The sequence below is a fragment of the Micromonospora sp. NPDC049102 genome (genome assembly GCF_043197485.1).
In the GTDB taxonomy this organism is placed as follows: domain Bacteria; phylum Actinomycetota; class Actinomycetes; order Mycobacteriales; family Micromonosporaceae; genus Micromonospora.
The window spans coordinates 115,344-171,507 of record NZ_JBICTE010000006.1 but is presented as its reverse complement, the minus strand read 5'-3'; the positions used below and the strand labels follow the sequence as shown (position 1 = coordinate 171,507).

Here is a 56,164-nt window from a genome sequence, read left to right as displayed (position 1 = left end):
GTGCTCGGCCGGGTCGCCACCAACTCCTTCGGCGCCAACATGCCCAGCGGGCACACCTCGGCGCTGGCCAAGGCCGGCAGCACCCCGTACGCGGTGCTGGAGGTCGACGAGCACTACCTCGCCCAGGTCCTGGAGTCGACCGAGCCGCACGTTGTCGCGCTGCTCAACCTCTCGCGCGACCAGCTCGACCGCGCCAAGGAGGTCGCCATGATGGCGCAGCTCTGGCGCGCGGCCCTGGTGCGGCACACCAACGTGCGGGTGGTGGCCAACGCCGACGACCCGATGGTGGTCTGGGCCGCCACCCCGCCGGCCGACCCGGCCCGCGGCATCAACCCCCCGCACGTGACCTGGTTCAGCGCTGGCCAGCGCTGGCACGACGACTCCTGGGTCTGCCCCGAGTGCGGCTCCACCATCGCGCGCTCCGGCGACCAGTGGTGGTGCACCGGCTGCGCCCTGCGCCGCCCGGAGCCGCACTGGGTCGTCGAGGACGAGGGCGTGCTCGACCCCACCGGGGCCTGGCACAAGGTCTCCCTCCAACTACCCGGCAAGGTCAACCTGGGCAACGCGGCGACCGCGCTGGCCGTGGCGTCCGAGTTCGGCGTACGCCCCGTCGACGCGGTGTCCCGCCTCGGCATCGTCACCTCGGTGGCCGGCCGGTACGCGCAGGTCGACAGGGACGGTCGCAACATCCGGCTGCTGCTGGCCAAGAACCCGGCCAGCTGGCTGGAGGCGTTCGACATGGCCGACGAGGCGCCGACCCTGCTCTCCATCAACGCGCGCGACCCCGACGGGCTGGACACCTCCTGGCTGTTCGACGTCGACTTCGCGCCGCTGCGCGGCCGGCAGGTGTTGATCACCGGCGACCGGGCATACGACCTGGCGGTTCGGCTGGACGTCAACGACGTGCCCTTCCAGCACGTCCGCACGTTCGACGACGCCGTCCGGTCGGTCCCGCCCGGGCGGCTGGAGGTCATCGCGAACTACACCGCGTTCCAGGACATCCGAGCGGAGTTGGACCGTGTCAACTGAGAGCCTGCGCATCGTCTGGATCTACCCCGACCTACTGTCCACCTACGGCGACCGGGGCAACGCGCTGATCCTGGCCCGGCGGGCCCGCCAGCGCGGCATGCCGGTCGAGGTACTGGAGGTCCGCTCCGACCAGCAACTGCCCGCGACGGCCGACATCTACCTCGTCGGCGGCGGCGAGGACGGCCCGCAGGCGCTGGGCGCGCAGCGGCTCCTCGCCGACGGCGGTCTGCACCGGGCGGTCGCCCAGGGTTCGGTGGTCTTCGGCGTCTGCGCCGGTTACCAGCTGCTCGGGACGTCCTTCTTCGCCAAGGGCGTGCAGTGCCGCGGCCTGGAGCTGCTCGACCTGCGGTCCGACCGGGGCGAGAGCCGGGCGGTCGGCGAGTTGGCCGGTGAGATCGACCCGCGGTTGGGCCTGCCGGCGCTGACCGGTTTCGAGAACCACGGCGGGCGTACCCACCTCGGCCCGGAGGTCTCCCCCCTGGCGCGGGTCACCGCCGGGATCGGCAACGACGGTGCCACCGAAGGCGCCTGGCGCGGCAAGCTCCTCGGCACCTACTCGCACGGTCCCGCGCTGGCGCGTAACCCGGCCCTGGCCGACCTGCTGCTGCGCTGGGCCACCGGGGCACACCAGCTCCCGCCCCTGGACGACGCCTGGCCCGACCGGCTCCGCAACGAGCGCCGTTCAGCGGTGGCCGCCGCCCGGGCATGATCCGTACCGTCCGGCGGCTGCTCCGGCAGCCGTCGGCCGCCCGGTTCGCTCTGCTGGTCGTCCTGATCGGCGCGTGCGGGGTGCTGCTGCTCCTGGCGCCCCGACCGGACCCGGCGCGGCTGCCGGCGCTCGCCGACCAGTTGGGTGACTTCGCGCCGGTGGCGGCGATCCTCGGCGGCGCGCTGCTGCTGGTCGCGCTGGTTCCCCGTACCTTCGTCACGCTCGCCGCGGGCGCGATCTTCGGCCCTCTGGAGGGCGCCGCGTACGCCCTGGGCGCGGCATTGGTGGCCGCGGCGATCGGGTTCACGATCGGCCGGCTGCTGGGCCGGGAGTTCGTCGCCGAACGGGTACGCGGTCGGTTGGCACGCCTGGACGGCTGGTTCGCCCGGCAGAGCGTGTTCGGGGTGGTCACCGTCCGGCTGCTGCCGATCGCCGGCTTCGGCCTGGTCAGCTACGGCTACGGCACGACCGGCGCCCGGGTGCTGCCGTTCCTGGCCGGCAGCGTCATCGCCTCCGCGCCGACCGCCTTCGGGTACGCGGCGATCGGCGCGGCCGTCAGCTCCCCCGGGCACGTCAACTGGTACGCCGCCGCCCCCGCCAGCCTCGGTCTGATCGCCAGCGTCGTGCTCGTACACCAGTGGTGGCGCGCCGAACGACGTCGCCGGCAAATCCCGGCCTAACCGCCCCCCGTCCCCTCCCTCGCCGATCTTGCGCTTTCTGTCCCGACAAACCCTGACACAAGGGGCGGAACGTCAACAGAAACTGCAAGATCGACGGGGCGGAGATGGGGCGGGGCGGGGTTGGGGTTGGGTTAGGCGACTACGGAGACCATTCGGCCCTTCACCACGATGACCTTGCGGGGCTCCTTGCCGGCCAGCGACGCGGCCACCGCCTCCAGGGCCGCCGCGCGGACGGTCTCGTCGGCGGCGTCGGCGGGCACCTCGATGCGGCCCCGGACCTTGCCGTTGACCTGCACCGGGTAGGTCACCGTGTCGGCCACCAGCAGTGCCGGGTCGGCGGTCGGGAAGTCCGCGTACGTCAGCGAGGTGTCGTGGCCCAGCTTGCGCCACAGCTCCTCGGCCACGTGCGGGGCGAACGGCGCCACCATCAGCACCAGCGGCTCGGCCACCTCGCGGGGCGTCGCCGACAGCGCGGTCAGCCCGTTGGTCAGCTGGATCAGCTTGGCGATCGCGGTGTTGAACCGGATGCCGTCCATGTCGCCGCGGACCCCGTCGATCACCGTGTGCAGCAGCCGGCGGGTCGCCTCGTCGGCCGGGTCGTCGGTGACCCGCAGCTCGCCCGTCTGCTCGTCGACGACCGCCCGCCACACCCGCTGCAGGAACCGGTACGAGCCGACCACCGCCCGGGTCTCCCAGGGGCGGGACACCTCCAGCGGGCCCATCGACATCTCGTACACCCGGAAGGTGTCCGCGCCGTACGCGGCGCACATGTCGTCGGGGGTCACCACGTTCTTCAGCGACTTGCCCATCTTGCCGTACTCGCGGTTGACCACCAGGTCTTCCAGGTAGTACGCGCCGTCGCGCTCGACGACGTCCTCGGCCTGCACGTAGCTGCCGCGCGAGTCGGTGTAGGCGTACGCCTGGATCATGCCCTGGTTGAACAGTTTGCGGAACGGCTCGAACGACGACACGTGTCCCAGGTCGAACAGCACCTTGTGCCAGAACCGCGCGTACAGCAGGTGCAGCACGGCGTGCTCGGCCCCGCCGACGTACAGGTCGGTGCCGCCGCAGTCGCCCTCGCCGCGCGGGCCCATCCAGTAGCGCTCGTTCTCCGCGTCGACGAACCGTTCGCTGTTGGTCGGGTCCAGGTAGCGCAGCTCGTACCAGCAGGAACCGGCCCACTGCGGCATCACGTTGGTCTCGCGGGTGTAGCGCTTCGGTCCGTCACCCAGGTCCAGCTCGACCTCGACCCAGTCGCGCCGCCGGGACAGCGGGGTCTCCGGGTTGCTGTCGGCGTCGTCGGCCGCGAACGTCTTCGGGGAGAAGTCGTCGACCTCCGGCAGCTCGACCGGCAGCATCTCCTCCGGCAGGGCGATGGCCGCGCCGGTCTCGTCGTACACGATCGGGAACGGCTCGCCCCAGTAGCGCTGCCGGGAGAACAGCCAGTCGCGCAGCCGGTAGGTCACCGCGCCGGTGCCGTGCCCGTTCGCCTCCAGCCACGCGATGATCGCCGCCTTGGCGTCGGCGACACCCAGGCCGTCCAGGTCCAGGCCGCGCTCGGGCGCGGCGCTGTTGATGGCCGGGCCGTCACCGGTGTACGCCTTGCCGTCGAAGCCCTCCGCCGGCTGCACGGTACGCACGATGGGCAGCTCGAAGACCTCGGCGAACGCCCAGTCGCGCTCGTCCTGCGCGGGCACCGCCATGATCGCGCCGGTGCCGTAGCCGGCCAGTACGTAGTCCGCGATGAAGATCGGGATCTGCCCGCCGGTGACCGGGTTCGTGGCGTACGCGCCGATGAAGACGCCGGTCTTCTCCTTGGAGTCGGACTGCCGCTCGACGTCGGTCTTCGCGGCGGCGGCCTTGCGGTACGCCTCGACGGCCTCGGCGGGGCTGGCGTGCCCGCCGGTCCAGGCGTCCCGCGTGCCGTCCGGCCAGGCTGCCGGCGCCAGCGCGTCGACCAACTCGTGCTCGGGCGCCAGCACCATGTAGGTGGCCCCGAAGATGGTGTCCGGGCGGGTCGTGAACACCCGGATCGGCTCCCCCGCCGTGGCGAAGTCGATGTGCGCCCCGGTCGACCGGCCGATCCAGTTGCGCTGCATCAGCTTGATCGGCTCGGGCCAGTCCAGGCTGTCCAGGTCGTCCAGCAGCCGGTCACCGTACGCGGTGATCCGCATCTTCCACTGCTTCAGGTTGCGCTTGAAGACCGGGAAGTTGCCCCGGTCGGAGCGACCGTCGGCGGTGACCTCCTCGTTGGCCAGCACGGTGCCCAGCCCGGGGCACCAGTTGACCGGCGCCTGCGAGACGTACGCCAGCCGGTGGTCGTCGACGACCTGGCGGCGCTCGGCGACGCTCAGCTCGGCCCAGGCACGGCCGTCCGGGGTGGCCCGGTTGCCGCCCTCGAACTCGGCGATCAGCTCGGCGATCGGGCGGGCCCGGCCGGCGTCGCGGTCGTACCAGGAGTTGAAGATCTGCAGGAAGATCCACTGTGTCCAGCGGTAGAAGTCGGTGTCGATGGTGGCCACCGAGCGCCGCTCGTCGTGCGCCAGCCCCAGCCGGCGCAGCTGCGCCTTGTACCGCTCGATATTGGCGACCGTCGTCGTCCGCGGGTGGGTGCCGGTCTGCACCGCGTACTGCTCGGCGGGCAGCCCGAACGCGTCGAACCCCATGGCGTGCAGCACGTTGCGCCCGGCCATGCGCTGGTAGCGGGCGTAGCAGTCGGTGCCGATGTAGCCCAGCGGGTGGCCGACGTGCAGGCCGGCGCCCGACGGGTAGGGGAACATGTCCAGCACGTACAGCTTCTCCGCGCCGGCCCGGGGGTGGCCCGGATCGGCCAGCGGGCCGGTCGGGTTGGGCGCGTGGAAGATGCCCTCGCGCGCCCAGGTGTCCTGCCAACGGGTCTCGATCTCGTCGGCCATGGCCGCGGTGTATCGGAACGGGGGAATGTCGCCCGCCGGTGCGGCTGCCTCGCTCATCGTCTCTCCTCGCTTCGCTTCGCTTCGTCTCGGCACCGCCGGGCCGGACCGGCGGCGGGCACAAAAAAGCCCCTCGCGCAGGAGGGGCCGCCGTGCTGTCGCGCGTTCAGCGCATCAGCACGGCCCGGTAAGAAGCAGGAAGACTCCGGCCATGCCCCGCAGTGTACCGCGCGCACGGTTCCGCCCGTCGGCCGCCGGGCGGGGTCGGACCCGTTCCCCCGAGCTGGCGAATATCGGGGCGTAACCGGCGGACTACCTGCGGGGGTCGGCGATAACGACAAACATGGTTAGCCTGAGAGGCCAGTGAGATCCCTGCGGCAAACGAGGCTCGACGTCGCGAACCCAACGGCGGGTCCAGGTGCTCTCTACAGAGCTGACGTGACGGCGACGAGGAGGAGGCCCGTGACACAACAGACCTGGGACGAGGTGGGCGGCCTGTTGCCGCACGACGAGTTCCGCGCCGCCAGCGAGGCCATCGTGGCCAATATCGAGCAGGTCATCGAGGGTAAGACCGCCACCGTGCGGCTGGCTCTGGCCGTCCTGCTCGCCGAGGGCCACCTTCTCATCGAGGACGTTCCCGGCGTCGGCAAGACCAAGCTCGCCAAGGCCCTCGCGCGGTCCATCGACTGCACGGTCCGCCGGATCCAGTTCACCCCGGACCTCCTGCCCAGCGATGTCACCGGCGTCAGCGTCTACAACCAGGAGACCCACGACTTCGAGTTCCGTCCCGGCGCCGTCTTCGCCAACCTGGTCGTCGGCGACGAGATCAACCGGGCCTCGCCGAAGACCCAGTCGGCGTTGCTGGAGTGCATGGAGGAACGGCAGGTCACCGTCGACGGCGTGACCTACCAGCTCCAGACCCCGTTCATGGTCATCGCCACCCAGAACCCGATCGAGATGGAGGGGACGTATCCGCTGCCCGAGGCGCAGCGGGACCGTTTCACCGCCCGGATCGCGATGGGTTACCCGGACGCCGGCGCCGAGCTGGCGATGCTCGACGGGCACGGTGCCACCGACCCGCTGAACGAACTGCGTCCGGTCTCCGACGCCGACATCGTCCGGCAGCTCATCGCCACCGTCCGGCAGGTGCACGTCGCCGACGCGGTGAAGCAGTACGCGGTGGACCTGGTCACCGCCACCCGTGAGGCCCCCGACCTGCGCCTCGGCGCGTCCCCCCGGGCGACCCTGCAACTGTTGCGCACGGCCCGGGCGGTCGCCGCGCTGGAGGGTCGCGACTACGTCCTCCCGGACGACCTACAGGCGCTTGCGGTGCCGGTGCTGGCGCACCGGATCATCCCGACGGCCGACGCGCAGCTCGCCCGGCGTACCACCGACGCGATCGTCTCCGAGCTGGTGCACCGACTGCCCCTGCCGCACGACCGTCAGCGCAACCCGTACGACACCCGGCCCGCCACCGGCAACGGTCGCCCGCCCTACGAGCCCCGGAGGCCGTGACGTGCGTGCCGGGCTACGCGGGCTGACGACCCGCGGGCGCTCGTTCCTGGCGGCCGCGGTCGCGGCGGCGGTCTCGGCCGTCATCCTGGGCGAGAAGGACCTGCTCCGGGTGGCCCTGTTGCTGGCCATCCTGCCCCTGCTGGCGGCCGCCTACGTGGGCCGCAGCCGCTACAAGCTGGCCTGCAACCGGTCGCTGGACCCGCACCGCGTTCCGGTCGGGGCCAACTCGCGGGTGGTGCTGCGCCTGCAGAACCTCTCCCGGCTGCCCACCGGCACCCTGCTGCTGGAGGATCGGCTGCCCTACGCGCTGGGCAGCCGGCCCCGCGTCGTGCTGGAACGGCTCGGGGCGCACCAGGCGAGCTCCGTGGCGTATACGGTCCGCGCGGACGTGCGCGGTCGTTACGACGTGGGTCCGCTGGTGGTCCGGATGACCGACCCGTTCGGTCTCTGCGAGCTCACCCGCGCTTTTCCCAGCACCGACCACCTGACGGTCATCCCGCAGGTCACCCCGCTGCCGTCGGTTCGGCTCCCCGGTGAGTACGCGGGCAGCGGCGACAGCCGGGCGCGTTCGGTGGCGGTGCACGGCGAGGACGACGCGGCGACCCGGGAGTACCGGCGCGGCGACGACCTGCGCCGGGTGCACTGGAAGTCGACGGCCCGTACCGGCGAGCTGATGGTGCGCCGGGAGGAGCAGCCCTGGGAGAGCCGGGCGACGGTCGTGCTGGACACCCGCGCGTACGGCCAACGGGGTGACGGGCCGACGGCGAGTTTCGAGTGGGCGGTCTCGGCCGCCGCGAGCATCGCCGTGCACCTGCGTCAGGCCGGCTACAAGCTGCGCCTGGTCACCGGCTCGGGAGTCGACGTGGACGCCTCCGAGGGCGGCGGCGACGGGGCGGTGCTCGACCACCTGGCCGAGGTGCGGTTGGACCAGCGGGCCGAGATGACCGAGTTGGTGCAGCGGGTCCGGCAGCGCGCCGACGGCGGGTTGATCATCGGACTGTTCGGCACGGTGAGCGTCGCCGAGGCCGACCTGCTGGCCGGGCTCCGCGGCAACGGTGCGACGTGTGTCGGTTTCCTGTTGGACAGCTCCACCTGGCTGAGCCTCCCCGAGAAGGCTCGCGCCGAGGCGGAGCACGCGCACGGCGCCGCCGTGCTCGCCATGGTGCGCAGTGGCTGGCGGGTGGTCGGCGCCGACCACGGCAGCCGACTGCCGGCGCTGTGGCCGCAGGCGGGCCGCGGCTCCCAGGGCTTCGCCCTGCGGGCCGCGCTGGCCGAGACGGTCGCTGGCCGGGTGCGATGAACGGAAGGTTCCCCTCATGATCGGCAGCCGGAACACCGGCGCGGTGGCGGCCGCCGCGACGCTGCTCGCCGCCGCGCCGCTGTCGGCCATCTTCCAGACCTGGACGTGGCTGATCCAGTGCGCGATCGCGGTCGCCGTGGTGGCCGGTGTCGCCGCGCTGACCCGGCTCGTCCGCGCGCCACTCTGGGGTCAGGTGCTCGGCATGCTCGCCGCCCTGCTGCTCGCGCTGACCTGGCTGTTCCCCAGCGGCAGTGAGCTGCTGGCCGTCCTGCCCACGCCGAGCACGATCGCGCACTTCGCCGACCTGCTCGCCGGCTCCGCGCAGGACATGCGCTCGTACGGCGTCGAAGTTCCGGACACCGACCCGCTGCTGTTCATCACCGTGCTCGGCGTCGGCGGGGTGGCCGTACTGGTGGACGTGCTGGCGGTGGGGCTGCGGCGGCCCGCGCTGGCCGGGCTGCCGATGCTCGCGATCTACTCGGTGCCGGTCGCCGTCTACGTGGACAGCGTCCCCCCGGCGCCGTTCGTGGTGGGCGCCGCCGGTTACCTGTGGCTGCTGGTGACCGACAACGTCGACCGGGTGCGCCGGTTCGGGCGGCGGTTCACCGGCGACGGTCGTGACGTGGACGTGTGGGAGGCGTCTCCGCTGGCCGCCGCGGGTCGTCGGCTCGCCGTGGTCGGCGTGGTGCTGGCCGTGGTGCTGCCGTTGGCGGTGCCGGGCCTGAGCGGTGGGTTGCTCAACAGGCTCACCGAGGGCACGGGTAACGGCAGCGGCACCGGCCGGGGCGCGGGCGGCTCGTCCGGCCGGATCGACCTGTTCGCGTCGCTCGCCGGTCAGCTCAACCAGTCCGAGGTGGCCGACCTGGTCAAGGTGACCACGTCCGAGCCGAGCCCGTTCTACCTGCGGTACGCCGTCGCCGACGAGCTGCGCCCGAGTGGTTTCCAGGCCCGCCCGGCGAGTGGCCGGCCGGTGAACCGCGATCTGCCCGACCCGAACGAGCGGGTCGGACCCGGGGTGCAGCAGACGGAGTACCGGGCGAGCGTCGAGGTGACCAAGAACCTCAGCATGTCGCTGATGCCGGTGTACGCCGAACCGGTGCGCACCCAGGACCTGAGCGGCAACTGGCTCTACGACCCCAACCAGCAGATCGTCTTCTCCAACCGGGAGAGTTCGCGGGGGCGCAAGTACACGTTCGACTACATCCGCTCGACGTACAGCCCGGCGAACCTGCGGGCCGCGAAGCCGCTGCCGGCCGACCACCCGGTCCGCCGGCAGCAGACCGCCACCCCCGGCCCGGTGCCCGAGGTGGAGGAGTTGGTCCAGGGGCTGACCCAGGGCAAGCGCACCGACTACGACCGGGTGCTGGCCATCTACCGGCACTTCTCGGCGGACAACGGCTTCAAGTACCGGCTCAGCACCGAGAGTGGCAGCAGCGGCCAGGACATCGTCAACTTCCTGACCAACAAGGTCGGCTACTGCCAGCAGTACGCCGCCGCGATGGCCTGGCTGGTCCGGTCGGCCGGCATCCCCGCGCGGGTGGCGTTCGGCTTCACCAACGGCAGCAAGCGCGACGGCGACACGTACACGCTGACCAACCTCAACCTGCACGCCTGGACCGAGGTCTTCTTCGACGGTGTCGGCTGGGTGCCGTTCGACGCCACCCCGGCGTACGGGGTTCCCGGCTCCACCCGGTCCGCCTGGGCTCCGGACACGGACGCGCCCGAACCGTCCGCCCCGGAGACCGGCGCCACGGACAGCCCGACCGGTGCGGACTCGTCGGCCGGGCCGGCCGGTCCGGACAACGCCGACCGGGACACCGACTCCGGGCTCTCCCTGGGCGGTTCGACGCCGGACGAGCAGGCACCGGTCTGGCCGTGGTGGCTGGCGGGCGTACTCGCGCTGGTGGCACTGCTCGCGGTGCCGGCGCTTCGTCGTCTGGCGTTGCGTCGACGGCGGGGCGGCCGGGCGGCCACCACGACGGCCACCGCCGTCCCGGGCGACGGACCGCCGGCCGACGACGCACGCCTGATGGTGGTCGAGGCGGACGCCGGTCGCGCTCGCGCGGACGCCCACGCCGCATGGGCGGAGCTGCTCGACACGCTCGTCGACTTCAAGGTACGGGTCGACTCGACCGAGACGCCCCGGGCGACCGCGGACCGGCTGGTCCGGGACGCTCTCGCCGACGACGGCGAGGCGGTCGGCGCGGCCCGGCTGCTCGGTCGTGCCGAGGAGCGGGCCCGGTACGCGCGGGACCCGCTGACCGGTGAGCCGCTGCCGCCGGCGCTGCGCGCGGTCCGTGGCGCGCTGTCCTCCCGGGCGGATCGGCGGACCCGCCTGCTCGCCACCGCGTTGCCGCCGTCGGTGCTGCTGCGCTGGCGGATCGCCCTCGCGGACGCCTCCGGCCGCCTGGTGGCATGGACCGGACGGGTCCGCTACCGACTGCTGCGCTGGAACCCGCGTCGGATACTGGCCGACCGCGGAGCCCGCTGACCGACGCCCGTGCGCTGGGGCGGCGGGCTGTCGCCCGCCGCCCCAGCGATCTTGCACTTTCTGTCGCCGCACAAGGGGCAATGCCACTCATACGGACAACAGAAACTGCAAGATCGGCGCGACATGGGGGTGCGCGGAACGCGGCGCGCGCGGAGCGCGCCGGGGCAGGGCGTGGCGGGGGTGGTTGGGCGCGCGGATACGTCGGTGGTCGCCGGGGCTCTTCCCGGCGACCCGCTCGTCGCGGTGTACGGCCCGCCTCAGCGGCGGGACGGGCTCAGCGGTGCCCCTCCGGGCGCTGCCGCCATCGGTCTTCCATCCGGTCCAGAATCGACCGGCGGCGACCGGGACGGCCACCGCGGGGACGACGACTCGTCGTGCCACCCACCACGTGCAGGTCGGGTGACTGCGCCCGCCGGTGCGACTGCACCGCGAACGCGGCTGACGCCAGCATGACGACGAAGCCCGCCACCGCCAGCGGTGGAGTCTTGATCACCGCGCCGTAGACCAGTAGAGCCAAGCCAGCGATGATCACGCCGGCAGCGACGAGCAGGCGACGCCGCGCGTGGAAGCGCGGATCGCTGGCGCGCACGGCCGAGGCGAATTTGGGGTCCTCGGCAAGCGACCGCTCGATCTGCTCGAACAGCCGCTGCTCGTGCTCCGAGAGCGGCACGGCACTCCTCCCCGGTCACGTTGGTCGGGCCCACTCGGGCCGACAGACCGTGGCAGCCAACCGGCTGCTTACCCGCAAGTCTACGAGGGGGGTCGCGCGTCGGAAAGCGGGACGACCTACGGGTGGGGTGGATTTTCCTTTCGATGGGCGTCACGGTCGCCTAACAGACTGGCCGGACCTATGACGGACCGCCCGAATCGGGCAGCAGCGGCGTCCGCGGCAGCTTCCGCCTCCCGCCATCCGCGCTCGGGCGCGCCGAGGGTGAGCTGCCGGGGCGCGCCCTGCGCCGGGGTGAGCCCCTCCACCCGGACACCGACGAGGCGGATCCGCTCACCCGGGTCCAGCGCGGTGTAGAGAGCCCAGACCGTGTCGAACATCTCGCGCGCCGTGTCGGTGGGTACGCCGAGGGTGCGCGAGCGGTGACGGTGCGGAAGTCGGCCAGCCGCACCTTCAGGGTGACGGTACGACCGACCTGGCCCGCGCCGCGCAGTCGGACGCCGACCTTGGCACTGAGCGCGAGCAGGGCGCGGCGGATCTCCACCGGGTCGGCCACGTCGGCGTCGAAGGTGACCTCGGCGCCGATCGACTTCTCGACGTGTTCGGGGCTGACCCGACGCGGGTCGCGCCCGGACGCCAGCTCGTGCAGGTGTGTCGCGGACGCCGCGCCCACCGCCTTGCGCAGCATGCTGACCGGGGCCTCGGCAAGATCCCCGACGGTGGCCAGACCGAGCCGGCGCAGCGTCTCGGCGGCCCGCTCCCCCACCCCCCACAACGCGTCCACCGGAAGCGGGTGCAGGAAGTCGAGGACCTGCCCGGCGGGTACGACCAGCAGCCCGTCGGGCTTGGCCCGGGTGGAGCCGAGCTTGGCCACGAACTTGCTCGGCGCCACCCCGACGGAACACGTCAGCCGCTGCTCGTCGGCGACCCGCTGGCGGATCAGCCGGGCAATGGTGGCCGGTGAGCCGAACAGCTTCCGCGCGCCGGTCACGTCGAGGAACGCCTCGTCGAGGGAGAGCGGCTCGACCAGCGGGGTGACGTCCCGGAAGATCTGCATGACGGCCCGGGACGCGGCCGAGTACGCGGCGAAGTTCGGCGGGAGGTAGACGGCGTGTGGGCAGAGGGCCCGGGCCCGGGAGGTCGGCATGGCGCTGCGTACGCCGTAGCGGCGGGCCTCGTAGCTGGCCGAGCTGACCACCCCGCGCGGGCCGACGCCGCCCACCACGACCGCCCGGCCGCGCAGCTCGGGTCGGGCGCGCACCTCCACCGAGGCGAAGAAGGCGTCCATGTCGACGTGCAGGATTCCGCTGGCGGAGTCGTCGGCGTCCGGCCCGAAGCGCGGATCGTCGCCCCGGGGCAACGATTGGCTGCGACCCATCCCGGCAGGTTAACCCGGGGGTACGACAGCACCACCGGCCGAGGGGCCGGACCGCGCGCCGGTCAGCCCCGCACGACCAGCAGCGGCACGGTCAGCTCGGCGGCGGTGTCCGCACCGTGGTACGCGACCAGCTTCGACGCCATCGGCCGCTCGGTGCGGCTGGCCATGACGGCGTACGTGTCGTTGCAGGTCACCACCACGTCGCCGATCCGGCCCAGGTGTTCCTCGGGCACCGGCCCGAACCAGCCGGTGTCCACCATCTCGCCACGGGTACGCACCCGGGCGGCGTCACCGAGCACCGCCGACCAGGCCGCCACCACGTCGTCGACCGCGCCCGGCCGGGCGTGCAGGTAGCGCACCCGGGCCTCGCCGGCCACCACCTGGACCCCGTCGCGCAGCCGCGGATCGGTGTCCAGGTCGAAGCGGTGCGCGACGGGGATGTCGAGTTGCCCGTGGTCGGCGGTCACCAGCAGCGCCGCGTCCGACGGCAGCCCGTCGACCAACCGGGCGAGGAGCATGTCCACCTCGGCGGCGGCGCTTCGCCACGGACCCGAGTCGACCCCGCTGAGGTGCCCGTGCCGGTCGAGGTCGGCGTGGTAACCGGAGACCAGGGTCGGCCCGTCGCCGGCGGACAGCGCGGCCACCATGGTGGCGGCCACCTCGTCGGCCCCGGCGGCGCCCCGGAAGTCACCACCCCGGTTGGCGGCCAGGGTCAACCCGCTGCCGCCGAACTCCGGCCGGCTCACCACTGTCGTCGTCACACCGGCGGCGCGGGCCCGTTGGAGCTGGGTGGGCACCGGCTGCCAGCGCAGCGGTGGCGGGTCGGCGGCCCAGTCGGTGTGGGTGAGGACCCGGTCGGTGCCGGGCACGCGCACGGTGAAGCCGAGCACCCCGTGCGCGCCGGGGGCGACGCCGGTGCCCAGCGTCACGAGGCTCGTCGGTGTGGTGGACGGAAACCCGGCGATGATCGGCCGACCCACCGTCGCGGCCAACCCGGCGAGGGTCGGCGCGTACGGGGCGGCGGTCGGCACCTGGTACCAGCCGAGCCCGTCGACGAGCAGGACGGCGATCCGGCGTACCCCGGCCAGGGCGCACGCCAGCCCGAGCGGGTCGGGCGAGTCGGGCACGCCGAGCACGGCGAGCGCGCTGGGCAGCACGTCGGCGAGCCGTCCGCCGGCCTGGTCGGATGCGAGGATCGTCAGCGGCGGGGCGACATCGAGCGCCGGACCGCCGCCACCCGGCGGATGCCCGTGGGCGGGCGGAACCGGCCCGGTCATGCCGGTCGGCGGGCGAACAGGTGCAGTTGGGCGGCCAGGTCCCGGTAGGGGGGTTGGGCGGCCAGGGCCAGTTCCAGCTCGACCAGGGCTGCGGGCTGTCCGTCGGACACCGCGGCGGGCAGCAGGTCGGCCAGCACGCGTACCCCGTGGATGTCCTCGACCTCCAGCCCGGCGGCGGTGAGCAGCGCGCCGGCCGAGGCGGCGTCGTAGCGGCGGCGCAGGGTGTCGCGCGGCCCGGCGCTGCCGGCCAGGTCAGCGGCCAGCGTGGCCGCGACGTCCAGGTGCCCGTTCATGGCGCGGCCCAGCACGGCGGCAGCCCGACCCGCCACCAGCACACTCGCCGCGCCGCCCGGGCGCAGTGCGGTGGCCAGCGCGGCGACCACCGGCGTCGGGTCGTCGACGACCTCCAGGACGGCGTGGCAGAGGACCAGATCGACGCCGGCTGGCTCGACCAGCCCCGCGAGAGCGTCGCCGTCGCCCTGCACGGCGACGATCCGGTCGGCGACGCCGGCCTCGGCGGCCCGGCGGGTGAGCGCGGCCAGCGCGTCGGGGCTCGCGTCGACGACGGTGACGCGGTGCCCGGCACGGGCCAGCGGGACGGCGAAACCGCCGGTGCCGCCGCCGACGTCCAGGACGGTCAGCTCGGCGTCGCCGCGCCGGTCCAGCTCGGCGCGCAGCACCGACCAGATAACGGCGGTCCGGGGGGTCAGCGGCGGCGCGGCGAACCGGCCTCGGGTCTGCTCCACCCGGTCGAGCCTAGTGGTCAGGACTCGGTGCCCTCGACCGCGTCCTCAGCCCGGGATCGACGCTCGTTGGCCACCGGACCGTTCGTCACCTCGTACTCGCGGGGGTCGGTGAGGTGCGACGGCATCCAGCCGGTACCCAGCCGGGTCCGTCGGGCGTTGGCGATTCCACCGCCGGTGTACGCGTGGTTTCCCATCACTTGTCAGTCCCCCTCACGGATCACGGGCCACTCTGCCCGCTCAGGACGAGTCTCCCGCTCCCGGGCGCCAGAAACCGTAATGTGAATCACTGGATCAGCGGAAGTCACGGGAGGCGGGGCGGACCGGCGGCTCGATCGCGTCCAGCCGGTCGGCGACCAGGTTGGTCACCCCCTCGTGCCGTTGCAGTCGCCCCCGGACCACCAGCGCGGCGCTCGTCCGGGCCACCCGCCGGTAGCGCTGCCATAGCCCCGGTGAGCAGGTGACATTCAGCATCCCGGTCTCGTCCTCCAGGTTGAGGAAGGTCACCCCGCCGGCGGTCGCCGGACGCTGCCGGTGCGTGACGATGCCGCCGACCCTGATCCGCTGGCCCGGTTCCACCCGCCCGAGTCGGGCGATCGGCACCGCGCCGAGCACGTCGAGCTGCCCCCGGATGAACCGGGCCGGATGGCTCTCCGGCGACAACCCGGTGGCCCACACGTCGGCGACCAGCCGATCCACCGCCTCCATGCCGGGCAGCGTGGGCGCCGTCGCGCCGGTCACCGTGCCGGGCAGCCGGCCCGGTCGATCCTGGGCTGCCGCGCCGGCCGCCCACAGCGCCTCCCGTCGGGCCAGCCCGAAACAGGCGAAGGCGTCCGCGGTGGCCAGCGCCTCCAGCTGCGCCGCGGTGAGACCGACCCGCCGGGCCAGATCAGGCATGTCACGGTACGACCCGCCGGCCGCCCGCTCGGCCTCGATCCGCTCGGCCACGTCGGCGCCGAGGGTACGCACGCTGGACAGCCCCAGCCGGACGGCCGGACCGCCCAGCCCCCAGGCGTGCGGCGGCTCGCCCGGCCCGCTGCCCCACCGGGTGTCCGGGGTGGACTCCAGCACCGCCAGGGCCCCGCTGGCGTTGATGTCCGGCCGGCGGACCTCCACCCCGTGCCGGCGGGCGTCGTCGACAAGGGTCTGCGGTGAGTAGAAGCCCATCGGTTGGGCGTTGAGCAGCGCCGCCAGGAACGGCGCCGGGTGGTAGCGCTTGAGCCACGAACTGGCGTACACCAGGTAGGCGAAGCTCATCGCGTGGCTCTCCGGAAAGCCGTAGCTGGCGAACGCGGTGAGCTTGCGGTAGACGTCGTCGGCCAACTCTCCGGTGATGCCCCGCTCGGCCATCCCGGCGTAGAGCCGGTCGGCGATGCGGGTCATCCGCTCGACCGACCGTTTGGCGCCCATCGCCCGGCGCAGCTGATCGGCCTCGGCCGCGTCGAAACCGGCCAGGTCGATGGCGAGCTGCATCAACTGCTCCTGGAACAGCGGCACGCCCAGGGTCTTCTCCAGCGCGTTGCGCATCAACGGGTGCGCGAAGGTCACCGGCTCCTGGCCGTTCTTACGCCGAATGAAGGGGTGCACCGAACCGCCCTGGATCGGGCCGGGACGGATCAACGCCACCTCGACCACCAGGTCGTAGAACTCGCGGGGCTTGAGCCGGGGCAGGGTGGCCATCTGGGCGCGGCTCTCCACCTGGAACACCCCGACCGAGTCCGCCCGGCAGAGCATGTCGTAGACCTCCGGGTCGTCCAGCGTCATGTCGCCGAGGTCCAGACTCATGCCGATCATGTCGTAGCCGTAGTGCAGCGCGGAGAGCATGCCGAGGCCGAGCAGGTCGAACTTCACCAGGCCCACGGCGGCGCAGTCGTCCTTGTCCCACTGGAGCACGCTGCGCCCGGGCATCCGCCCCCACTCCACCGGGCAGACCTCGATCACCGGCCGGTCGCAGATCACCATCCCCCCGGAGTGGATGCCCAGGTGCCGGGGGAACGTCTGCAGCTCGTTGGCGTACTCCACCACCTGCTCCGGGATGCCCTCGACGTCGACCGTGGCGACCGAACCCCACCTGTCGATCTGTTTGCTCCACGCGTCCTGCTGACCGGGTGAGAAGCCGAACGCCTTGGCCACGTCCCGCACCGCCGACCGGGGCCGGTAGGAGATGACGTTGGCGACCTGCGCGGCGTGCTCCCGGCCGTACCGGGTGTAGACGTGCTGGATCACCTCCTCCCGCCGGTCGGACTCGATGTCCACGTCGATGTCCGGAGGGCCGTCCCGCTCCGGAGCGAGGAACCGCTCGAAGAGCAGCCGGTGCCGGACGGCGTCCACGTTGGTGATCCGCAGCGCGTAGCAGACCGCCGAGTTGGCCGCCGAACCCCGACCCTGGCAGTAGATGTCCTGCTCGCGGCAGAACGTGACGATGTCGTAGACCACCAGGAAATAGCCGGGGAAGCCCAGCTCCTCGATCATGTTGAGCTCGTGCTCGAGCTGCGCGTACGCCGTCGGGTGCGCCTGCGGCGGCCCGTAGCGCTCCCGCGCCCCGTCGGCGGTCAGCTTGCGCAGCCAGCTCATCTCGGTGTGCCCCGGCGGCACCGGGTACGCCGGTAGCTGCGGCGCGACCAGTTGCAGGTCGAAGGCCAGCTCGGCACCGAACTCGGCGGCCCGGGCCACCGCACCCGGGTACGCGGCGAACCGGGCCGCCATCTCCGCGCCGCTGCGCAGGTGGGCGGTGGCCGCGGCGGGCAGCCAGCCGTCGATCTCGTCCAGGCTGCGTCGGGCCCGTACCGCGGCGACAGTGGTCGCCAGCCGACGCCGGCCGGGGCTGGCGTAGTGCACGTTGTTGCTGGCCACCGTCGGTAACCCAGCGGCGGCGGCCAGCTCGGCGAGCGCGTCGTTGCGGTCGGCGTCGACGGGATGCCCGTGATCGGTCAGCTCCACGGCCACCGTCTCCGCGCCGAAGAGCGCGGTCAGCCGGTCCAGCTCGCGGGCCGCCGCGTCCACTCCCTCGGTGAGCAGCGCACCCGGCACGTGCCCCTTGCGGCAGCCGGTCAGCACCAGCACGTGGTCACGCAGCTCGGCGGCGACCTCCTCCAGGTCCCCGTAGACCGGGCGGCCCTTCTCCCCTCCGCGTAGCTGGGCGCGGGCGATGGTGGTGGCCAGCCGGGCGTACCCCTCGTGGCCGTGCGCCAGCACCAGCAGGTGCGCGCCGTGCGGGTCGGGTTCACCGTTCTGCGGGCCGGGCAGTCCGAGGGACAGCTCCGCGCCGAAGATGGTCGGCAGACCCAACGTACGGGCCGCCTCGGCGAAGCGGACCACCCCGTAGAAGCCGTCGTGGTCGGTGACGGCGAGCGCGGTGAGTCCCAGCCGGGCCGCCTCCTCGGCCAACTCCTCCGGGTGGCTGGCACCGTCGAGGAAGCTGAAGTTGGTGTGCGCGTGCAGCTCCGCGTAGGGCACCACGCCGTCGGGACGGGCCAGCTCCGGCGGCTGGTACCGCTCGCGGTGGCGGCTCCAGGCCGGGGAGTCACCGCCGTCGGCGTCCACGACGAGCGGGTCGACAACGTGCAGGTGCCGCTCGCCTCTGCCTCCTCGACTGCCGTCAGCTCGGGTGCCGCCGGCCCGGCCGGAGAGCACGCGTTCCAGCTCCGACCAGGGCATCTTCGGGTTGTGGAAGCTCATCCAACCGCTCCGACCGCGCTGACCGAGCACGACAGCGACCGCACCGCCGGCGGCGATGGGTGCGATGAGCGTGATGACTCACAGGCATATTGATGCCTCTGAGTCATCACGCTCATCGGGAGATCCGCTCCCCCACCGACGCCGGTCCCACCGACGCCGGTCATGGACCGGCCCGGCTCAGTCATAGATCGCCTCCACCAGCCACTGCCCGGCCTCCACGGCGAGCAGCAGAGCGGCACCGTCGGCGAGGCTGACCTGGAACCGGGCTCGGCGGCGGGCCTCGGTCGGCGCCCACCAGCGCTCGTCCACCGGCCATGGCCCGGCCCAACCCACGATCTCCGCCGGCTGGCCGATACCGACGACCAGCCGGGCCGGCGGGGCGCTCACCGCCAACCGTGCGCTGATCACCACCGGCTCGCCGTCGGCGTCGTGCACGGTCGCGGCGAGTGGGCTGGGCAGCACCACGGCCGGCGCGGGCGGCGGCAACCGACCCGGCCACGGCGGCACGTCGGGGCGGCCGGGGAGGCGCTCGTCGCCCCACGGCACGAGTCGCACCTGGTCGGCCGGGGAACGTCCACCACCGAGTACCGCCGTGACCACCGCTTCCGGACCGAGGATGCCCTGTACCCGGCTCAATGCCCGGTGCGCCCGCTCCCGTTCCTCGCCGGTCTCCCCCCAGAGACCGGTCTGCAGGCCACCCTGGGCGATCACCCCGTCCGGGATCAGCCGCAGTCGGATGATGCCGGCCGTCGGGCGGGCCGGTCGGGCACCGGCGCGGCCGTTGCTGCCGGAGAGCCAGCCGTCGAGCTGCCAGCGCACCCGATCGGCGATGGCGGCGGCGGTGAGCAGACCGTCGTGCCGCCACACCCGGTGCAGTTCCTGCCCGTGCTCGGTGACCGCCTCGATGCCGAGCCGGGTGCAGGCCAGCCCGTGCCCGGCGAGCCGGTCGTGCAACTGCTCGGCCAGGGCCCGGGCGGCGAACGCCGCCGCGTCGACCCGGTCGATCGGCTCGTCGTACCCGGAGGTCACCGTCAGGTCCGCCGGCGGCTGCCGGACGGCGAGCGGCCGGTGGTCCCGGCCGGCGGCGAGGCGGTGGGCCAGCGCGCCGTCGAGCCCGAATCGGGCCAGCACGTCGCCGGCCGGTAGCGCGGCGAACTCACCGAGGGTCCGCACCCCCAGCCGGCGCAGCAGGTCAGCCAGCGCGGACCGACCGAGCGCCTCGACCGGCATCCCGGCCAGGAACGCCGGTGTCCCATCCGGCGGCACCACCTGGCCGGCGCGGGCGGCCAGCCCTGCGGCGAACACCCCGTCGGCGATGCCCACCTGGCTCTCCACCAGACACGACTGGGCGACGTGCTCGATGAGTCGTTCGGCGGCTACCTCCTCGCCGCCGAGATAGCGACTCGGGCCCCGGGCGGCAACCGCACAGGCCCCCGGACGGACCACCTCGACGCCGGCGACCAGTTCCTCCAGCGCGGCGACCACCGGCTCGAACGCCCGGGCGTCCCGGGCCGGGTCGTACTCCACGACGGTGAGCTGCGGGCAACGGCCCTGCGCCTCCCGCTTGCGCAGCCCTCGGCGTACGCCGTCGGCGCGGGCCCGCTCGGAGCAGGCGATCACCCGGTTGGCGTGCAGCACGGCGACCGGACCGGTGGCCGGAACCCCGTCGACGATCTCGGCGGCGAGCACCGGCCAGTCCGGGCACCACAGCAGCAGGGTCCGGGTCGGCGAGCCGGTCACCCCGACCCGACCAGGGCGAGCGGCACGGACGGTCGGCCCACGCTCGACCGCACCGTCCGGGGGATGACGCGGGTGAGCTCGACGCCGGGAAGCCAGACCTTGATCTCCTTGGGACGAGCGGCTGCTCCACGCCCGCGCGCCGACACGGTGACCTCCCGGCGACGTAGCCGCCCCCGGCCCTGGCCGAGCCCTTCCCAGACCCCGCGGACCACCTGCAACGTCACGTCCGCGCCGTCCCAGCGGCCGTACGGAACGAGCACGCTGCCGCGCTGCCGGGCCCGGGCGGCCAGCCGGGTGGCGACCGAGGCGGAGACCGCGGCCGGTACGGCGGTGACCACGACGTCCACCCCGTCGATCAGCGCGGCGACCACCGTGGCCCACTCGGGACCCGGATTCGGCACCAGGGCCAGCCGGTCCAGGGAGATGCCCAGCTCGGCTGCCGCGCCCACGCCGAACGTCGGCACTCCGACCACGGCACACCACGAACCGGCCCGGGACGCCTCGGCCAGCAGGGCGAGCACCAGCGAGGTGCCCCCACTGCGTCGGGGCTGACCGGTGGCGACCGCGATCGTGCTGCCCCGGCGTAGGCCCCGGTTGGGCAACAGGCCGGTCAGTTCGGGCGCTACCGGCAGCACGCGGTGCCCGCCGACCGGATCGGGTGCGCTCGCCGGGCGTACCAGATCGGCCAGCGCGGCGGAACCGACCACCATGCGGCCCGCCATGGGACCAACCCCCCGTCGTTGCTGTGGAACAGATCAGGACCGACGCACCGTGACGCCAGCCGCCCGGCTTCCCTTCCAGGCGGCCGGCGTCACGGCTGTCTCACGCCGCGAGGCCGTCCAGGGCCGGTTGGTGGGCCACGCCGAGCGCGGTCTCCACCACCGTGACGAACTGTTCGGCGGCGCGGAGCAGATCGTCGGCCTCCCGGGCGCTGACCACCCGGGGAATGCCGGCCTCGGCGGCGGCGCGCTTGCTGGCCCCGGCGGCGAAGAAACGGGCCCACTCGTCGAGCTCGGGGGCGACGGCGCAGAGCAGGACCCAGACGCTGGTGATCCGGTTGCGCCGGCTCGGGGCGGGGCGGGCCCGGGCGGCGAGCAGGGCGGCCGCCGCGCGCAGCGCCGCCAGGTGGGCGGCCGCGTAACGCAGGCCGTCGGGTCGGGTCTGGCCGGCCTCGACCAGCCCGCGGCGGGCCAGGGTGAGGAGCTGGGCAGGGGTGCGGTGCGGCAGCACGTGCGCCGGCACCGTCGGTGCCTGAGCCGGGTTGGTCGGCATGGACTGTCTCCTCCACATGGCCGGGGCGTGAGCCGGGGCGGTGGTGCCGCCGGCGAGACGCCGAGGTCGGGTGGTGCGGAGGAAGACGCACCGGGGGTGGCCGGCCGGGTGTGGATGCTTCCCCACACCGCACCCGGCCGGCGTACCGGCGGGTTCGTCGCCCGCCGCCCGGGGGTCGTGGGCGGCGGGCGACGCTCCTGCCTGATGGGACCGGGCTCGCGACTGCCCGGAAACCCAGGTGCGGCCCGCGGAGCCGCACCGCTCGAAGCTGGCGCCGCGAAACGCCGCGCTCCGGCTGGTTGGAACGAGCGTTCGAGGCAATCGAACACTCGTTCTAACTGCTGCTGACAGTACACCTCCCCTCCGACGAAAATGCAACGTGTGACGCGCCAGGACTCGCTGTGACGTGTGCCGGGGTGAAGCGGCACACGCGGACCGGGAAGAATGACGGGATGCAGCCACACCCGAACGTACGGGCGGTGCAGGACGCGCTCGACGGCGCCGGCGCGCTCGACGACCTCGGCCAGCCCAGCACGGTCCGCCTCCTGCCCGACGCGGTGCACACCGCGGCAGCCGCCGCCGAGGCGCTCGGTGTCGAGGTGGGCCAGATCGCCAACTCACTGATCTTCGACGTGGACGACGCGCCGCTGCTCGTGCTCACCTCCGGCGCGCACCGGGTGGACACCGCCGGTCTGGCGGCCTCCATCGGCGTCACCCGGCTGCGCCGGGCCACCCCGGAGTTCGTCCGCGAGCACACCGGCCAGCCGATCGGCGGGGTCGCCCCGCTCGGGCACCCGCGGGCGCTGCGCACCCTGGTGGACACGGCGCTGGCGGCGTACCCGCAGATCTGGGCGGCGGGCGGCGTGCCGCAGGCGGTCTTCCCGACCACCTACGCCGAACTGCTACGCGTCACCGCCGGCACCCCGGCCGAGGTGGCGTGAGCGAGCGGAGCGAGCGGCACAGCAGCGCCGTACCGGAGCTGGTCACCCTGCACGTGTGGCGGACCGCCCGGAGCGCGCTGCCCCGGGCGCTGACCCGGATGGCGGTGGACCCGCGCCGGCTGCGCGCCCTGCCGGGCGTACGGTTCGGCAAGCTGCTGGGCACCGGGACCGGCACCGGCTTCGGGCCGGGTGACGCCGACCTGACCCGGTGGGCGGCGCTGACCGTCTGGGACTCCCCCGCCGCGGCGGCCAGCTTCGACGACTCGCCGGTCGGGCGGGCCTGGGCACGGATCGCCCACGCCCAGGCCCGGGTCGACCTGCGTCCGCTGAGCAGCCGGGGCGAGTGGTCCGGTCAGCGACCGTTCGGCGAACCGCCGGGTGGTCGGGTGACCGGTCCGGTGCTGGCGTTGACCCGCGCCCGGTTACGGGCCCGCCGGGCGGCCACCTTCTGGCGGGCGATCCCGCCGGTGGCCGCCGCCCTGCGCGACGCGCCCGGGTTGCTGGCCCGTTTCGGCGTCGGTGAGGCCCCGCTGGGATGGCAGGGCACGGTGAGTGTGTGGCGCGACCCGACGGACCTGGTGGCGTTCGCGTACCGTCACCCGGAGCATCGGGCGGCGATCATGCGAACCCCCACCGCGGGCTGGTACGCCGAGGAGCTGTTCGCCCGGTTCGAGGTACGCGACGTGGTCGGCGACCGGACGGTCCTCGGGTGGGCCGCCGACGGTGACCAGGCGACAGTGAAGGGTGGACGGGCATGAGGTTGGTGCGCTGGACGCCGGACGATCTCGTCCGACGGCTGGACGACGTGGTCGCCGTCTACGGCGAGGCGATGGGATACCGCACCGACCTGCTGGAGGCCCGGCGCGGCTACATCGCCACCCACGTCCGCCGGCCCGGTTTCCGGGCCGTGGCCAGCCTGACCAGCGAGGGTCACCTCGCTGGCTTCGGGTACGGCTATCTGGGCAGCTCCGGCCAGTGGTGGCACGACCAGGTGCACCGGGCGCTGGACGGCCCGACCCGCAAGCGCTGGCTCACCCACTGCTTCGAGGTGGTGGAGCTGCACGTACGCCCGCCGGCGCAGGGGCACGGCCTGGGCGCCGGCCAGTTGCGGGCGCTGCTCACGATGGCCGAGGGCGACACCACGCTGCTGTCCACGCCGGAGGCCGAGGAGCAGACCTCGCGGGCCTGGCGACTGTACCGACGCTTCGGTTTCGTCGACGTGCTGCGCGACTTCCACTTCCCCGGCGACGAGCGGCCCTTCGGCGTACTCGGTCGGGATCTGCCGCTCGAGCCCCCGGCGTCATGACCCGGCGGATCTCCTGGACGCTGCTCGGCGTCCTGGTGTTCGCCCAGATCTGCTACCCGCTGACCACCGGCGCGACCCGGGCCGGCCTGACCGTGGCCACCGTCGTGCTCGGCTGGCTGCTCTCGGTCGGCCACGCTCTGCTCAGCCGGGGCCCTCGGGTGGCGGCGGCGCTGGTCGCGGTGGCCACCGGCGGTGGGTTCGCGATCGAGGCGATCGGGGTGGCCACCGGTGTGCCGTTCGGCAGCTACGACTACTCGGGCGAGCTGGGCCCCAAGCTGGCCGGCGTACCGCTGATCATCCCGCTGGCCTGGACCTGGATGGCCTGGCCGGCCTGGCTGGCCGCGGTCCGCCTGACCGGCGGCGACACGACAGCTGGTGGCACGACGGCCGGGCGGTGGGTGGGCAGGATCGCGCTGGCCGCGCTGGGGCTGGCCGCCTGGGACCTCTTCCTCGACCCGCAGATGGTCGCCGAGGGCTACTGGGTGTGGCGCGACGCCACCCCCGCGCTGCCCGGCCTGACGGGCATCCCGGTCAGCAACTACCTGGGCTGGCTGCTCTTCGCGGTGCTGCTGATGAGCGCGCTGCGACCGCTGGCCGGCCCGGCCGCCGAGCGCACCGACCGACGGGACCACCCGATGGTCGCGCTCTACCTGTGGACGTACTTCTCCAGCATCCTGGCCCACGCGGTCTTCCTGGACCTGCCCGCGTCGGCGCTCTGGGGCGCGGCCGGCATGGCGGTCACCGCCGTGCCGCTGACGGTGGCCCTGTTGCGCGCCCGCCGGGCTGGCGAGACCCGCCGCGAGGACCACCAGCCGGACCGTACCGGCGTCGACGCGACCCGATGACCGTCCTGTACGCCCTGCTGGTCGCCGTCGCCGCGTTGACCGCGCACACCTGGGTCAACGCCGCCCGCTGGCTGCGCCGGCCCACCGACCGGCCGGACGAGGTCGGCGAGTCGGTGGCCGTCCTGCTGCCGCTGCGCGACGAGGCCACCCGCGTCACGCCCTGCCTGCACGCCCTGCTCGCCCAGCGGGGTGTGCCCGGGCTGCGCGTCGTGGTCCTGGACGACGGGTCCACCGACGGCACCGCCGACGTGGTCCGCGCGGTGGCCGGCGACGACCCCCGGGTGACCCTGCTCAGCGGGGTGACCCCGCCGCCGGGCTGGTTGGGCAAACCGCACGCCTGCTGGCAGCTCGCCACCCGGTCCGACCCGGACGCCACCGCGCTGGTCTTCGTCGACGCCGACGTGGTGCTCGCCCCGCACGCCGTGGCGGCGGCCGTCACCGAGCTGCGCGCCGCCCGGGTGACGCTGCTGTCGCCGTACCCCCGGATCGTGGTGGCGACGGCGGCCGACCGGTTGGTCCAGCCGTTGTTGCAGTGGCTCTGGCTGACCTTCCTGCCGCTGCGGGCGATGGAGCGCTCGCCGCGGCCGTCACTGGCCGCGGCGGGCGGGCAGTTCCTGGTGGTGGACCGGGCCGGCTACACCGCCGCCGGCGGGCACGCCGCGGTCGCCGACAAGGTCCTGGAGGACGTCGAGCTGGCCCGGGCGGTCAAGCGGGCCGGGGGCCGGATCGCCCTGGCCGACGGCTCCCGGCTGGCGACCTGCCGGATGTACGACGACTGGCCGCAACTGCGCGACGGGTACTCGAAGTCGCTGTGGGCGTCGTTCGGGCACCCGAGCGCGGCGGCGGCCGTGGTGACGGCGCTGCTGCTGCTCTACACCGCTCCGCCGCTGGTCGCGCTGGGGTTCGCCGGGACAGCTCCCCGGGTGTCGATGGTTGCGCTCATCGCATACCTGCTGGGGGTGGCCGGGCGGGCGCTCACCGCCCGCGCGACCGGGGGTCGGTGGTGGCCCGACGCGCTCGCACACCCCGTGTCGGTCGTGGTCCTCGGTTGGTTGACCCTGCGGTCGTACCATCTGCGGAAGCGACTCCGCCTCACCTGGCGGGGCCGCCCGGTCAGTTAGGGAGGGCACGGCATGGCGCGGATCGTGGTCGTCGGCGCCGGGGTGGGTGGCCTCGCCACCGCCGCCCGGCTGGCCGCCACCGGGCACCAGGTGACCGTCTTCGAGGCCGCCGACGCGGTCGGTGGCAAGCTCGGCCGGTACGCGCACGACACCCCCGCCGGGGCGTTCCACTTCGACACCGGGCCGAGCCTGCTCACCCTCCCCGAGGTGTTCCACGACCTGTTCGAGTCGACCGGGGCGAAGCTCGACGAGTACCTGGACCTGGTCCCGCTGGACCCGATCGTCCGGCACGTCTTTCCCGGTGGCGGCCCGACCCTCGACTCGTGCGCCGACCCGGTGGAGTTCGCCGCGCGCATCGGGGCCGCCTTCGGTGACCGGGCTGCGGCCGACTGGCAACGGCTGTGGCGCCGGGCCGCACGGGTGTGGGAGGCCTCCTCGCGGGACATCCTGCGCCGTACCGTCGACTCCCCCCGCGACCTCGCGTCGCTGGCCTGGCGGATCGGCGACCTGGCCGCCATCGCTCCGGGCCGCACCCTGCGCGGCCTGGGCCGCGGCCACCTGTCCGACCCGCGGCTGCGGATGCTGCTGGACCGGTACGCCACCTACACCGGCGCCGACCCACGCCGGGCGCCGGCGGCGCTGGTCGCGGTCCCCTACGCCGAGCTGGCCTTCGGCGGCTGGTACCTGCGCGGCGGGCTGGGCACGCTCGCCGACGCGCTGTTGACCCGCTGTCTGGACCTCGGCGTGGTCGTGCAGACCGACACCCGGGTCACCCGGATCGACGCGACCGGCGGACGGGTGCACGGGGTACGCCTCGCGGGCGTCGCCGCGCCGGTCCCCGCCGACGTGGTGGTGGCCAACACCGACGCCCTCACCGTCTACCGCGACCTGCTGCCGCACCCGCGCCGACTGGCCGCGCTGACCGACCGCAGCCTCGCCGGTTTCGTGCTGCTGCTCGGCGTGTCCGGCAGCACCGGACTGGCCCACCACAACGTGTTCTTCCCGCGCGACTACGACGCGGAGTTCGACGCGGTCTTCGGCGATCCGGGTCGGGGCGTACGGGCCCGGCCGGCGGTCGACCCGACGGTGTTCGTCACCGTGGCCGACGACCCGATGGTCCGCCCGGCCGGGCACGAGGCGTGGTTCGTGCTGGTCAACGCCGCCCGGCAGGGCACCGCCGGTGGCGCGGTCGACTGGCGACGTCCCGGGTTGGCCGACGCGTACGCCGACCGCATCCTGGACGTGCTGGCCGAACGCGGCGTGGACGTCCGGGACCGGCTGCTGTTCCGCGAGGTGCGCACCCCAGCCGACCTGGACGCCGCGACCGGGGCGCCGGGCGGCACGATCTACGGCACCGCCGGCGGTCTGCTCCGCCCGGCCAACCGGGGCCCGGCGCACGGGCTGTGGCTGGTGGGCGGCTCCAGCCACCCCGGCGGTGGCCTGCCGATGGTCACCCTCTCCGCGCAGATCGTCGCCGACGAGATCGGTCCCGCCTGGTAGTCCGGCTTGGTCGCCCGGCCGGCGTGGTCGCTCAGCCGGCCCGGTCGCTCAGCCCGCGTCGAGCAGCGCGCGGCGGACGGTGGACAGCAACTGCCCCAGCCCGAAGCCGGCGAGCAGCACCCAGACCGCGGTCGCCATGGTGATGGTGCCGGCGGCCAGGTCCGGCTCGATCAGACCGGCCAGCCCGGCGACCACCAGGCCCGCCAGCGCGACCGAGACCCGGGTGGGACGTTCGCCGACGGTCACCGCGCCGATCTCCCGCATCCCGGCCGAGACCGCGCGGGCCCGGACGTACTCGTGCAGCCAGGACAGCGCACCGGCCGCGACGACAAGCGCGCCCGGCGCGCCGACCAGCCAGAACGCCAGCAGCCACGCCACCTCGCCGAGCCGGTCCGCCAGCGAGTCGTAGACGTAGCCGAGCCGGGTGGTGCGGCCGGTGGCGACCGCCACGGCGCCGTCCACGCTGTCGGCCACGGCGGCGAGCAGCACGAACAGCGCGCCGAGGAACGGGCCGTCGTCCGGCCGGGTCGCCAGCAGCGGTACGCAGAAGCAGAGCAGCACCCCGGCAGCGGTGACCGGGGTGGGGCCGACCCGCAGCCGGCCCAGCACGTACCCGACGTGGTAGGCGAACCGCAGCCAGGCGCGTACGACCGGCGCGGCGACCCGCGGGTCGAACCCGCCGTGCAGCCGCGCCCACGCCGTGGCGTACTGGTCCCAGTTCAGCTGTGTGCCCACCTGGGGATCAACCGTCGTGCCGGGCATCAGGTGTCGCCGACTCCGCGTTCACACCCGCGCGCCGGCCCTGAGGTTCTGCCAGACCTCCCGGGTGGCGGTGGACCGGTTGAGGGTGATGAAGTGGATTCCCGGTACGCCCTCGTCCAGCAGCCGGCGGCACATCTCGCTGGCCTGCTCGATGCCGAGCCGACGCACCGCCTCCGGGTCGTCGGCCACCCGCTCGAAGCGTGCCGCCAGCGCCGGCGGGAACGGCGCGCCGGAGAGCTGCACGGACCGCTCGATGGTGCCGATCTGGGTCACCGGCATCACCCCCGCCAGGATCGGGGTGGCGCAGCCGGCGGCGGCCACCCGGTCACGCAGGCGCAGGTAGTCGTCGGCCTCGAAGAACATCTGGGTGATCGCGAACTCGGCGCCGGCCCGGCACTTGCGGACGAACTGGGCGGTGTCGCTGGCCACGTCGGGTGAGCGGGGGTGCTTGTACGGGAAGGCCGCCACGCCGACGCTGAAGTCACCGGAGTCACGGACCAGCCGGACCAGGTCCTCGGCGTAGTCGACGCCCTCGGGATGCCGGACCCACTCGCCGCCCGGGTTGCCCGGCGGGTCGCCGCGCACGGCCAGCACGTTGCGGACCCCGACCCCGGCGAGCCGGCCGACAACGTGCCGCAGCTCGGCCACGGAGTGGTTGACGGCGGTCAGGTGGGCCATCGGCAGCAGGGTGGTGTCGGTGGCGATCCGCTCGGTCACCGCCACTGTCGTGTCCCTGGTCGAGCCGCCCGCGCCGTAGGTGATCGACACGAACGAGGGGCGCAGCGACTCCAGCTCGCGGATCGCCTGCCAGAGCAGCCGCTCCCCCGCCTCGGTCTTGGGCGGAAAGAACTCGAACGAGAACGTCGGCTGGCAGTCACGGATGAGCGCCCCGATCGCCGGCTGCGGATTGGGGAGTACCGAGGGAAGACCGAGCGCCACGCCCCGACTCTAGCGGGCGGAGGCACCGGACCCCAGGAGCTTCCCACCGTCGTGGACGAGTCGGTCGATCCCGGCCCTGCGGCGCGGCCAGGCCGTCGGCGGGGACTCCACACACTTGGGGTCGGATAAACAGCGAACGTCTGGCGATGGCGTCACCTCTGCTCAAGCCTTCTGATGACCCGAACGGTTATCGGGATCATGAACTGAACGCTGACCTTCCGATCGAGCCGCAGGACGTCACCGGCCTTCATGGCTGCTTCCTTGCTCGCCAGAGCTTCAGGGCCAGGCCAGCGGCTCTGAGCTTGGGACAGCCATCCTGCGGGCAGCATGGGCACGTCTTGCGGATGTGCAGATCAACTATGAAACCGGCCCTCACAGCTATACAGCCTCGGGCATACCGTCACTGGCATCCGCGAGCGACCGCGATGGAGGGTGCCGACGCCGGATGAGGTTGAGGCTCTGGTGGATTTGAACTATTGGATCGACCTCACCTGAACCGACCCAACTGCGTCATCGTCGTTGTGGACGCCTGACCCTTCCGTCGCCTACCGCCGCCGTGACGACCTGCGCGCCTGCCGACTGGACGAAGATCTGCCGCCTTTCCACGGCATCACCCTTCTTGTCTAGCCGGTGAGGTCGGCATGGGGCGCGGTATCGGTCTTCCGGCCGGCCCGTTTCCCCATGCCGCCTCCCGAACCGGACGTGCCCGTTTCCGAGCATCCGGCTCTCCGGCTTTCCCGACGTCGGACTACTACGCGGACTCCGCCCCATCTGATGCCCCGGCCGGCAACGAGCCCCCCCATCTCCACCCCCACTGGCCGTGAAAGCGGCGGGTCCACACCAGATGGTTCCCACGTTCACTACCGATCGATTGACGCGTGAGGCGCCCGACTCTGCCCCTGCGGCCCTCGACGCGGGTACGCCGTGGACTTTCCCCGCGCCCACCCGGCTGAGCGGTTACGAACCCACCCGGGTGACTCCTTCAACAGCTACACATCAAAGGAGCCTGACCGCTGACCGACCCCTATCCACCAGATTTGAGTCGGCGTATTCACTTAAGGAGCTTTACCGCCGGTTTCTTTACGTACACCTTCGCGTCTCGCTTGCCGAACCCGAACCGTCTGGCAGTCCCAGCCCGTTCCGGCTTTGTCAGGGCTGCTTCCCGCCCAATCCCCGCATTCCCGAGGATCAGACTGCCCTCAGCTTCGATGCCCTACCACGACAGGACATCGGTGCAGGTCTCCCACCTCCACTCGATCGAATAGCGCCTCGTGGCGCACGTACCCCTCAATCCAGACCCACCCGTCATAGGTGATCCAGTCCGCCACTACCCCGAGGATCTGCTGCAAGAAATCAAGGAGAGGCACCGTGGCTGATCTGACTGGCGCTACCTGGCGCAAGAGCACCAGAAGTAGCGATTCGGGCAACTGCGTGCAGGTTGCCGACGACATCTCTGGTGTCGTCGGCGTGCGAGACAGCAGGGACGTCGCTGATCCGGCCCTGGCCTTCACTCCGGACACCTGGCGAACTTTCGTTGCAGTTGTCAAGACTGACGCCCTGAGCTGACGGCGCTCTGGAGAGGGACAACCGATCAAGGGCGCTCCCGTTAGTTACTCCGGACGCAAGGAAGCCCCCTCAGCAAAACCACCGGCGGTGACCCTTGGTCACCTCCATGGGAGCGGATGCGGTCGACGGCGGTATACCTCAGAGTCATATTCATACCTCTGAGGTATACCGCTCAACAGCACATCGACACGGCGGCCAGCCAAGCGGATGACCAGCGCCCTTCGCCGCAGCCCCAACCCTGTCCTGAATTAGGACTTATAACACCAAACTCGTAAACCTTCTGAGAGAGACGCAGTGTTCGGCCTCATTCGAGCTCGTTCGGCCTCGTTCGGCCTCGTTCGGCCTCGTTCGAACGTCTTCCGAACTTAGCTGACCAATGGCATCGTTGGGGCACGGCATTGATCCACGATTCTGGAAGGAGAAAAGCATGAAGTTGCTAAGCCAGATGGCAGACAAGGCGCTCGCCTTGCTCGTGCCAACCATTACGGCAACTGCGACTGGAACCTGCACGGAAAGGCAGCGCTGCTGCTCAAGTGGCGGTTGGCAGGTCGACTACTACACGCGCACGGTCGACTGCACGAGCGGGCTACAAAAGACGCCGTGGACGTTACACCACTCTTCGGGGGTTGCCTGCGGCTTCCCGGGTCAGTGCAAAATCGGCTGGTAATTGCCGGAATGCGGGGTGTGCCACTCAAAGCAGTGACACACCCCGCCTCCGTCGCAGTCGCCTGATACAGGAGAAACAATGTTGTACGCTGCCACCGGCTTTTTCAGCGCACTACTCTTGATAAATCTAGTGCTCATATTTGGTGTGATCAGACGCCTCCGTGGGCACACTCAGCTCTTGGCGGAGTTGGGAGCCACGCGGTCGACCGATGTTGTCGCAGCTGGTTCGAGGGTTGAGGACTTTGCTACCGTCGATATTGCTGGAGAACCCGTTTCGCGCGACCTGTTGTCCGCTGAGACAGTCGTCGCCTTCTTCTCGCTGAATTGTGGATTCTGCGACGAGCTGCTCCCAAAGTTCGTCGAGTACGCAGCCAGCTCGACTGGTGGTAGTGCAGAGTTTTTTGGTGTCATTTCCGGCGACGGAGCCGAGGATTCGGGGTTCGTAAAAGAGCTTGCCCCGGTAGCCCGGGTGGTGATCGAAGAGTTCGATGGGCCCATCACGAAGGCATTTGGAGTTACCGCCTTCCCCATGATCTTTGTTATGGGAGCTGAAGGAGTGGTGGCCTCAAGCGGTATCGGCGTTGGCGCGCTCCAGCAGCGACGTGTACCCGCGATATCTGCCGGATGAGGTCGGGAAATCGAGCGATGGCTTCACAACGGCACAGCGGCGTCGAACTGTTCCGGCTCATCCTGTCTGCAGCTCCGATCCATACAGCGGTGTACGGTGCGACCACCGTGGTGGAAGCGGTCATACCGGTCGGCATGGCCTGGCTCACAAAAGTGGTCCTAGACGGACTCGGTGCGGAACAGGCCAGCCAGATCCTCGTACCGGCCGTGCTCTTGGGGTGTTTGGGCGTCATGGCCGCGGTGGTGCCGCAGTCAAGTTCTTATCTGTCCAAGCAGATAGCACGGCGAGTCGGCCTGCTGGCGTTGGACCGCCTGTATAAAGCGATCAACAAGTTTATCGGCCTAGGGCCATTTGAAAGTGCCGATTTCCGGGATCGATTGCGGCTCGCGCAGCAAGGTTCAAGCATGGCCAGCCATTCTGTGGCGACAGTTTTCGGACTCGTCCAGGCGCTGATAACGCTCCTCGGGTTTTTCAGCGCCCTCGTGGTAGTCAGTGAAGCGGCTGCACTCGTCGTCGTTGTGACAGTACTACCCGCTCTACTCATGGAATTCTCACTATCGCGAAAGAGAATGCAGGTCCTCTGGGATATCTCGCCTCATCGGCGATACGAGGCATTCTACGCGAGTTTACTGACCGATGCGCGCGCCGCCAAGGAAACCCGGTTGTTCGGAATCGGCGGGTTCCTGCGTCGCAGGATGCTCCGAGAGCGAATGACCGCCAACACTGCCGAGCGTGCGATGGACCGCAAGGAGTTGTTCACTTACAGCTGCCTGCAGACCCTGTCGGCCGCAACAGCCGGCGGTGGTCTGGTGTGGGCGATACTCGCCGCGTCGCGTGGGGAACTGAGCATCGGTGACGTGTCAATTTTTGCCGCCGCGATCGCAAGTACGCAAACCTCTATGGGCTCGTTGGTACACGGAATGGCGGGCGCGCGGGAACAAATTCTGCTGCTCCGCCCATTCATCGATATTACACACGGTGAACCGGATCTGATACTGACCGCGAATCCGGTCCCGGCTCCCCCTCTGCGTCAGGCGCTGGAGCTGCGCGATGTCTGGTTTAGATACAGCGATAGTCATCCGTGGATTCTAGCCGGCGTGAACCTTGTGATTCCGCGTGGGACGGTCGTGGGGCTGGTCGGGCTGAACGGAGCAGGCAAGTCAACACTGGTCAAGCTGATTTGCCGCCTATACAATCCCACCCGAGGTAAAATCCTGTGGGACGGGGTGGATATCCGAGAATTCGATCCCGTCGACTATCGGCAACGCATCAGTGCTGTGTTTCAGGACTACATGAGCTACGACTTCAGCGCCGCTGACAACATTGCCGTAGGAGACTTGTCCGCGATAGCGGACCGTGCGCGTATCCAAGACGCCGCCGTCCAAGCAGGAATTCACAGCAAAATAGAACACCTTCCCCAGGGCTACGAGACGTCTCTGACCAGAATGTTCAACCAGGAAGGCGCAGAGGGAAAGACGGACAGCGGTGTTGTGCTGTCGGGCGGGCAGTGGCAAAGATTGGCCCTGGCGCGTGCATTTCTACGTGGGGATCGAGATCTCATGATCTTAGATGAGCCCAGCTCCGGGCTGGATCCGGAAGCTGAGCACGACGTGCACGACAGGATGCGACGGTATCGTGCCGAACGGACCAGCCTGCTCATCTCGCACCGACTCAATGCGGTCCGGGAAGCTAATCTCATCGCCGTTCTCAACGACGGTGTCGTTTCCGAACTCGGCAGTCACGATCAACTGGTGGCCGCCGGCAGTGTTTACGCTCGGCTCTTTCGGATGCAGGCCGCCGGCTACCAAGATGATCGGATTTCGTCGGCCGAGAGTAGCAAATGATGGGTACCACCTATGTACTGGCTGGTTGTTGTTGCGCAGCGTTCGTCCTGGCTCTGTGGGTACGCCGACGCTTGATAATGGTTGCTGTCGACGGCAGTAGTATGGAGCCGACGTTCCGCAGCGGAGACCGAATTCTGGTACGACGGACCCGGCTGCCACGCGTGCGCTCCCAGGATGTCGTCGTCGTGAGATCGCTCGACCAGTTCTTGGAGCACGGCATGGTCCCCAATAATGATGCCCGGTACATGGTGAAACGCGCCGTAGCCGTTCCCGGCGATCCTATACCCCGCGAAAAAGTCCCCCCGCTCGCCTCAGTGACCGAGACTTCGGTACTTCGGGGAAAGCTCGTGTTGCTGGGAGACAACCCGCAGAGCTACGACTCGCGGCATTTTGGATACTATCCTGGCGAACTCCTGGTCGGTGTTGCAGTATTTCGGCTATTTCTTGGTCGACCGCGCGCCAACGGATACCTCGTGAATTAGTGAAGGCATTGCCTGGCAGCGATGCTGGTATCAGCCTGATCGTTCACCTTCTGGGCGAGAGAAGCGGAGAAAGAAGAATGCACTACGTCGCGGTCGGCGCCCAGTGCGTGATCGGTGTCGTGTTTATCGCCTCATCGGTCGGCAAGGTGGCGGGGCGGCGTGCCTTCCCGAGCTTCCTCGCGTCCTTGGACGGGACGCGCTTGTTGCCGCCCAGCTTGGTCCGACCGGCGGCGCTGTCTGTCGTGGCGGCGGAGTTCGGGGTGTGGGTGCTGCTTGCGGCTCACAGGCAGGCAACCGTGGCGACCGGGTTCGCGTTGGCGGCCGTGTTGTTGACCGTGTTCGCATTGGGCATTGCGCTCGTGCTGGTTCGTGGCTTGCGAACGCCGTGCCGGTGCTTCGGCAGATCGACCAGCCCGCTGGGTCTCCGGCATGTGGTGCGGAACGTCGGCCTGGCGGCTCTCGCGCTGCTCGGCGCCGCCACCCTGCGGACGGGCCCGGTGCCCCCCGAAGGATTGGCAGTTGCGGTGTGCTCGGGCCTGATGCTCGGCGGGCTGGTCGCCGTACTCGACGACATCCTCGACCTGTTCCTGCCCGTCAACGTCAGCCGGACGCGGACAGCCGCCTCCGGTAGCAAGAAGATCTGACGACCTCGCACGGCCTACTGTCCAACCACCAACACACCACCCGGAACGAGAACACGCCCCGGCGACCCCGAGCGCTACCAGCCACCCCACGCGCACGATGACGAGGTGGCTCGACCGTCAGCCAATCGTGCACGAGGTCGCTACTCGTCTAGAAGTTCTTCGTGTCCGCCCGGTCCCGGCGGAAAAGTCGTCGTACCCCCGGGGTAGGAATGGGGAGCGCGGGAGGGGCGGCGGGGGTGGCCCGGTTCCGGCGTTGGGGGTCACGCAACCGAGGTGCGCCCGGCCCGTCGCGCGGGCGGGGTGGCACCGCGTCGACGTCCGCCGGGAGGGCCCGTGACCTCGTCCCCACCGCCGCACCGCACCCAGCTCGGGCCGCTGCTGGTCCGGCATCGACGGGCCCGAGGGTGGAGCCAGCAGCGTGCCGCCGCCGAGTTGTGCGCCGCCGCAGGCGTGCCGACGTTGAGTCGGAACGAGGTGTCCCGGTGGGAACGGCAGCGACGCGTACCCGGCAGTTTCTGGCTTAGCTGGCTTGGCGTCGTGCTGGACGTACCGGCGGCGGTCCTCGCCGAGGCGGCCCTGCACGCCCGGCGGACCGGCCCGCCCACGGCCGGCGGATCGGGCCCACACGGCGCGGCCGGTGCGCGGCCGGGCGGGCGCACCGGCCCGGGCCGCGCCGCCGGGAGTACGCGTGGCGGTGGGGCGCGGGCCGTGGCGACCCGCTAGCGTCGTGGCGTGACCCACGCTGCTCCTGTGTCCCCCGTCGACCGCGCCGGCCTGCGGGAGCGGGTTGACCGGGCGCTCACCGAGTTTCTGGCCGGCCAGCGGGCCCGGTTGACCCGGGTGGACGAGGCCCTCGTCCCGGTGGCGGAGGCGATCGAGGCCTTCGTGCTCGGTGGCGGCAAGCGCCTGCGCCCGGCGTTCGCGTACTGGGGGTTCCGGGGCGCCGGCGGGGTGGACGGCGACCCAGTCCTCACGGCCCTCGCGGCGCTGGAGTTCGTGCAGGCCAGCGCCCTGATCCACGACGACCTGATGGACCGTTCCGACACGCGCCGCGGCGAGCCGGCGGTGCACCGACGGTTCGCCTCCCGGCACCGGGCGGCCGGTTGGGGCGGCGACCCGGACGGGTTCGGCGACTCGGCCGCGATCCTGCTCGGGGATCTGTGCCTGGTGTGGTCGGACGAGTTGCTGCACTCCGCCGGCCTGGACCTGCGGGCCGTGGCCCGGGCCCGGCCGGTCTTCGACGAGATGCGCACCGAGGTCACCGTCGGGCAGTACCTCGACGTGCTGACCCAGGCCACCGGGGACACCTCGGTGGAACGGGCCAGCAAGGTCGCCCGGTACAAGTCGGCGAAGTACACCGTCGAGCGCCCGCTGCTGCTCGGCGCCGCGCTGGCCGACGCCGGCGAGGACGTCCGGACGACCTACTCGGCGTACGGGTTGCCGCTGGGCGAGGCGTTCCAGCTCCGCGACGACGTGCTGGGGGTCTTCGGCGACCCGGCGCAGACCGGCAAGCCCGCCGGGGACGACCTGCGCGAGGGCAAGCGCACCTATCTGGTGGCGGCGGCCGTGGAGGCCACCGACGACGCGGGCCGGGAGCTGCTGCTCGGGCAGCTCGGCAACCCGGACCTGGACGAGCAGGGTGTCGCCCGCTTGCGTGAGCTGATCCACGCGAGCGGGGCCCTGACCCGCACCGAACAGCGCATCGTGACGCTCACCGACACCGCCCTGGCCGCCCTGTCCGCCGTCGACCTGGACACCGAAGCCCGCCAGGCCCTGGTAGACCTGGCCATAGCCGCAACCCGCCGAGCCGACTAACCCCCCACCCGGCCCCGCCCCCCCTGCCCCCACCCCCTCCCCACCCCCACCCTCCCCCTCTTCACTGCGTTGATCATGAAGTTATTGCCGCGACACGCCGCGCCGCCGGGCAACAACTTCATGATCAACGCAGGCCGGGACGCACGGGAGCACCGGTGCGGGGGGGGGGGGGGGGGGGCTAGAAGCCGAGGGCTTGGGCGCGGCGTTTGACCTCGCGGGCCTGGTCGCCGGAGAGGGCCGCGGCGGGCGTGTTGCCGGGAAGCGTGTCGTCCCGCTCGTAGAGCCAGCGCAGCGCCGCCTCGTCGTCGTAGCCGTTGTCGGCCAGCAGGTTGAGCACGCCGGGCAGGTGCTTCAGAACTGTCGCGTTGGCCACCAGGTCGGCGGGGATCCGGCGGATGCCGTCGCGGCGGACCGCCAGCAGCTCCCGGTCGCGGATCATCTGGTGGACCTTGCTGATCGACACGTCGAGCCGCTCGGCGACGTCGGGCAGGGCGAGCCAGTCGGCCGGGTCGGTGGGGCCGGCGAGCTCGGGGTCGGGTACGGATTCGGTCACCCGATCACCCTGCCACGCCGCCGTCGGCGCGGACCACCGGCACCCCGCACCACCGGTCCGCGTCCGCAGGGTGGGCACCGCCGGTGAGCAGCAGCTCAGGGCCGCCGCCGGGGTGGCGGTCACGACGGGACGGACCGGGTACGTCCCCGGGCTGTAGCATCCTGTTCAACTTCCACCCTCTGGACACATAGACTGCCTGCCGATGGACACACAGGTCGCCGACACGTTGCTGGGCTCGCTGATCGACGGGCGCTACCGCATTCGCGGTCGCGTGGCCCGTGGCGGAATGGCGACCGTATACACCGCCACCGACGAACGCCTCGAGCGCACCGTCGCAGTCAAGATCATTCACCCGACCCAGGCGCCCGAGGCGCGGGCCCGGGTCGCCAACTTCGTGGCCCGGTTCACCGACGAGGCGAAGACCATCGCCCGGCTGACCCACCCGAACGTGGTCGCGGTCTACGACCAGGGCACCCACGCCGGCCTGCCGTACCTGGTGATGGAGTACGTCCGCGGCCGCACGCTGCGCGACGTGCTGGCCGAGCGACGCCGACTCAACCCGGACGAGGCGCTGGCCATCGCCGAGCAGATGCTCGCCGCGATCGCCGCCGCGCACCGGGCCGGCCTCGTGCACCGCGACGTCAAACCCGAGAACGTCCTGGTCGCCGAGGCGCCCACCGGCGGCGTCGCCAACCTCGTGGACAGCGTCGTCAAGGTGGCCGACTTCGGGCTCGCCCGCGCGGTCGAGGCCAGCGCCGACGACGAGCAGGGCAACCAACTGATGGCCACCGTGGCGTACGTCGCCCCGGAGCTGGTCACCGAGGGTCGGGCCGATCCGCGTACCGACGTCTACTCTGCCGGCATCGTCCTGTTCGAAATGCTCACCGGTCGGGTGCCGTACGACGGGGACCGTCCGGTGGACGTCGCCTGGCAGCACGTCGACCGGGACGTGCCGGCGCCCTCGACCCTGGTGCCCGGCCTGCCGCCGGCGCTCGACACTGTGGTGCAGCGCGCCACGCGGCGTGACCCGTCCGCCCGGCCCGCCGACGCCGGCGCGCTGCTGGCCGAGGTTCAGGTCGCCCGGGACCAGTTGGGCAACGTCAACAGCACCAGCACCGCCGTACTGCGCCGGGTCACCGACGAGCCGCCGGTCTCCCAGCCGACGATGATGGTCGCCGCGATCCGCCCGGCGGAGCGGCCCACCTGGGCGCGACTGCCCGAGGGAGGCAGCCAGGGCCCGGGCCGCCGGCGAGCAGCACCGGAGCCTGCCGAGGGCCTGGGTGCGCGGTTCACCGAGCTGCGCAACACGGTGCTGGGCAACTCACAGGGTCGTCTGGCTGTCGCGGTCGTGGTGGTGGCGCTGGGCCTGGTGGCCGCGCTGGGCGGCTGGTGGTTCGGCGTCGGCCGCTACACCTCCGCCCCGCAGCTGGTCAGCCTGAGCAAGACCGACGCGCAGGCCCAGGCCGACCGCGCCGGCCTGACCCTGGCGTACGGGGAGCCGCGCTTCGACGAGAAGGCGCCGAAGGACAGCGTGCTGGGGCAGAGCCCCGCCTCGTCCAGCAAGATCGTCAAGGGCGGCACGATCACCCTGACCCTCTCGCTGGGCCCGGAGCGCTTCCCGGTGCCGGATGTGATCGGCAAGGAGTACGAGCTGGCCGAGGCGGATCTGGTCAACGCGCAACTGGTGGTCGCCAAGGGCGCCACCCGCTATGACGACACCCTGCCGGCCGGCGTCGTCCTGGACAGCTCCCCGAAGGTGGGCGCCGAGGTCAAGCCGGGCACGAAGATCACGCTCATCCTGAGCCGTGGCCGGGCACCGGTGACGGTGCCGAACCTGGTGGGCAAGAGCCTGACCGAGGCACGCACCAAACTGGGCCAGCTCGGCCTGACGCCGGTGGAGAGTTTCAAGGACTCCGACAAGCCCAAGGACGAGATCCTCGGGCAGAGCCCGGCCGACGGCGCGGGCGTGGAGAAGGGCACCGAGGTCAAGCTGGAGATCAGCAAGGGCCCGCCGCTGGTCGTGGTGCCCCGGGTTGTCGACCTGCCCTGCCAGCAGGCCAAGCAGGTGCTGGAGAGTCAGGGTTTCCCGGTGACGGTCGCCGTCAACCCGAACGCGGTGGTTCGCATCCAGGCCCCCGGCGAGAATTCGCAGGTGCCTCCGGGCACCCCGGTCGTCATCACGTGCTTCTGATGCCGACAATCTCCACGCGGCCGGTGGGCGCGCACACCCCGACCTCGGGCGGGCTGGCCAAGGCTGCCCTGCCCTACGTCGACGCCACCGGTGCCGCAGCCGTGCAGGTCTACGTCTCCAACTCGCGGGGCTGGGCGCTGCCGCCCGGCGACCCGGCGCAGGACGCGCTGTTCCGCGAGGGCTGCGCCGAGCGGGGCATCCCGGCGTTCATCCACGCCTCGCTGCTGGTCAACCTCGGCTCGCCCACCCCGGCCACCGTCGAGCGATCGGCGCTGACGCTGGCGCACGCGCTGCGCCGGGGTGCGGCGATCGGCGCGCAGGCGGTGGTGTTCCACGCCGGCAGTTCGGTCGACGAGGGGTACGCCGAGGAGGCGATGCGGCAGGTCCGCCGGGAGCTGCTGCCCCTGCTCGACCGGGCCGCCGAGGCCGGCGGGCCGATGCTGCTGGTCGAGCCGAGCGCCGGTGGCGGCCGTTCCCTCGCCTCCCGGGTGGAGCACCTGGGGCCCTACCTCGACGCGGTGGACCGGCATCCGATGCTCGGGGTCTGCTTCGACACCTGCCACGCCTGGGCGGCCGGCCATGACCTGGCCGCCGAGGGCGGGATGACCGCGACCCTGGACACGCTGGCGGCCACCGTGGGGCCGGACCGGCTGCGACTGGTGCACGCCAACGATTCCAAGGATCTGTGCGGTTCCACCCGGGACCGGCACGAGAACATCGGCAAGGGCACCATCGGCGAGCCGGCCTTCGCCGAGCTGATGGCCCACCCGGCCACCGCCGGCGTCCCCGTGGTCGTGGAGACCCCGAGCGAGAAGCAACTGGGCCACAGGGCCGACATAGAAACCCTGACCCGCCTCAACCTTTCAACCCCCACCCCCACCCGCTCGCGGCGGTGATCAAGAGCTTTGCGTCAAAATCCGGTCTTCGGATGACGCAAAGCTCTTGATCGACAGGGAGTGGGTCAGGCGGCGAGGACCCTGGCCAGGACGTTCGAGGCGCGGGTTACCGCCTCGTCGTCGAGGTCCAGGTGGGTGACCAGGCGAGCGGTCCGGGGGCCGAGCACCGAGATCAGTACGCCCTCCTCGCGCGCGGCGGCGGCCAGGGCGCGGGCGTCCAATACGTGCTTGGTCAGGTCCAGCGGAACGAGGTTGGTGCGGACCGTGGTGGCGAGCACCCCGAACGGCGCGACCGCCTCGGCGAGCCGGGCCGCCCTGGCGTGGTCCTCGGCGAGCCGGTCGACGTGGTGCGCGAGCGCGTACCGGCCGGCGGCGGCGAGGATGCCGGCCTGGCGCATGCCGCCGCCCATCCGCTTGCGGATCATCCGGGCCCGTTCGATCTTCTCCGCGCTGCCCACCACCAGCGAGCCGACCGGCGCGCCGAGCCCCTTGGAGAGGCAGACGGACAGCGTGTCGAACAACCGGCCGTACTCGGTCAGCGGCACCCCGTCGGCGACGTGCGCGTGCCAGATCCGGGCGCCGTCGCAGTGCAGCGCCACTCCCGCGTCGTCGGCGACGCCGCGCAGCTCCCGCAGGGTGGCCAGCGGGATCACGCCGCCACCACCCCGGTTGTGGGTCTGCTCGACGGCGATCGCGCGGGTGGGCACGGCGAAGTAGCCGTCCGGACGGATCATCCGGGCGACCACCTCCGGGTCGATGTCCGCGCCGACGGCCGACCAGGTCCGCGAGGAGATCCCGCCGTACGCGGCGGCGGCGCCGATCTCGTACGTGACCACGTGCGCGTCCGCGTCGCACAGCAGTTCGTCGCCGGGCGGCACCACCAGTTGCAGGGCGATCTGGTTGGCCATCGACCCGCTCGGGGCGAAGAGCGCCGCCTCGTGCCCGAACAGCGCGGCGACCTCCGCCTCCAGCGCGTTGACGGTGGGGTCGTCGCCGTAGACGTCGTCACCGACCTCGGCGGCGACCATCGCCTCGCGCATCCCGGCGGTCGGCCGGGTCACCGTGTCGGAACGCAGGTCAACAAGCTCAGCCACAGTCATCCTCTCAACAGCCGGTCGCGGGTCTCGCACACCTGGCCACGGTCATTCTTCTCGGCGGCCGACAGGGGCCGCAGCCTCGGAGCCGGCCTTTCGGCGGCCGACAGGGGCCGCAGCGTCAGCCTCGCAGCCGGCCTGCAGGCTGCCGACCGCGGGGCTCGCAAGCTCACTCCTCGCGTCAGCCTCGGAGCATCTCCGCCACGAGGAAGGCCAGCTCCAACGACTGCTGGGTGTTCAGCCGAGGATCACAGGCGGTCTCGTACCGGTCGGGCAGGTCGAGGTCCTCGATGCCCTGGGCACCGCCGAGGCACTCGGTGACGTCCTCACCGGTCAACTCGACGTGGATGCCGCCGGGGTGGGTGTCCAGGCCACGGTGCACCTCGAAGTAGCCGAGCACCTCGTCGACGATGCGGTCGAAGTGCCGGGTCTTGTAGCCGTTGGACGACTCGTGGGTGTTGCCGTGCATCGGGTCACACTGCCAGACCACCTTGGCGCCGGAGGCGGTGACCTTGGCCACGATCGGCGGCAGGGCGTCGCGGACCCGGTGGTTGCCCATCCGGCTGATCAGGGTGAGCCGGCCGGGGATGTTGTCCGGGTTGAGCTTCTCGCACAGCTCGATCGCCTCGTCCGGGGAGGTCGTCGGGCCGAGCTTGACGCCGATCGGGTTGGCGATCCGGGAGATGAAGTCGATGTGCGCGCCGGTGATCTGCCGGGTGCGCTCGCCGACCCACAGGAAGTGCCCGGACAGCCCGTACGCCCGGCGGTCGGAGACCCGGGTGAGCGCCCGGTCGTACTCCAGGGCCAGGGCCTCGTGGGAGCAGTAGAGGGTGACGGTCCGCAGCGCCTCGTCGTCGGTCATCCCGCAGGCCCGGATGAAGGCCAACGCCCGGTCGATCTCCCGGGCGATCGCCTCGTAGCGCTCCCCCGCCGGGGAGGTCCGCACGAAGCCCTTGTTCCAGTCATGGACGGCGTGCAGGTCGGCGAGCCCGCCGGCGAGGTACGCCCGCAGCATGTTCATCGCGGCGGCCGAGTTGGCGTACGCGCGGATCATGCGCTGCGGATCGGCGACGCGGGCGGCGGGATCGGCCTCCAGCGAGTTGATCATGTCGCCGCGGTACGCGGGCAGACCACGCGCGTCGGTGGGCAGCGAGCGGGGCTTGGTGTACTGGCCGGCGACCCGGGCGACCTTGACGACCGGCAGCGACGCGCCGTAGGTGAGCACGATGGCCATCTGCAACAGGGTGCGGGCGTTGGCCAGCAGATGACTCTCGGTGTTGTCGGCGAACGTCTCGGCGCAGTCACCGCCCTGGAGCAGGAACGCCTTGCCCTCGCAGACCAGCGCCAGCTTCTGCCGGAGCTGGTCCACCTCGTAGGGCGCGACGACCGACGGCACGGTGTCGAGCACCTTGCAGACCTCGGCGACGGCGGCCGGGTCGGACCACGGTGGGACCTGCTCGCGGGGCAGCTCCCGCCAGCGGTCCAGACCGAGGGCGGCGTCCTCGGCGGAGTCGACGGTCGGACGGCTGGTCTGCAGGCCCGGGCTGCCCACCGCGGGATGGCTCAGCTGATGCCACTCATGGCGCATGAGAGAAAGCGTACGGCGACCGTGGGTGTGACCGGGCGGCGAGGGTGACGGTTCCGGCAAGTGGGAGATCGATCCCACCGATGCCGGTCAGGACGCGGGTGAGGGAGCGAGCCCCTTGGGCGAGGGCTTGGCGGCCGGATGGCCGCCTGGCGCCTCACCGGCGATGCACCAGTCGCCGCCGTCCCGCGTGACGGTGAACAGCAGCGGACGGGTGACCGTGCTCTTGCCGGCGGTGACCGAGACCGAGACGCTGACCTCCTGCCCGCGCTTGCCCGCCCGGACGTCGGTGATGGTCGCCTGGGGCACCTCGAAGTGGTCGGCGAAGTCGCCGTTCGGGCCGGTGGCGGCGAGGTCGAACCCGCCGTGCAGCAGCGCGCAGAGCTGACTGCGGCCGGCGGCGACGTCCTTGGCCATCATCGCGTCGAGGTACGCCTGCACGCGCTCGCGGGACCGGGCGGCGGCCTCCTCGGCGGGCGACCGCTGGACCGCGGTCTCCTGGGCGGGGGCCCCCTGCGGCTTGGCGATCTGCTCGTCGGCGTCGTCGCGGCCGATCCCGCAGCCGGCCAACGAGGCCGGGAGCAGCACGAACGCGGCGGCGGCCACCACCAGCCCGCGGTGGATCGAGCGCATGACCACCTCCGTCGACCAGGGAAATCGAGACCTGCCGAGCCGCGAGTCTGCCATATCGGGCCCGACCCGCCCAAGGCCTGCGACCCGGCCGACGCTGGGCGTCGACCGGGCCGCTACGGCACGGGCAGGGAGGGGCGGTGCGGGCCCCTCCCCGCCGTGTGGGGTGGTGCGTCGGCCTTCGGCTCAGCCGAGACCGCCCTTGATGGCGCCGATGAGCTCACCATTGCTGGTGTCGCCGGAGAGCTCCCAGAAGAAGGCGCCGCCGAGGCCCTGGTTGTTCGCGTACGTCATCTTGCCGTTGATGGTCGACGGAGTGTCGTAGCTCCACCAGTTGCTGCCGCACTTGGCGTACGCGGTGCCGGCGATCGTGCCGGTGGCCGGGCAGGTGTTCTTGAGGACCTTGTAGTCCTCGATGCCCGCCTCGTAGGTGCCCGGTGCCGCGCCGGTGGCGCTGCCACCCGGTGCGGCCTGCGTGACGCCCGTCCAGCCCCGGCCGTAGAAGCCGATGCCGAGCAGCAGCTTGCTGGACGGGACGCCCTTGCTCTTGAGCTTCTGGATCGCCGCGTCGGAGTTGAAGCCCTGCTGCGGGATACCGGTGTACGACGTCAGCGGCGAGTGCGGGGCGGTGGGGCCCTGGGCGTTGAAGGCACCGAAGTAGTCGTACGTCATCGGCATGAGCCAGTTGAGGTTGCCGATGGCACCGGCGTAGTCGGTGGCGTCGATCTTGCCGCCGTTGCTGCCGTCCGCGGTGATCGCGGCGGTGACGAGGGCACTGGACCCGAACTTCGACCGCAGGGCGCCGATGACGTTCTTGAACGCGTTGGGACCGCTGGTGTCGCAGCTCAGACCGCAGGCGTTCGGGTACTCCCAGTCGACGTCGATGCCGTCGAAGACGTCCGCCCAGCGCGGGTCCTCGACCAGGTTGTAGCAGCTCTCGGCGAACGCGGCCGGGTTCTGGGCGGCCTGCGTGAAGCCGCCGGACCAGGTCCAGCCACCGAACGACCAGATCACCTTGAGGTGCGGGTTGAGCGCCTTGAGCTTGCGCAGCTGGTTGAAGCTGCCGCGCAGCGGCTGGTCCCAGGTGTCGGCGACGCCGTCCACGCTCTCCGCCGCCGTGTACGCCTTGTCGTAGTCGGCGTAGCTGTCGCCGATGGTGCAGCGACCACCGGTGGTGTTACCGAAGGCGTACAGGATGTGGGTCAGCTTCGCGGCCGAGCCGCTGGTCTGGATGTTCTTGACGTGGTAGTTGCGCCCGTAGACGCCCCACTCGGCGAAGTAGCCGACGACCTTCTTGCCGCCCGTGTTGGGCGGCGGGGTGGTGGTCGGGGGCGCGGTGGTCGGCGGTGCGGTGGTGGGCGGCGCCGTGGTCGGGGGTGCCGTGGTGGGCGGCGCGGTCGTGGTCGGTGGGGTCGTCGGGGTGCCGCCGCCGCAGGGCGCGCCGTTGACGGTGCAGTTCAGCGGCGCCTTGTACGCGCCGGTGCCGTTGTAGCCCCAGCTGAACGACGCGCCGGGGGCGAGCCCTCCGGCCCAGCTCTTCTTGACCGCGACGTAGTGGTTGCCGCTGCTGGTGACGTCGGCGTCCCACGCGCTGCTGATGGTGGTGCCGGACGGCAGGTCGAACTCGATGCGCCAGGTGGCGACCGTGGCGCTGGTGCCGTTGGTCACGGTTACCTTCGCCTCGTGACCGGTCCCCCAGTCCTGTGCCTTGGCGAACGTGGTGGTGACCGTGCCGGCGCCGAACGCGGTCGTCATCGGCACCGCCGCGACGGTCACGGCGACCACGGCGCCGGCCCAGAGGGCCCGACGGAGCGATCTTTTCATGAGGCGTCTCCCGTACTGTTAGGAAACTTTTCAAAAGATGGTGAGACGGTACTCACACCGTCATCACTTCGTCAAGATGTCCATGTTTCGATTTACCCCGATGCGCGGAATGCGCCTCTCACGCCCCGTCCCGGCGGGACGACACTCGGGGCGTAGCCTCGGGCCATGACCGTCTTCGACATCCCGATCGGCGCCCTCAACGGCGGCCCCGCCGACCTCGACCGCTACCGCGGCAAGGCGCTGCTGGTCGTCAACGTCGCCTCCCGCTGCGGCCTCACTCCGCAGTACGCCGGCCTCCAGACCCTCGCCGACACGTACGCCGAGCGCGGCCTCGTGGTGCTGGGCGTGCCGTGCAACCAGTTCGCCGGACAGGAGCCGGGTAGCGCCGCCGAGATCAGCGACTTCTGCCAGGTCAACTACGGGGTGACCTTTCCGCTGACCGAGAAGGTCGACGTCAACGGACCCGAGCGGCACCCGCTCTACGCCGCGCTGGTGTCCACGCCGGACGCCGACGGGCACACCGGGGACGTCCGCTGGAACTTCGAGAAGTTCCTGGTGGCGCCGGACGGCACTGTCGCCGCCCGCTTCGCCCCGACGGTCGAGCCCGACTCCGACGACCTGCGCACGGCCATCGAGAAGGTCCTCCCAGCCTGACGCCCCACCCCGAACGCCCCCAACCGGGCAGCGGAGTTGTCCGGGGAGCAGGTGCCGCCGGAGGCGCGGGGGCCGGGGAGCAGGCGCCGCCGGAGGGTGGCGCGTTCCGTGAAGCCCGTCGCACGACATTGTGTGCGCAGTACGTTGTGCAGGACCGGCTCGCGCAACCAGAGGTTCGTGCAACAACCCACCGCATCGGTCGGGAATGCGTCGTGGGTGGACGGAGTTGGGAAGCAGCATGACAACTGTGGGACTGATCGGCAGCGGCAACATCGGCGGCACCGTGGCCCGACTGGCGGTGGACGCCGGCTACGACGTGGTGCTGAGCAACTCGCGCGGGCCGGAGACGCTCACCGAACTGGTCGACAAGCTGGGCGAGCGGGCCAGCGCCGGCACGTCCCAGGACGCGGCGCAGGTCGGCGATCTGGTGGTGGTCACCGTGCCGCTCAAGGCGTACCGGGCGGTGCCCGTCGAACCGCTGGCCGGCAAGGTCGTCATCGACACCAACAACTACTATCCGGAGCGTGACGGGAACTTCCCGGAGCTGGACTCGGGCGAGACCACCAGCAGCGAACTCCTCCAGCGGCACCTGCCGGAGTCGCGGGTGGTGAAGGTCTTCAACAACATCTACTTCGTGGGCCTGGCCGCGCTGGCCCGGCCGTCCGGGGCCGCCGACCGCAGCGCCCTCGCCATCGCCGGTGACGACGCCGCCGCGAAGGCCGAGGTCACGGCCTTCCTCGACCGGATCGGGTACGACGCGGTCGACGTCGGCCCGCTCGCTGAGGGCTGGCGCTACCAGCCGGACACCCCGGCGTACGGCACGCTCTACTCCGCCACCCCTTCCGACTGGCAGCACCCCGCACCGGGGGACGCCGAGAAGCTGCGCGCCGCCCTGGCCGCCGCCACCCGCTGAGCACCGCCGCCCTCCGGAGGACCGCCTACCGGGTGGCCCTCCGGAGAGCGGCCGCCAGTTCGTCGTCGTAACTGGCGATGGGCTGGCCGTCGACGTCGTACGCCACGAGCCGGCCCTGCGCCATGCTGGCCGACCGGAACGAGAACGTCCGCGTGCCGGGATAGGCCTCCAGCAAGGGAATGCTCCGAGGCGCGCCGCCCGGGGCGGAGTAGTAGTCCAGCCGGGCCACCCGTGCGGAGACAACCCCATTGACCCGTACCTTGGTCTTTTCCGCCCGCGTGCCGAACGTGACCGGCGCGGCGGTGTTGTAGGCGGCGCACTCGGCCGGACCCCGGCAGACGAAGAAGTATCGCGGGTTGACCACGTCGTCGAGGATGTACGCCTTGAACGTCGGGTCCGCCCCGGCGGGCAGCGGTTGTACGGCGAAGAAGGCGAGGGCCACCGCGCTCGTGATGCCCACTCGCAGCCATGCCCGTCGGGCGGACGGACGACGGCCGCCCCGGGCGACGGCGACCGTGGCACCGCCGAAGCCGACCAGGCACAGCAGGCACGTCCCGACGGTGCGGGCGTTCTCGAACAGGAACTGCACGCCCGGTCGCGTCGACACCGGCCCGAGGACCGCGCCCAGCGAGAGGACCATGGCGGCGAGCAGCGCCATGCCGGCCACCCGCTGGGTGACGCCGGACGCGCCGACCAGCAGCATCGCGGCGAGCACCGGCCACATCTGGTGGTGGGTCCAGGACACCGGGGACGCGGCGACCGTGGCGCAGCCGACGAGCACGGCGGCGTGGCCGGGGCGCTCCTGCGCGGCCAACTGCCGGGCGCGCAGGAGCGCCACCCCGCAGATCGCCGCGACCAGAGCGGCCCAGAGCACGGGCAGGGCCGCCTCGCCGACGCCGACCCGTAGCAGCACTCCCATGCACCGACTGGTTGCCCAGCGACGCCAGGTTGCCGATCCGTGAGGTCTGCCGGACGGCCTCGGTCCAGTAGGTCCAGCTCTCGCCGGGCAACACGAGCGCCGCCAGCCCGGCAGAGCCCACGAAGGTCGCCGCCGCACGCCCGGCATCGCGGTAGCGCCCGCTGACGAGGAAGTAGACGACGAACAACAACGGTGTCAGCTTGATCGCCGCCGCCACCCCGACCAGCATTCCCCGCAGCCGTGGCGGGACGACGCCGATGCCGTCCAGCAGTGCCAGCAGCAGGATGAAGATGCTGACCTGCCCGAACCGCAGGTTGCTCTGCACCGGCGCGCCGACAGCATCAGCGTCAGGGCGGAAACCGCCACGACCAGCGGGCGGCGGGACCGATCGGCGCTCAGCGCGACACCGACCATCCCGGCGATGGCGACGACCGCCGCGCACGTCGCGACCAGCCAGATCCCCTGGAGTACGCCCTCAGCGACCACGCTGATCGGGGCCAGCACCAGTGCGGCGAACGGTGGATAGGTGAACGGCCCACCGTTCGCGGCGCGGTACTCGTACAGCGGGCGGCCGGCGTGCAGATCGGACAGTGCGCCGTAGTAGATGTGCAGGTCGGAGAGCCGGTCATGGCGTGTCAGCACGAGCACACAGGACACCGTCGCGACGACGCCGAAGGCCGCCCACACCAACGCCACCCGACGATCCCGCATCGCCCGAGAATAGGCGAACGCAAGCCGGGCGACGCCCTGTAGTCAAGTTCTCACTGTGTTCAGTCGAGTCGCGTCGCCACTTGTCCTGCCCGGCTCCCGGCTCCCGGCTGGAAGCATGATCTGCGCTGAAGTCCAGGAGAGCAGATCATGCCTACCAGGCCACCGCACTACCTCCGCGTCGCCGACGACATCGCGCGCAGAATCAATTCCGGGGAGTACCCACCCGGCCATCAACTGCCCTCGGTCTCGGATATCGGCGAGACGTGGCACGGTCGACTGCCTACCGGGCCGTACGCGAACTGCACCAGCGGAACCTGATGTACGGCCAACAGGGGCAGGGCGTCTTCGTCGCCGAATCGGAGTAGCCAGCGCGGCAGCGGCAGCAGTTTCGGTCCCGGAGTCAGGTCACCCCTCGCCGAGCGGCAAGATCACGCTCGATCATGGATCTAGTGGCATCTTCTCGACGCAGAGGCCACTACATCCTGGATCGAGCACGATCTTGCGGCGGCGGCGGCGGCGGCGGCGCAGCGCCTGCGGCGGCGCAGTGCCCGCGGCGCGGCGGAGAGAAACATGGCGTGTACAACTTGCGCGAAAGTCTCACGCACGGGACTCTGTCCGTGGGTTGCCGCCCGCTCACCGAACGTGCCTCGGAGGCGACATGCACACGCTCCGTACCGCGTCCCGCCGGCTGTTGGCCGGCACCGGCGCGCTCCTGCTCGGCACCGCCGTCGCCGCCGTGCTCCCGGCACCGGCCAGCGCGGACAGCGTCGGGTACGTCCGACTCGCCCACCTCTCCCCCGACACTCCGGCGGTGGACGTCTACCTCGCCGCCCCCGACGCCGCGAAGCCGAGGGTCTTTCCCGGCGTCGGCTACGGCGTGGTCTCCGACTATCTCCAGTTGCCTCCGGGCCGGTACGCGGTGGCGATGCGCGACGCCGGCGCGCCCGCCAGCGACCCGCCCGTGCTCACCACCGAGGTGGCGGTGAGAAGTGGCGGCGCGTACACCGTCGCCGGTGTCGGCCGGCACGCCGACCTGGGGCTGCGGGTGCTCACCGACGACCTGAGCGCTCCCGCACAGGGCCGGGCCAAGGTGCGCGTCGTGCAGGCGTCGGTGCGGACGCCCGTCCTCGACGTGGCCGCCGCCGAGGGTCCGACGATCGCCGACGGCGTGCAGTTCGCCACCACCACGGACTACCAGCAGGTGGACCCGGGCACCTGGCGGCTGCGGCTGACCGGCGCGGGCGGTCCGAGCGCCGACGCCGAGGTGCGGCTGACCGGGGGCGCGGTCTACTCGCTGCTGGTGCTCGACGGCAGGCAGGGCGGGCTCACTACCGAGCTGCGGCAGGACGCCGAGGGCGGCACCGTCGTACCGGCGGGCGGGGTGGAAACCGGCGCCGGTGGCACCGCCGGGCGCGGGCTCGGGGCGTACCCGATGGTGGCCGGCGGTCTGGCCGCGGCGGCCGTGGTGGCGAGCCTGCTCCTGTGGCGCCGGCGGCGGCGCACCACCTGGTGAGCGCCGGCGCCGCGATCCGACGGCACCGCGCCCGTCGGGCACCGCTGGCCTCGCTGGTCGCGGCCGGCGCGGCGGTCTGCCTGGCCGCCGGCAGCGGCGTCGGGCTCGCGACGACCGGGCCGTCCCCGGTCGCGACCTGGCACCCCGGCTGCGCCGACGGCTGCGCCTCGGTGACCGCGTCCGTGGCCGCGTCGCCGCGACCGCAGGGTCCACCCACCCGGGTACGCGTGCCGCGCATCGGTGTCGACTCGGCGCTCACGGTGCTGGGCCTGGACCGCGCGGGCGCGCTCGTCCCGCCGGCCGATTTCGACACGGCCGGCTGGTACGGGGGCGGCCCCGCCCCGGGCGACACCGGTCCGGCGGTGCTCGCCGGGCACCTGGACTCGCGCCGCGGCCCGGCGGTCTTCGCCCGGCTGGGCGAGCTGCGGGCCGGCGACCGGGTCCAGGTGTGGCGCGGCGGCCGGTGGTTGTCGTTCCGGGTGACCGGGTCGCTGCGCACCCGCAAGGATCAGTTTCCGACGGCCGTCGTCTACGGGCCGACGCCCAACGCGGAGCTTCGCCTGGTCACCTGCGGGGGTGACTTCGACCGGCGGCGGGGCCACTACGTCGACAACGTGGTGGTGTTCGCGGTCACCGACGCCCCCGGGCCGGTTCTGCCGACGTCCGCGGCGGGCTGAGGGTTTGATCGACTCGGGTTCCAGGGAATCGCGGCATCCGACGCAAGCGGACACCGCGGTTTCCATGAACCCGAGTGGATCAACAGCGCGGCGGCGCGGGACTGTCAGAGCGGGCGACGGCCGGCGAAGCCGCACTCGGCGCGGTGGTACCAGCGCACGTCGGAGTCGCCCTCCAACCAGCACCAGAGCACGGCGCGGCCGTCGCGCTCGCCCGGAAAGTCGAGCAGCACCGGCGCGATGCCCTTGACCTGGATCTCGTGCTGGTGAAGCTCGTCGACGACGGCGTGCAGCCGGGCCTCCAGACCCTTGACCTCGGCCATCCCGCCGAGCGCGCTGACGCCGTGGTCGGCCAGGTCGACGCGCAGCTCGGCGAGGTCGGCGCGGATGCGGATCAGCTCGTCGACACGCGGTTGGAGGGTGGCCACCAGGTGCCGGGCCTGGGCGAGAGTGAACACGCCGCCAGTATGCGGCACCCACCGCGCCGCGGGGACCCCGCGCGGCCCGGTCAGTCGGCCTGGGCGGCCAGTTCGCGGGCGCGGTCCCGGGCCGCCTCCAGCGCGGCGAGCAGCGCGGCGCGGACGCCGTGCTTCTCCAGCTCGCGGACCGCGGAGATGGTGGTGCCGGCCGGCGAGGTGACCGCCTCGCGCAGCTTGACCGGGTGCTCGCCGGAGTCGCGCAGCATCACGGCGGAGCCGATGGCGGTCTGCACGATCAGCTCGTGTGCCACCTGGCGGGGCAGCCCGAGCAGGATCCCGGCGTCGATCATGGCTTCCACCAGCAGGTAGAAGTAGGCCGGACCGGAGCCGGAGAGCGCGGTGACCGCGTCCTGCTGCGACTCGGGCACCCGGATGGTCTGGCCGAGGGGCTTGAACATCTCCTCGGCCAGGCTCAGGTGGGCCCCGGTGGCGTACGCCCCGGCGGAGATGGCCGTCATCGCCTCGTCGACCAGCGCCGGCGTGTTGGTCATGACCCGGACCACCGGCGTGCCCTCGGGCAGCCGGCGGTTGAAGAAGCTGGTGGGCAGCCCGGCGCAGAGCGAGATGACCAGCTTGTCGGCGGGGACCTTGGGGCCGATCTCGTCCAGCAGCGCGGCGGCGTCCTGGGGCTTGACCGACACGGCGAGCACCGCGGCCTCGTCGACGGCGGTCAGGTTGTCGACCACGCGGACGCCGTAGCGGGTGGTCAACTCCTGCGCGCGGGCGGGTCGGCGGGCGGTGGCGAGCAGCCTCTCCACCGGCCATCCGGAGCGCAGCAGGCCGGAGAGCATCAGCTCGCCGATCTTGCCCGCGCCGATCACCGCGACCGTGTGCACCCCGGCTGACATCTGGGCCGTACCCCCTTGAGGTCGGGTCGCGGCGCGGCGGGCCCGCAGGCTCGCCGCGCCGCCTGCCGTCGATCAGCTGCCGAAGAAGACCTCGGCCTCTTCGTACCGCTCCAGCGGCACGGTCTTCAGCTCACGGGTGGCCTCGGCGAGGGGCACCCGGACGATGTCGGTGCTCTGCATCGCGACCATCTTGCCCCAGTCGCCGTCGTGGACCGCGTCGATGGCCTGCAGACCCAGCCGGGTGGCGAGGACCCGGTCGAAGGCGGTCGGGGTGCCACCGCGCTGGATGTGACCCAGCACCACGGTGCGGGCCTCCTTGCCGGTCTTGGCCTCCAGCTGCTCGGCGAGCCACTGGCCGATGCCGCCGAGGCGGACGTGGCCGAACGAGTCCAGCTCCTGGTTGTGCAGCACCATCTGGCCGTCGAGCGGCTGGGCGCCCTCGGCGACCACGACGATCGGGGCGTACTGGTGCTGGAAGCGCTTCTCGACGTAGCCGGCGACCTGCTCGACGTCGAACTGCCGCTCGGGCAGCAGGATCACGTTGGCGCCGCCGGCCAGGCCGGCGTGCAGGGCGATCCAGCCGGCGTGCCGGCCCATGACCTCGACGACCAGGGTGCGGTGGTGGCTCTCCGCGGTCGTGTGCAGGCGGTCGATGGCCTCCATCGCGATGTTGACCGCGGTGTCGAAGCCGAAGGTGTAGTCGGTGGCACCGAGGTCGTTGTCGATCGTCTTCGGCACGCCGACCACGTGCACGCCCAGCTCGTAGAGCTTGGTGGCCACGCCGAGGGTGTCCTCGCCGCCGATCGCGATCAGCGCGTCCACGCCCTGCTCGGCGAGGTTGTCCTTGATCCGCTCGACGCCGTTCTCGATCTTGAACGGGTTGGTGCGGGACGAGCCGAGGATGGTGCCGCCGCGGGGCAGGATGCCGCGCACGTCGGCGATGCCGAGGGGGCGGGACAGACCCTCCAGCGGGCCCTTCCAACCGTCCCGGAAGCCCACGAACTCGTGACCGTAGGTGGCGACGCCCTTGCGGACCACCGCCCGGATGACCGCGTTGAGACCCGGGCAGTCGCCGCCGCCGGTGAGCACGCCGATACGCATGATCCGCTCATCCTCCTGGAGCATCAGGTAAAGCCCGATATGCCCCAGGATATGTGTCACGTCAGACCATCGGCGCCGTTGCCGGCCCGGGGCGGGCCGTCACTGCGCACTGTAGTCGCACCTGACCACGCGACGACAGCGCCCCGGGGGGCGACGGCTCAGTAGGTCACCTCGTGGTTCTCCCCGGCCGACGGCGGACGGCCCGTGACGGCGGCCTTCGCGAGGCCGAGCAGGTTGACCACGGCACTGCTCGGCGAGTCCCAGTACTCGGCGGAGCTGGCGTGCACCTTGACCAGGGTCAGGCCGGGCGTGTCCAGCCCGTCCGGGAACCAGGCCCTGAGCAGCGGATTCCACAGCCGCTTGGCGCGCTCGGTGTCGGAACTCTCACTGGCGGTGCCCGAGATCGACACCCAGGCGTTGTTCTTCTGGTCCGAGAAGGCGACGTTGACCTCCGGGTTCACCCGGATCTGACGCATCTTGGCCGAGTCGGCGTAGGCGAAGAACCAGAGGTCACCGTCGAAGTCCGCCTCCTGCAGCCCCATCGGCCGGCTCACCTGCCGCCCGTCCAGCCCGATCGTGGTGAGCATGCAGATCCGTGCGGCGCGGATCAGCTCCGTGACACGCGCCCGGCCGTCGGCGACGCTGGTCGGATCATTGCTCATGGCGGTCTCCCTCGGCTCGGCTGTCGAACCGATGCCCAGGACAGAACCGGTCAAACGTACAGACGTATGACCATCGTTCAGCGCGTCATCATCGCCCGCCAGCGGGCCAGGTTGTGCCGGGCGTCGACCAGGGCGTCGTGCCGGGCGGCGTCCGCGTCCGGCAGGTTCGGCCGACCCCGGTCGTCCCAGAGCTGCCGCAGGTCCTTGGTGAACCGGGGGATCTCCCGGGGCAACGCCGGCATCGCCCCCCAGAGCTGGGCGAGGACCACGTGGTCGTACGCCGCGTACCAGGCCCACAGCTCCAACTGCTCACCCGGCCGGTCCCGGACCGGTTCCATGAGGAAGTCGTACAGGTCGTCGCGGATGCGCTCCCGCGAACGCCAGGCCCGGTCGGCCGGCGACGGCAGCCGGTCCAGCACGTTACGCCGTACCCAGGGCACGGCACGGGAGTCGTCGAACTCGGTGGAAACCGCGTAGAACTCGCGGCCGTACTCGTCGACGACACCGATCGAGACGAGGTCGACGGTCCGGCCGTCCTCGATGAACTCGCAGTCGTAGAAGTAGCGGTAGACCATTCCGGACATCCTCACCCACCGCCGTCCGTCGGCGCGCGGCGGGGCCGGGTGCGAGCCCGGCCGGTCCGCCGTGGGCCGGCGGCGAACCGGGCCGCCGACGCCGCTGCGGCGACGACCCAGGGGGTACGCCGCAGCTCGCGACGGTCACGGAAGTGCTTCAAGGGGTGTACAGCAAGCGACCGGACCGTCATGATCTGATGTGTACCGCTACCGGATGCCGAACCGGTGTCAGTTCACCTCGTCAGGGCCATCAGGTTCACCCGGTGAGCGATTGTGTGGTCCATGACCGGGGAGGGGTTGGGCCGTGGAGATGCGCCTGCCGGAGCCGGGTGACGCGCTCACAGGTGTCGAGATGTTCGCCGGGCTGGAGCCCGAGGTGCGCCAGCGTGTCATCGCAGCCGCCGTTCCGCGCACCTACCGCAAGGGTCAGTTGCTCTTCGTCGAGAACGACCCGGGCGAGTCGCTGATCGTGCTGCGCCGCGGCGCGGTCGCCGTGTTCCGCACCGCGCCGACCGGCGAACGGGCGGTGCTGTCGGTGATCCGTCCGCCGGACGTGCTCGGCGAGGTCTCCCTGCTGGACGCCTCCACGCGGTCCGCGTCGGCCGAGGCCATCGAGGACTGCGCGGCGCTCGCGCTCTCCCGGGGCGCGTTCATGGAGCTGGTGCACTCCAACCCGCGCATCCTGGACGCGGTGATGAGGTCTCTGGGCGGGCTGATCCGCCGGCTCACCGAGCAGAACGCCGACCACGTCTTCCTCGACCTGCCGGGCCGGGTCGCCAAGACGCTGGTCCGGCTGGCCGGCGAGAGCCAGGCCCCGATGATCACGATCGAGCTCAACCAGAGCCAGTTGGCGGAGATGGCCGGTGGCTCCCGACAGAGCGTCAACCAGGCCATCGGCTCCTTCGCCAGTCGTGGCTGGCTGCGGACCGAGGGCCGCCGGATCGTCGTCACCGACGTGGCCGCGCTGCGCCGACGCGCCGGCATGAACGACCGCTGAGCCGACTCGCCAACCCCGGGCGGGGGGCAGCGCGGGGCCCGCACATCCGAAACGGCCGGGTCGCCGTGGGCGGCCCGGCCGTTCCGTCGTGTCATCGACGCCTGGCTCAGACTCCGGGGCTACCCGGGCCGGCCCACTTGTTCGGGCCCTTGCTGTCGCCGCCCGCGCCGGACTGCTCGCTGACGATGCCCTCGGCCTGCAACGTGGCGAGCGTGGCGGCGTCGACGTCCACCGACTCTCCCGCCGAGTGATCGACGCCGTTGCCGTCGGTCCAGTCATTCTCCAGCTTGACGTACACCATTGACCTGTCCCCCTCTGGTCGCTGATCGAATATGTGGCGGACTGAATGTAGTCGGTCAGACCGTTGGTGGACTGTCCACAAACCAACAGGCCGGTACCTGACAGCCCGTCCGACGGCGATACTCCTTGCGGGTGACGGCGCTGGGGGGGCGCCGGCCGGTATCGCCAGTGGAGGGTGTGTCATCGCCGCGCAGTGTGGGCGCTGTGGACGCACGGCCGCCGACGGTGACCGCTTCTGCGGTGGCTGCGGCGCCGAGCTGGGTGCCGTCTGCCCACATTGCCTGCGTCCTCTCGCCTCGGACGTCGCGTTCTGCACCTCCTGCGGGTCGCCCCGACCGGGCACGGACCGGTCCGCCACGCCCGCCCCGCAGGAGGACCGCCGGCGGGTGAGCGTGCTCTTCGTCGACCTCATCGACTCCACCCCGTACGTCGAGCGGGCCGACCCGGAGCAGGTCCGTGGCATGCAGACCGGCTTCTTCTCGGCGGCCCGCCGGGTGGTCGGCCAGTACGGCGGGGTGGTGGAGAAGTACATCGGCGACGCGGTGATGGCGCTCTTCGGCGCGCCGATCGCCACCGAGACCGACGCGCTGCGCTG

General features: G+C 71.8%; 50 protein-coding genes and 2 pseudogenes (2 of these 52 only partly in view). 27 read left to right on the top strand and 25 right to left on the bottom strand.

The window, feature by feature from the left end; all coding sequences use genetic code 11:
• The 3 genes in view from ACGFH9_RS09470 to ACGFH9_RS09460 are tightly spaced (each overlapping or abutting the next) and all read left to right on the top strand, a layout consistent with a single transcriptional unit that may run on beyond the window.
• Positions 1 to 1,029 carry the 3' portion of a MurT ligase domain-containing protein gene (locus ACGFH9_RS09470; RefSeq protein WP_355236993.1) on the top strand. It extends 219 nt beyond the left edge of the window, so the window shows 1,029 of its 1,248 coding nt (coding positions 220-1,248); the start codon falls outside the window, past its left edge; the stop codon is at positions 1,027 to 1,029.
• Positions 1,019 to 1,738, top strand: coding sequence for a glutamine amidotransferase (locus ACGFH9_RS09465; RefSeq protein ID WP_355236627.1), 720 nt, complete (start codon positions 1,019 to 1,021; stop codon positions 1,736 to 1,738). The genes ACGFH9_RS09470 and ACGFH9_RS09465 overlap by 11 nt, the downstream gene beginning before the upstream one ends.
• A complete protein-coding gene (locus ACGFH9_RS09460) occupies positions 1,735 to 2,418 on the top strand; it encodes a VTT domain-containing protein (RefSeq protein ID WP_355236624.1) in 684 nt (227 codons plus the stop codon). The genes ACGFH9_RS09465 and ACGFH9_RS09460 overlap by 4 nt, the downstream gene beginning before the upstream one ends.
• A gap of 131 nt (positions 2,419 to 2,549) precedes the next feature.
• On the opposite strand, the gene leuS is transcribed toward ACGFH9_RS09460, so the two are convergent.
• Complete coding sequence (gene leuS, locus ACGFH9_RS09455; RefSeq protein ID WP_393217123.1) at positions 2,550 to 5,390, bottom strand: leucine--tRNA ligase; 2,841 nt, start codon at positions 5,388 to 5,390, stop codon at positions 2,550 to 2,552.
• A gap of 402 nt (positions 5,391 to 5,792) precedes the next feature.
• Between leuS and ACGFH9_RS09450 the strand changes: the two genes are divergently transcribed.
• The 3 genes from ACGFH9_RS09450 to ACGFH9_RS09440 are packed head-to-tail and all read left to right on the top strand — an operon-like array spanning position 5,793 to position 10,636.
• Entirely contained in the window at positions 5,793 to 6,845 is a 1,053-nt protein-coding gene (locus tag ACGFH9_RS09450; RefSeq protein ID WP_393217122.1) for an AAA family ATPase, read from the top strand.
• Position 6,846: 1 nt separating this feature from the next.
• Complete coding sequence (locus ACGFH9_RS09445) at positions 6,847 to 8,145, top strand: DUF58 domain-containing protein (RefSeq protein WP_393217121.1); 1,299 nt, start codon at positions 6,847 to 6,849, stop codon at positions 8,143 to 8,145.
• A gap of 16 nt (positions 8,146 to 8,161) precedes the next feature.
• The gene (locus ACGFH9_RS09440; protein ID WP_393217120.1) at positions 8,162 to 10,636 is read left to right on the top strand and encodes a transglutaminaseTgpA domain-containing protein; all 2,475 of its coding nucleotides are present in this window, start codon (positions 8,162 to 8,164) and stop codon (positions 10,634 to 10,636) included.
• 274 nt (positions 10,637 to 10,910) lie between these two features.
• On the opposite strand, the gene ACGFH9_RS09435 is transcribed toward ACGFH9_RS09440, so the two are convergent.
• The 9 genes and pseudogenes from ACGFH9_RS09435 to ACGFH9_RS09395 all read right to left on the bottom strand — a co-directional run bounded on the left by ACGFH9_RS09435 (position 10,911) and on the right by ACGFH9_RS09395 (position 21,391).
• Positions 10,911 to 11,306: a DUF3040 domain-containing protein gene (locus ACGFH9_RS09435; RefSeq protein ID WP_393217119.1), complete on the bottom strand. Its 396-nt coding sequence runs from the start codon at positions 11,304 to 11,306 to the stop codon at positions 10,911 to 10,913.
• Positions 11,307 to 11,422: 116 nt separating this feature from the next.
• Positions 11,423 to 12,681 (bottom strand): annotated as a pseudogene (locus ACGFH9_RS09430) (DNA polymerase IV).
• Between the two features lie 62 nt (positions 12,682 to 12,743).
• Positions 12,744 to 13,958: an alkaline phosphatase family protein gene (locus ACGFH9_RS09425; RefSeq protein ID WP_393217118.1), complete on the bottom strand. Its 1,215-nt coding sequence runs from the start codon at positions 13,956 to 13,958 to the stop codon at positions 12,744 to 12,746.
• Positions 13,955 to 14,725 carry a methyltransferase domain-containing protein gene (locus ACGFH9_RS09420; protein WP_393217181.1) on the bottom strand — a complete coding sequence of 257 codons (771 nt, stop codon included), beginning with the start codon at positions 14,723 to 14,725 and terminating at the stop codon, positions 13,955 to 13,957. The genes ACGFH9_RS09425 and ACGFH9_RS09420 overlap by 4 nt, the downstream gene beginning before the upstream one ends.
• On the bottom strand, positions 14,722 to 14,901 hold the full coding sequence (locus tag ACGFH9_RS09415; protein WP_355236602.1) for a hypothetical protein: 180 nt from the start codon (positions 14,899 to 14,901) through the stop codon (positions 14,722 to 14,724). Before ACGFH9_RS09415 ends, ACGFH9_RS09420 begins: the two co-directional genes overlap by 4 nt.
• A 94-nt stretch (positions 14,902 to 14,995) precedes the next feature.
• A complete protein-coding gene (locus tag ACGFH9_RS09410; RefSeq protein WP_393217117.1) occupies positions 14,996 to 18,379 on the bottom strand; it encodes an error-prone DNA polymerase in 3,384 nt (1,127 codons plus the stop codon).
• 177 nt (positions 18,380 to 18,556) lie between these two features.
• Entirely contained in the window at positions 18,557 to 20,119 is a 1,563-nt protein-coding gene (locus ACGFH9_RS09405) for a DNA polymerase Y family protein (RefSeq protein ID WP_393217116.1), read from the bottom strand.
• Complete coding sequence (locus ACGFH9_RS09400) at positions 20,116 to 20,841, bottom strand: hypothetical protein (RefSeq protein WP_393217115.1); 726 nt, start codon at positions 20,839 to 20,841, stop codon at positions 20,116 to 20,118. The genes ACGFH9_RS09405 and ACGFH9_RS09400 overlap by 4 nt, the downstream gene beginning before the upstream one ends.
• A 100-nt stretch (positions 20,842 to 20,941) precedes the next feature.
• On the bottom strand, positions 20,942 to 21,391 hold the full coding sequence (locus tag ACGFH9_RS09395) for an SAV_6107 family HEPN domain-containing protein (protein ID WP_234589090.1): 450 nt from the start codon (positions 21,389 to 21,391) through the stop codon (positions 20,942 to 20,944).
• A gap of 452 nt (positions 21,392 to 21,843) precedes the next feature.
• Here ACGFH9_RS09395 and ACGFH9_RS09390 point away from each other — a divergent pair, with 452 nt between their 5' ends.
• The 6 genes from ACGFH9_RS09390 to ACGFH9_RS09365 are packed head-to-tail and all read left to right on the top strand — an operon-like array spanning position 21,844 to position 27,104.
• Positions 21,844 to 22,332 (top strand): YbaK/EbsC family protein, encoded by a 489-nt coding sequence (locus tag ACGFH9_RS09390; protein WP_393217114.1) that lies wholly within the window; start codon positions 21,844 to 21,846, stop codon positions 22,330 to 22,332.
• Positions 22,329 to 23,090, top strand: a complete 762-nt coding sequence (locus ACGFH9_RS09385) for a monooxygenase (protein ID WP_393217113.1) — start codon at positions 22,329 to 22,331, stop codon at positions 23,088 to 23,090. Before ACGFH9_RS09390 ends, ACGFH9_RS09385 begins: the two co-directional genes overlap by 4 nt.
• Complete coding sequence (locus ACGFH9_RS09380) at positions 23,087 to 23,638, top strand: GNAT family N-acetyltransferase (RefSeq protein ID WP_355236586.1); 552 nt, start codon at positions 23,087 to 23,089, stop codon at positions 23,636 to 23,638. Before ACGFH9_RS09385 ends, ACGFH9_RS09380 begins: the two co-directional genes overlap by 4 nt.
• Positions 23,635 to 24,483, top strand: a complete 849-nt coding sequence (locus ACGFH9_RS09375; protein ID WP_393217112.1) for a carotenoid biosynthesis protein — start codon at positions 23,635 to 23,637, stop codon at positions 24,481 to 24,483. The genes ACGFH9_RS09380 and ACGFH9_RS09375 overlap by 4 nt, the downstream gene beginning before the upstream one ends.
• Entirely contained in the window at positions 24,480 to 25,604 is a 1,125-nt protein-coding gene (locus ACGFH9_RS09370) for a glycosyltransferase (protein ID WP_393217111.1), read from the top strand. The genes ACGFH9_RS09375 and ACGFH9_RS09370 overlap by 4 nt, the downstream gene beginning before the upstream one ends.
• Before the next feature lie 12 nt (positions 25,605 to 25,616).
• A complete protein-coding gene (locus tag ACGFH9_RS09365; protein WP_393217110.1) occupies positions 25,617 to 27,104 on the top strand; it encodes a phytoene desaturase family protein in 1,488 nt (495 codons plus the stop codon).
• 48 nt (positions 27,105 to 27,152) lie between these two features.
• Here the strand turns inward: ACGFH9_RS09365 and ACGFH9_RS09360 are convergent, their stop codons facing one another.
• Entirely contained in the window at positions 27,153 to 27,866 is a 714-nt protein-coding gene (locus tag ACGFH9_RS09360; RefSeq protein ID WP_393217109.1) for a CDP-alcohol phosphatidyltransferase family protein, read from the bottom strand.
• A 21-nt stretch (positions 27,867 to 27,887) separates the two neighbouring features.
• Positions 27,888 to 28,805 (bottom strand): methylenetetrahydrofolate reductase [NAD(P)H], encoded by a 918-nt coding sequence (gene metF / locus ACGFH9_RS09355; RefSeq protein ID WP_393217108.1) that lies wholly within the window; start codon positions 28,803 to 28,805, stop codon positions 27,888 to 27,890.
• 1,368 nt (positions 28,806 to 30,173) lie between these two features.
• Here metF and ACGFH9_RS09350 point away from each other — a divergent pair.
• The 7 genes from ACGFH9_RS09350 (at position 30,174) to ACGFH9_RS09320 (ending at position 36,450) form a co-directional block, all read left to right on the top strand.
• The gene (locus tag ACGFH9_RS09350; RefSeq protein WP_393217107.1) at positions 30,174 to 30,371 is read left to right on the top strand and encodes a DUF397 domain-containing protein; all 198 of its coding nucleotides are present in this window, start codon (positions 30,174 to 30,176) and stop codon (positions 30,369 to 30,371) included.
• A 745-nt stretch (positions 30,372 to 31,116) separates the two neighbouring features.
• Positions 31,117 to 31,665 (top strand): TlpA family protein disulfide reductase, encoded by a 549-nt coding sequence (locus ACGFH9_RS09345; protein ID WP_393217106.1) that lies wholly within the window; start codon positions 31,117 to 31,119, stop codon positions 31,663 to 31,665.
• A gap of 17 nt (positions 31,666 to 31,682) precedes the next feature.
• Positions 31,683 to 33,509, top strand: a complete 1,827-nt coding sequence (locus ACGFH9_RS09340) for an ABC transporter ATP-binding protein (RefSeq protein ID WP_393217105.1) — start codon at positions 31,683 to 31,685, stop codon at positions 33,507 to 33,509.
• On the top strand, positions 33,506 to 33,991 hold the full coding sequence (locus ACGFH9_RS09335; protein WP_393217104.1) for a S26 family signal peptidase: 486 nt from the start codon (positions 33,506 to 33,508) through the stop codon (positions 33,989 to 33,991). Before ACGFH9_RS09340 ends, ACGFH9_RS09335 begins: the two co-directional genes overlap by 4 nt.
• Before the next feature lie 77 nt (positions 33,992 to 34,068).
• A complete protein-coding gene (locus ACGFH9_RS09330; protein ID WP_393217103.1) occupies positions 34,069 to 34,635 on the top strand; it encodes a MauE/DoxX family redox-associated membrane protein in 567 nt (188 codons plus the stop codon).
• 333 nt (positions 34,636 to 34,968) lie between these two features.
• Positions 34,969 to 35,358 carry a helix-turn-helix domain-containing protein gene (locus tag ACGFH9_RS09325; RefSeq protein ID WP_393217102.1) on the top strand — a complete coding sequence of 130 codons (390 nt, stop codon included), beginning with the start codon at positions 34,969 to 34,971 and terminating at the stop codon, positions 35,356 to 35,358.
• Positions 35,359 to 35,367: 9 nt separating this feature from the next.
• Positions 35,368 to 36,450: a polyprenyl synthetase family protein gene (locus tag ACGFH9_RS09320; protein ID WP_393217101.1), complete on the top strand. Its 1,083-nt coding sequence runs from the start codon at positions 35,368 to 35,370 to the stop codon at positions 36,448 to 36,450.
• Between the two features lie 178 nt (positions 36,451 to 36,628).
• Here ACGFH9_RS09320 and ACGFH9_RS09315 read toward each other — a convergent pair whose 3' ends face one another.
• Positions 36,629 to 37,003: an Rv2175c family DNA-binding protein gene (locus ACGFH9_RS09315; RefSeq protein WP_355236987.1), complete on the bottom strand. Its 375-nt coding sequence runs from the start codon at positions 37,001 to 37,003 to the stop codon at positions 36,629 to 36,631.
• 202 nt (positions 37,004 to 37,205) lie between these two features.
• Between ACGFH9_RS09315 and pknB the strand changes: the two genes are divergently transcribed.
• The gene (pknB, locus tag ACGFH9_RS09310) at positions 37,206 to 39,194 is read left to right on the top strand and encodes a Stk1 family PASTA domain-containing Ser/Thr kinase (RefSeq protein WP_393217100.1); all 1,989 of its coding nucleotides are present in this window, start codon (positions 37,206 to 37,208) and stop codon (positions 39,192 to 39,194) included.
• Entirely contained in the window at positions 39,194 to 40,090 is an 897-nt protein-coding gene (locus ACGFH9_RS09305; protein WP_393217099.1) for a deoxyribonuclease IV, read from the top strand. Before pknB ends, ACGFH9_RS09305 begins: the two co-directional genes overlap by 1 nt.
• Positions 40,091 to 40,155: 65 nt before the next feature.
• Here the strand turns inward: ACGFH9_RS09305 and ACGFH9_RS09300 are convergent, their stop codons facing one another.
• The 4 genes from ACGFH9_RS09300 to ACGFH9_RS09285 form a co-directional block, all read right to left on the bottom strand.
• Positions 40,156 to 41,190, bottom strand: coding sequence for a threonine aldolase family protein (locus ACGFH9_RS09300; RefSeq protein ID WP_393217098.1), 1,035 nt, complete (start codon positions 41,188 to 41,190; stop codon positions 40,156 to 40,158).
• Between the two features lie 175 nt (positions 41,191 to 41,365).
• Entirely contained in the window at positions 41,366 to 42,772 is a 1,407-nt protein-coding gene (locus ACGFH9_RS09295; RefSeq protein WP_355236549.1) for a class II 3-deoxy-7-phosphoheptulonate synthase, read from the bottom strand.
• Positions 42,773 to 42,859: 87 nt separating this feature from the next.
• Positions 42,860 to 43,402, bottom strand: coding sequence for a hypothetical protein (locus ACGFH9_RS09290; protein ID WP_393217097.1), 543 nt, complete (start codon positions 43,400 to 43,402; stop codon positions 42,860 to 42,862).
• A gap of 183 nt (positions 43,403 to 43,585) precedes the next feature.
• Positions 43,586 to 45,223 carry a glycosyl hydrolase family 18 protein gene (locus ACGFH9_RS09285; RefSeq protein WP_393217096.1) on the bottom strand — a complete coding sequence of 546 codons (1,638 nt, stop codon included), beginning with the start codon at positions 45,221 to 45,223 and terminating at the stop codon, positions 43,586 to 43,588.
• Between the two features lie 165 nt (positions 45,224 to 45,388).
• Here ACGFH9_RS09285 and ACGFH9_RS09280 point away from each other — a divergent pair, with 165 nt between their 5' ends.
• Together ACGFH9_RS09280 and ACGFH9_RS09275 are read left to right on the top strand one after the other, a co-directional pair.
• The gene (locus ACGFH9_RS09280) at positions 45,389 to 45,877 is read left to right on the top strand and encodes a glutathione peroxidase (RefSeq protein ID WP_393217095.1); all 489 of its coding nucleotides are present in this window, start codon (positions 45,389 to 45,391) and stop codon (positions 45,875 to 45,877) included.
• Between the two features lie 238 nt (positions 45,878 to 46,115).
• Complete coding sequence (locus ACGFH9_RS09275; RefSeq protein WP_355236538.1) at positions 46,116 to 46,790, top strand: NADPH-dependent F420 reductase; 675 nt, start codon at positions 46,116 to 46,118, stop codon at positions 46,788 to 46,790.
• A gap of 25 nt (positions 46,791 to 46,815) precedes the next feature.
• On the opposite strand, the gene ACGFH9_RS09270 is transcribed toward ACGFH9_RS09275, so the two are convergent.
• Together ACGFH9_RS09270 and ACGFH9_RS09265 are read right to left on the bottom strand one after the other, a co-directional pair.
• Positions 46,816 to 47,709 carry a hypothetical protein gene (locus ACGFH9_RS09270; protein WP_393217094.1) on the bottom strand — a complete coding sequence of 298 codons (894 nt, stop codon included), beginning with the start codon at positions 47,707 to 47,709 and terminating at the stop codon, positions 46,816 to 46,818.
• Between the two features lie 49 nt (positions 47,710 to 47,758).
• Positions 47,759 to 48,420, bottom strand: a pseudogene (locus ACGFH9_RS09265) (glycosyltransferase 87 family protein); the annotation flags it as partial.
• Between the two features lie 658 nt (positions 48,421 to 49,078).
• Here ACGFH9_RS09265 and ACGFH9_RS09260 point away from each other — a divergent pair.
• Positions 49,079 to 49,933, top strand: a complete 855-nt coding sequence (locus tag ACGFH9_RS09260; protein WP_393217093.1) for a DUF4397 domain-containing protein — start codon at positions 49,079 to 49,081, stop codon at positions 49,931 to 49,933.
• Complete coding sequence (locus ACGFH9_RS09255; protein WP_393217092.1) at positions 49,903 to 50,610, top strand: class F sortase; 708 nt, start codon at positions 49,903 to 49,905, stop codon at positions 50,608 to 50,610. The genes ACGFH9_RS09260 and ACGFH9_RS09255 overlap by 31 nt, the downstream gene beginning before the upstream one ends.
• Positions 50,611 to 50,714: 104 nt before the next feature.
• Here ACGFH9_RS09255 and ACGFH9_RS09250 read toward each other — a convergent pair whose 3' ends face one another.
• The 5 genes from ACGFH9_RS09250 to ACGFH9_RS09230 all read right to left on the bottom strand — a co-directional run bounded on the left by ACGFH9_RS09250 (position 50,715) and on the right by ACGFH9_RS09230 (position 54,272).
• The gene (locus tag ACGFH9_RS09250; protein ID WP_393217091.1) at positions 50,715 to 51,065 is read right to left on the bottom strand and encodes a DUF2203 domain-containing protein; all 351 of its coding nucleotides are present in this window, start codon (positions 51,063 to 51,065) and stop codon (positions 50,715 to 50,717) included.
• 50 nt (positions 51,066 to 51,115) lie between these two features.
• Positions 51,116 to 51,934 carry a pyrroline-5-carboxylate reductase gene (gene proC, locus ACGFH9_RS09245; protein WP_393217090.1) on the bottom strand — a complete coding sequence of 273 codons (819 nt, stop codon included), beginning with the start codon at positions 51,932 to 51,934 and terminating at the stop codon, positions 51,116 to 51,118.
• A 72-nt stretch (positions 51,935 to 52,006) separates the two neighbouring features.
• The gene (locus ACGFH9_RS09240; protein ID WP_355236984.1) at positions 52,007 to 53,035 is read right to left on the bottom strand and encodes a 6-phosphofructokinase; all 1,029 of its coding nucleotides are present in this window, start codon (positions 53,033 to 53,035) and stop codon (positions 52,007 to 52,009) included.
• A gap of 158 nt (positions 53,036 to 53,193) precedes the next feature.
• Positions 53,194 to 53,697, bottom strand: a complete 504-nt coding sequence (locus tag ACGFH9_RS09235; protein WP_393217089.1) for a pyridoxamine 5'-phosphate oxidase family protein — start codon at positions 53,695 to 53,697, stop codon at positions 53,194 to 53,196.
• A 77-nt stretch (positions 53,698 to 53,774) separates the two neighbouring features.
• Entirely contained in the window at positions 53,775 to 54,272 is a 498-nt protein-coding gene (locus tag ACGFH9_RS09230) for a polyadenylate-specific 3'-exoribonuclease AS (RefSeq protein WP_393217180.1), read from the bottom strand.
• Between the two features lie 304 nt (positions 54,273 to 54,576).
• Between ACGFH9_RS09230 and ACGFH9_RS09225 the strand changes: the two genes are divergently transcribed.
• A complete protein-coding gene (locus tag ACGFH9_RS09225) occupies positions 54,577 to 55,269 on the top strand; it encodes a Crp/Fnr family transcriptional regulator (RefSeq protein ID WP_007463121.1) in 693 nt (230 codons plus the stop codon).
• Positions 55,270 to 55,375: 106 nt separating this feature from the next.
• Here ACGFH9_RS09225 and ACGFH9_RS09220 read toward each other — a convergent pair whose 3' ends face one another.
• Positions 55,376 to 55,570: a hypothetical protein gene (locus ACGFH9_RS09220; RefSeq protein WP_393217088.1), complete on the bottom strand. Its 195-nt coding sequence runs from the start codon at positions 55,568 to 55,570 to the stop codon at positions 55,376 to 55,378.
• A 118-nt stretch (positions 55,571 to 55,688) separates the two neighbouring features.
• Here ACGFH9_RS09220 and ACGFH9_RS09215 point away from each other — a divergent pair, with 118 nt between their 5' ends.
• Positions 55,689 to 56,164: the start of an ATP-binding protein gene (locus ACGFH9_RS09215; protein ID WP_393217179.1), read on the top strand. 3,100 nt of this gene lie beyond the right edge of the window; 476 of the gene's 3,576 nt are visible here — the first part of the coding sequence; the start codon lies at positions 55,689 to 55,691; its stop codon lies beyond the right edge, outside the window.

Excerpts from the sequence above, each read along its gene's own strand:
- ACGFH9_RS09235 (WP_393217089.1), bottom strand. The coding sequence starts at position 53,697 with ATGAGCAATGATCCGACCAGCGTCGCCGACGGCCGGGCGCGTGTCACG.
- ACGFH9_RS09230 (WP_393217180.1), bottom strand. The coding sequence starts at position 54,272 with ATGGTCTACCGCTACTTCTACGACTGCGAGTTCATCGAGGACGGCCGG.
- proC (WP_393217090.1), bottom strand. The coding sequence starts at position 51,934 with ATGTCAGCCGGGGTGCACACGGTCGCGGTGATCGGCGCGGGCAAGATC.
- ACGFH9_RS09290 (WP_393217097.1), bottom strand. The coding sequence starts at position 43,402 with ATGCGCTCGATCCACCGCGGGCTGGTGGTGGCCGCCGCCGCGTTCGTG.
- ACGFH9_RS09380 (WP_355236586.1), top strand. The coding sequence starts at position 23,087 with ATGAGGTTGGTGCGCTGGACGCCGGACGATCTCGTCCGACGGCTGGAC.
- ACGFH9_RS09295 (WP_355236549.1), bottom strand. The coding sequence starts at position 42,772 with ATGCGCCATGAGTGGCATCAGCTGAGCCATCCCGCGGTGGGCAGCCCG.
- ACGFH9_RS09460 (WP_355236624.1), top strand. The coding sequence starts at position 1,735 with ATGATCCGTACCGTCCGGCGGCTGCTCCGGCAGCCGTCGGCCGCCCGG.
- ACGFH9_RS09305 (WP_393217099.1), top strand. The coding sequence starts at position 39,194 with ATGCCGACAATCTCCACGCGGCCGGTGGGCGCGCACACCCCGACCTCG.
- ACGFH9_RS09330 (WP_393217103.1), top strand. The coding sequence starts at position 34,069 with ATGCACTACGTCGCGGTCGGCGCCCAGTGCGTGATCGGTGTCGTGTTT.
- pknB (WP_393217100.1), top strand. The coding sequence starts at position 37,206 with ATGGACACACAGGTCGCCGACACGTTGCTGGGCTCGCTGATCGACGGG.
- ACGFH9_RS09260 (WP_393217093.1), top strand. The coding sequence starts at position 49,079 with ATGCACACGCTCCGTACCGCGTCCCGCCGGCTGTTGGCCGGCACCGGC.
- ACGFH9_RS09440 (WP_393217120.1), top strand. The coding sequence starts at position 8,162 with ATGATCGGCAGCCGGAACACCGGCGCGGTGGCGGCCGCCGCGACGCTG.
- ACGFH9_RS09300 (WP_393217098.1), bottom strand. The coding sequence starts at position 41,190 with ATGACTGTGGCTGAGCTTGTTGACCTGCGTTCCGACACGGTGACCCGG.
- ACGFH9_RS09395 (WP_234589090.1), bottom strand. The coding sequence starts at position 21,391 with ATGCCGACCAACCCGGCTCAGGCACCGACGGTGCCGGCGCACGTGCTG.
- ACGFH9_RS09410 (WP_393217117.1), bottom strand. The coding sequence starts at position 18,379 with ATGAGCTTCCACAACCCGAAGATGCCCTGGTCGGAGCTGGAACGCGTG.
- ACGFH9_RS09240 (WP_355236984.1), bottom strand. The coding sequence starts at position 53,035 with ATGCGTATCGGCGTGCTCACCGGCGGCGGCGACTGCCCGGGTCTCAAC.
- leuS (WP_393217123.1), bottom strand. The coding sequence starts at position 5,390 with ATGAGCGAGGCAGCCGCACCGGCGGGCGACATTCCCCCGTTCCGATAC.
- ACGFH9_RS09275 (WP_355236538.1), top strand. The coding sequence starts at position 46,116 with ATGACAACTGTGGGACTGATCGGCAGCGGCAACATCGGCGGCACCGTG.
- ACGFH9_RS09390 (WP_393217114.1), top strand. The coding sequence starts at position 21,844 with ATGCAGCCACACCCGAACGTACGGGCGGTGCAGGACGCGCTCGACGGC.
- ACGFH9_RS09370 (WP_393217111.1), top strand. The coding sequence starts at position 24,480 with ATGACCGTCCTGTACGCCCTGCTGGTCGCCGTCGCCGCGTTGACCGCG.
- ACGFH9_RS09375 (WP_393217112.1), top strand. The coding sequence starts at position 23,635 with ATGACCCGGCGGATCTCCTGGACGCTGCTCGGCGTCCTGGTGTTCGCC.
- ACGFH9_RS09345 (WP_393217106.1), top strand. The coding sequence starts at position 31,117 with ATGTTGTACGCTGCCACCGGCTTTTTCAGCGCACTACTCTTGATAAAT.
- ACGFH9_RS09340 (WP_393217105.1), top strand. The coding sequence starts at position 31,683 with ATGGCTTCACAACGGCACAGCGGCGTCGAACTGTTCCGGCTCATCCTG.
- ACGFH9_RS09335 (WP_393217104.1), top strand. The coding sequence starts at position 33,506 with ATGATGGGTACCACCTATGTACTGGCTGGTTGTTGTTGCGCAGCGTTC.
- ACGFH9_RS09285 (WP_393217096.1), bottom strand. The coding sequence starts at position 45,223 with ATGAAAAGATCGCTCCGTCGGGCCCTCTGGGCCGGCGCCGTGGTCGCC.
- ACGFH9_RS09365 (WP_393217110.1), top strand. The coding sequence starts at position 25,617 with ATGGCGCGGATCGTGGTCGTCGGCGCCGGGGTGGGTGGCCTCGCCACC.
- ACGFH9_RS09220 (WP_393217088.1), bottom strand. The coding sequence starts at position 55,570 with ATGGTGTACGTCAAGCTGGAGAATGACTGGACCGACGGCAACGGCGTC.
- ACGFH9_RS09280 (WP_393217095.1), top strand. The coding sequence starts at position 45,389 with ATGACCGTCTTCGACATCCCGATCGGCGCCCTCAACGGCGGCCCCGCC.
- ACGFH9_RS09425 (WP_393217118.1), bottom strand. The coding sequence starts at position 13,958 with ATGACCGGGCCGGTTCCGCCCGCCCACGGGCATCCGCCGGGTGGCGGC.
- ACGFH9_RS09360 (WP_393217109.1), bottom strand. The coding sequence starts at position 27,866 with ATGCCCGGCACGACGGTTGATCCCCAGGTGGGCACACAGCTGAACTGG.
- ACGFH9_RS09400 (WP_393217115.1), bottom strand. The coding sequence starts at position 20,841 with ATGGCGGGCCGCATGGTGGTCGGTTCCGCCGCGCTGGCCGATCTGGTA.
- ACGFH9_RS09270 (WP_393217094.1), bottom strand. The coding sequence starts at position 47,709 with ATGGGAGTGCTGCTACGGGTCGGCGTCGGCGAGGCGGCCCTGCCCGTG.